Below are 56,692 nucleotides of genomic sequence, written 5' to 3'. Positions count from 1 at the left end.
CTCACCCGTGAGGAAGCGCGGGAAGCCATGGGCATGCTGCTCGACGAAAAGGTCGAGGACACCCAGCTCGGCGCCTTCCTGATGCTGTTGCGCCACAAGGAAGAAAGCCCGGAAGAACTCGCCGGCTTCACCGAAGCCGTCCGTGAGCGCCTGCACGCGCCAGCATTGAACGTGGATATCGACTGGCCGACCTACGCCGGTAAAAAGCGCCACCTGCCGTGGTTCCTGCTGGCAGCCAAATGCCTGGCACAGAACGGCGTGCGCATCCTGATGCACGGCGGCGGCGCCCACACCGCGGGGCGCTTGTACACCGAGCAATTGCTGGACAGCTTGCAGATCCCGCTGTGCCGCGATTGGCAACAGGTCGAAAGCGCCTTTGCCCACGGCAACCTGGCGTTTATCCCGCTGGGTGATTGGGCGCCACAGTTACAACGCATGATCGACCTGCGCAACACCCTCGGCCTGCGCTCGCCTATCCATTCCCTGGCGCGCCTGCTCAACCCGCTGAATGCGCGCTGTGGCCTGCAAAGCATTTTCCACCCCGGTTACCAGGGCGTGCATCGTGATGCCAGCGGCCTGCTGGGTGACAACGTGATTGTGGTCAAAGGCGACGGCGGTGAGATCGAGGTCAACCCCGACACCCTCAGTCACTTGTATGGCAGCACCGACGGCCAGAGCTGGGACGAAGAGTGGCCCGCCCTCTCCGACCAGCGCCACGTCAAGCCAGCCACGCTTGAGCCCGAGCACCTCAAAGCGCTGTGGCGCGGCGACGTTGAAGACAGCTACCCGCAACTGGCGTTGATCGCCACCATGGCGTTGGCCCTGCGCGGCCTTGGCCACCCGCGGCAACAGGCGTTCGAATTGGCCCAGCAGTACTGGGACGCACGGGATAAATCGATTTAATCGATCATTCACGCCGGTTCTTTGCGCTTTTAGTTCGAACTCATCCCTTTAGACTGGGCTCCAACGCTTATCAGCCAAGGAGCCAGTCATGGGTTTATTGATCGAAGGACAGTGGAAAGACCAGTGGTACGAAAGTAGCGCTGATGGCGCTTTCCAACGGGAACAGGCACAACGCCGCAACTGGGTGACCGCCGATGGCGCGCCAGGCCCGAGTGGCGAAGGCGGCTTCAAGGCCGAGGCCGGTCGCTATCACCTCTATGTGTCCCTTGCCTGCCCGTGGGCGCACCGCACTTTGATCCTGCGCAAGCTCAAGGGCTTGGAAAGCCTGATCGACGTCTCGGTGGTCAGCTGGCTGATGCTGGAAAACGGCTGGACCTTCGACAAGGCCCACGGCTCCAGCGGCGATAGCCTCGACGGTTTCAACTTCATGCACCAGCGCTACACCGCCGATACCGCCGACTACACCGGGCGCGTCACCGTGCCGGTGCTGTGGGACAAAAAGCTCAAGCGCATCGTCAGCAATGAATCGGCGGAGATCATCCGCATGTTCAACAGCGCGTTCAATGAGCTGACCGGCAATACCCTGGATTTTTACCCCCAAGCCCTGCGCCCGACCATCGACGCCCTCAACGAACGCATCTACCCCGCCGTGAACAACGGCGTGTACCGCGCAGGCTTCGCCACCTCACAACAGGCGTATGAAAGCGCGTTTGATGATGTGTTTGCCGAGCTGGATCATCTGGAACAGCACCTGGGCAGCCATCGCTATCTGGCCGGCGAGTACCTGACCGAAGCCGATGTGCGGCTGTTCACCACGCTGATTCGTTTTGATGCGGTGTATTACAGCCACTTCAAATGCAACCTGCGGCGGATTGCCGACTATGGGAATTTGTCGAACTGGCTAAGGGAGATGTATCAGTGGCCAGGCGTGGCCGAGACGGTGGATTTCGAGCATATCAAGGGGCATTACTATGCCAGCCATCGCACGATCAACCCGACGGGGATTGTGCCGAAGGGGCCGTTGCAGGGGTTTGATACCGAGCATGATCGCCATGCATTGCAAGGCAAAGGTGTGTGGAGCTGACGTAAACCGCCTGTAGGAGCGAGCTTGCTCGCGAAGAACGCCAACGATAACGCAGCGCTACCAGGTAGCCCTCGGCGTCCTTGAGTTTTTCGCGAGCAAGCTCGCTCCTACAGTGGGTCAGTCGTTCAGACTTGGGACTGGGCACCCTCGAACCACTTGAGCTTCTCACGCAGTACCACCACCTCACCCACGATCACCAATGTCGGCGCATGCACTTCATGCTCCGCCACCATGCGTGGCAGGTCGGCCAGGGTGCCGGTGAACACGCGCTGGTTGGATGTGGTCCCCTGCTGGATCAGCGCTGCTGGGGTATCCGACGCGCGCCCGTGTTTGATCAACTGCTCGCAAATAAGCGGCAAGCCAATCAGGCCCATGTAGAACACCAGGGTCTGCGACGGCCCGACCAGGTCCTGCCAGGGCAGATCAGAGGTATTGTTCTTCAGGTGGCCGGTGATGAAGCGCACCGATTGGGCATAGTCGCGATGCGTCAGCGGAATCCCGGCATAAGCCGCGCAACCACTGGCTGCGGTGATGCCCGGTACCACCTGGAACGGGATGCCGTGGGCCGCCAATTCCTCGATCTCTTCGCCACCACGGCCAAAGATGAACGGGTCGCCACCTTTAAGGCGCAGCACGCGCTTGCCTTGCTTGGCCAGGTCGACCAGTTGCTGGTTGATCTGGTCCTGGGGCACCGCGTGATCGGCGCGACGCTTGCCGACGTACACGCGCTCGGCATCCCGACGGCACAGTTCCAAAATCGCCGGCGCCACCAAACGGTCGTACAGCACCACGTCGGCTTGCTGCATCAGGCGCAATGCACGAAAGGTCAGCAAATCCGGGTCGCCTGGGCCCGCGCCCACCAAGTACACCTCGCCGGGCGCATAAGGCGGCGCGCCATTGACCTTTTCGATCAACAGGCGCTCAGCCTCATCGCCCTGCCCGGCCAACTGGCGGTCGGCAATCGGGCCCTGGAACACTTCTTCCCAGAACGCCCGGCGTTGCTGCACATCCGGGTACAAACCTTTGACCTGAGCGCGAAAACGCGCGGCCAGCCCAGCCAGTTGACCGTAGGTGGAGGGAATCCAGGTTTCCAGCTTGGCGCGGATCAGGCGTGCCAGTACCGGCGCGTCACCGCCGCTGGAGACGGCAATCACCAAGGGTGAACGGTCGACAATCGCCGGGAAGATCACGCTGCACAGCGCTGGCGCGTCCACCACATTGACCGGCACGCAGCGACGCTTGGCATCACTGGATACTTGCGCATTCAGTGGCTCATCGTCGGTGGCCGCGATAATCAGGGTGCAACCGTCCAGGTCGGCCTCCTGATAACCGCGCAACATCAGTTCCCCGCCACTGCCCAGCACCAGCTCACGCAGCTGGCTTTCGATCTGGGGAGCAACCACCCGCAACACCGCGCCGGCGTCGGCCAGCAGCCGGGATTTGCGCAAGGCAATCTCCCCGCCACCGACGACCAACACACGACTGCCGCGCAGGTTATGAAACAGCGGCAGAAATTCCATTTAGCGGATGACCTCAACGCCCGCCATGTACGGCTTGAGCACCTCAGGTACACGGATCGAACCGTCGGCCTGCTGGTAGTTTTCCAGCACGGCCACCAGGGTACGGCCTACGGCCAGGCCCGAACCGTTGAGGGTATGCACCAGCTCCGGCTTGCCGGTTTCCGGGTTGCGGAAACGCGCCTGCATGCGACGGGCCTGGAAGTCACCGCAGTTGGAGCACGACGAAATCTCGCGGTATTTGTCCTGGCTCGGCACCCACACTTCCAGGTCGTAGGTCTTCACGGCGCTGAAGCCCATGTCGCCGGTGCACAGGGCCAGTACGCGGTAAGGCAGTTCCAGCAACTGCAACACGCGCTCGGCGTTGGCAGTCAGGCCTTCCAGGGCCTCCATGGAGGTCGACGGCTCGACCACCTGCACCATCTCAACCTTGTCGAACTGATGCTGGCGGATCATGCCACGGGTGTCTCGACCCGACGCGCCGGCTTCGCTACGGAAGCACGGGCTGTGGGCCACCAGCTTCAACGGCAGTTGCTTGGCGTCGAGGATTTCGCCGGCGACGATATTGGTCAGCGACACTTCGGCCGTCGGGATCAGATACAGGTCGGCTTCGCCGTCGCGGCTGATCTTGAACAGGTCTTCTTCGAATTTGGGCAGTTGGCTGGTGCCCATCAACGCCGGCGCCTGAACCAGGTACGGGGTGTAGGCTTCTTCGTAACCGTGTTCGCCGGTGTGCAGGTTGATCATGAACTGCGCCAGGGCACGGTGCATGCGCGCAATCGGGCCGCGCAGCAAGGCAAAGCGTGCACCGGACATTTTTGCTGCGGTTTCAAAATCCAGGCCACCGGTCAATTCGCCCAGGGCGACGTGGTCCTTGATCTCGAAATCGAAAGCTTTGGGCGTGCCCCAGCGGCGCACTTCGACGTTGCCGTCTTCGTCTTCGCCGACCGGCACGGATTCGTGGGGCAGGTTCGGAATGCCCAGCAGGATCGAATCCAACTGGGTCTGAATGCCTTCCAGCTCGATTTTGCCGTCGGACAGCTCAGTGCCCATGCGCTCGACATCCGCCATCAACGGCGCGATGTCTTCGCCGCGCTGCTTGGCCTGGCCGATGGACTTGGAGCGCGCATTACGTTCAGCCTGCAGTGCTTCGGTGCGGGTCTGGACGGTCTTGCGCTGTTCTTCCAGCGCTTCGATGCGCGCAACATCCAAGGCAAAGCCACGGGATGCCAGGCGGTCCGCTACGTCCTGAAGGTTGCTACGTAACAGTTTGGAATCGAGCATGTCGGTCTCTCGTTATCAAAGTTTGGTCAAGGACAGGCCAGCCCAGGTGGCGAGCAGCCCGCCGAATACGCTGATGGCCGCATAGCCAATCGCCAGCGGCACTTGCCCGCTTTCCAGCAGGCGCACGGTATCCAGTGAAAAGGATGAAAAAGTCGTCAGGCCGCCAAGAAAGCCAACCATCAGGCCGGCACGTACCTCGACAGGCACTTCCGGGCGTAACAAAAACAGGCCGTATAACACGCCGATCAACAGGCAGCCCACGATATTAACGGCGAGCGTCGCCGTATAGAAGTGTTTCGGCCAATTGGCGTTGATCCAATTGCCGGTAGCAAAGCGCAGCAGTGTACCGGCGATACCTCCCGCCGAAACCGCGACCACTAAAGGAATCATGATTTTCTCCGCTGCCGAGGGCTCAGACGGTCGAGAGTGGCCAGATGATTGAGCTTCTCACCGATCTTCAGCTCCAGGCCACGGGGCACTGGCTGGTAGAACGGCTGCGGCTCCAGCTCATCCGGGAAGTAGTCTTCGCCGGCCGCGTAGGCGTCCGGCTCATCGTGGGCATAACGGTATTCGTCGCCATACCCCAGCTGTTTCATCAGCTTGGTCGGCGCGTTGCGCAGGTGCAGCGGCACTTCGAGGGAACCATGCTCGGCGGCCGCACGCAGGGCTGACTTGAAGCCCATGTACACCGCGTTGCTTTTGGGCGCGCAGGCCAGGTAAGTGATGGCCTGGGCCACCGCCAACTCGCCTTCCGGGCTGCCGAGGCGCTCCTGCACTTCCCAGGCGGCCAGGCACAGGCTCAGGGCACGTGGGTCGGCATTGCCGATGTCTTCGCTGGCCATGCGCACCACGCGGCGTGCCAGGTACAGCGGGTCGCAACCGCCGTCGATCATGCGCGCAAACCAATACAGCGCGCCGTCAGGGTTGGAACCGCGTACGGATTTGTGCAGCGCCGAAATCTGGTCGTAGAAGGCTTCGCCGCCCTTGTCGAAACGCCGGCGCGTGTCACCCAGCAGGCTTTGCAACAGGTCGACGCCAATCTCGCCGCTGTCTTCGGCCAGGTCGGAGGCGTTCTCCAGCAGGTTGAGAAAGCGGCGCCCGTCGCCATCGGCGGCGGTCAGTAAAATCTTGAAGCCTTCGTCGCTGAGGCTCAACTGACGCTTGCCCAGGCCCTTGTCTTCGCTCAAGGCACGGTGCAGCAGCTTACGCATCGCCGCTTCATCCAGGCTCTTGAGCACATAGACCCGCGCCCGTGACAACAAGGCGTTGTTCAATTCAAAGGAAGGGTTTTCGGTGGTGGCGCCGATAAAGATCAGCGTACCGTCCTCGACATAAGGCAGGAACGCATCCTGCTGCGACTTGTTGAAGCGATGCACTTCGTCGACGAACAGGATAGTGCGCTTGCCGTATTGCCCGGCCTGCTGCTTGGCGACTTCCACCGCCTGGCGAATCTCCTTGACCCCGGCAAGCACCGCCGAGACCGTTTCAAAGTGCGCATCCGAGACTTTCGCCAGCAACCGCGCCAGGGTGGTCTTGCCCACGCCCGGCGGGCCCCAAAAAATCATCGAATGCAGCGCACCCTGCTCCAGGGCTTCGCGCAAGGGCTTGCCGCGAGCGAGCAGGTGTTCCTGACCGACGTACTCATCCAGGTTGGTCGAACGCAAGCGCGCGGCCAATGGCTGGGCAATCGGGTCACTTCGAAACAGATCCATGGGCAGCGTTTGAAACCTCTGGGCAGTTTATTCCTGGATCACGTCGGCACCCTTGGGGATGTCGAACTTGAACTTGGACGCGGGCACCGGCTGGTTGGCCTTGACCCCGGAGAACAGGATATCGGTGCGCTGGCCGACGCTGTCGACCAGGCGCATGTTGTTGATCACGCCGTTGCCGAACGACAGGGACAGCGTGTCAAACAACGTGTCCTTGGATTTTGGCTTGAGGGTGAACTCGATGACGTTGCTGGTCTGCTTGGAGGTGATGTCGAAGCTGTCATTGATTTTCGACACATCGCCCGACAGCAGCAACGCTGGGGTCTGATTCAGGCGCGGATCGAGCTTCTTGATGGTGGCCTGCTCCAGGTCCGGGTCCCACAGCGTGACTTTCTTACCGTCGGAAACGATGGTCTGCTCCGCCTTGCCTTCGGTATGCCAGTAGAACAGCCCTGGGCGCTGCACGGCCATTTCACCAGCGGTTTCCTGCAACTGGGTGCCGCCAGCATCCAGGGTCAGCTGGGAGAAGCGCGCGGTGAGGGTCTGGGATTTGTCCAACAGGTTCTTCAGGCTGGCGACAGAAGCCGGGTCAGCGTGAGCCGAAACAGCGGTCAGGGCCAGGGCCGGCAACAACAGCATGCGGATAAAGCGCATGGGAGTCCTCATTGAGTAGTCAGGGCACGCCGCGTGTTGCCACGCGACGCGGAATCAGTCGCGCATCTGCCCGGGGGCGATGACTTCACGCGAGCCATTGGTGTTCATTGCGGTCACGACGCCGGCCATTTCCATGGCTTCGATCATGCGGGCGGCACGGTTGTAGCCGATTTTCAGCTTGCGCTGCACCGCCGAAATCGAGGCCCGGCGGCTTTCCAGTACGAAGGCCACGGCTTCGTCATACAAGGCATCGGTCTCGGCATCGTCATCACCGCCACCGCCGCCATTTTCAAAGCCGCTGCCGGCTTCTTCGACGCCGTTGAGGATGTCATCGTTGTACTCGGGCGCGCCGCGCAGTTTCCAGGCTTCGACCACACGGTGCACTTCGTCATCGGAAACAAAGGCACCGTGAACGCGAATCGGCAGGCTGGTGCCCGGCGGCATGTAGAGCATGTCACCGTGGCCCAGCAGTTGCTCGGCGCCACCCTGGTCGATGATGGTGCGCGAATCGATCTTGCTGGAGACCTGGAACGCCATGCGCGTCGGGATGTTGGCCTTGATCAGACCGGTGATCACGTCCACCGACGGCCGCTGGGTCGCGAGGATCAAGTGGATACCCGCCGCCCGCGCCTTCTGGGCGATACGGGCGATCAGCTCTTCAACCTTCTTGCCGACGATCATCATCATGTCGGCAAACTCATCGACCACCACCACGATGGTCGGCAGCTTGGTCAGCAGCGGTGCTTCATCGTGAATGCTTTCGCGCTTGTACAGCGGGTCGGTCAGCGGTGTGCCGGCGTCCTGGGCTTCCTTGACCTTGGCATTGAAGCCCGACAGGTTACGCACGCCCATCTTCGCCATCAGCTTGTAGCGGCGCTCCATCTCGGCAACGCTCCAGCGCAGGGCGTTGGCGGCGTCCTTCATGTCGGTGACCACCGGGCACAGCAGGTGCGGGATGCCTTCGTAGATCGACAGTTCCAACATCTTCGGGTCGATCATGATCAGCTTGGCGTCATCCGGCCCGGACTTGAACAGGATCGACAGGATCATGGCGTTCACACCCACCGACTTACCGGAACCGGTGGTACCGGCCACCAGCAGGTGCGGCATTTTCGCCAGGTCGGTGATCACCGGCTTGCCGCCGATGTCATGGCCGAGCGCCAGGGTGACCGGCGATTTGAAGTTGTCGTATTCCGGGGTCGACAGCACTTCGGAGAAGCGCACGATCTGCCGGTCTTCGTTGGGGATCTCGATGCCCACGGTGGTCTTGCCCGGGATCACTTCCACCACGCGCACGCTGGTCACGGCCAGGGAACGCGCCAAGTCTTTGGCCAGGTTGGAAATGCGGCTGACTTTTACTCCGGCGGCCGGTTGGATTTCGTAACGGGTAATCACCGGGCCCGGATGGATCGAGTCCACCGACACTTCGACGCCGAATTCCTTGAGCTTGATTTCCAGCAGGTGGCCGACGGCCGCCAGGGATTCCGGGGAATAGTTGAGTTGTTTCTTTTCGGCCGGGTCCAGAATCGAGATCGGCGGCAAGGTGCCTTCGACGGCGCTGTCGATAAACAGCGGTGCCTGTTTCTCTTTTTGCACGCGATGGCTGGGCTCCGGCGCCTTGGGCGGTGCCGGGGCGATCACCGGCGGCACCTGCTTTTCACGGTCCGACATGTGCTTGCTCAGGGCCTGCTCGCGCTCGATCAAGCGCTCCTTGACCTTGGCTTGCTCGCGTCGATCCGGCGTGCTTGGGGCCACCACCTCGTTGACGCGGGTGTCCACTTCACGCAGCTGCGCCACCATTTGCTTGCGCTCGACACGGGCGGCCCACCAGCGGTTGGCGGCGCCCTGGAACAATTCGAACAGGTCGAGGGTGATCTTGCCGGTCACGTCCATCACCTTGAACCACGACAGGTCGGTGAATACCGTGAGTCCGAACAGGAACAGCGCGATGAACATCAGGGTGCTGCCCTGGATATTCAGGGTCCTGCGCGCCAGGTCGCCAAGGCTTTCGCCCAGGGCCCCGCCCGCACCCGCCGGCAGGCCGGTCGGTGCATGGAAGTGGATATGCGCCAGCGCAGCGCCCGACAGCACCAGGAACACCAGGCCGATCAGGCGCCAGGAAAACAGCCAGCCGCTCCACTGCCACGGCTCGTGACGCTGGCGGAAGATCTGCCAGGTCTTGATCGCCAGCAATAGAGGGAAAATGTAGGCGAAGTAACCAAGGATCATGAAGAGGATATCGGCGCTGTAGGAACCTACCGGGCCGCCGAAATTCTGCACGTCATCGATCTTGCTGTTATGGCTCCAGCCCGGATCGTCCTTGCCATAGGTGAGCAAGGCCATCATCAGGAACAGGCACAGCGCACCGATGGCAATCAGTGCGCCTTCCTTGAGTCGGTAATGCAGGTGCTGGCGCCAGGCCGGTACGACTGCTGCTTTAGGTGCTGCGGCGGATTTCTTCAAAACGGGTCTATTCCTGCGCCTTTAGCGCGTCCATCTGTTGAATGACTACACACGACTGCTCTATCCGGAGCAGCTGAAAAATGAACGAATGTTGCTGAATCTACTTTTAACACCCGGTGACGGATAGGTGAAATGGCGATAACGCCACAATGGCCGCATTGTACGGGTTTGCGTGCGCGATGCCACACACTTGCCGCTCACCTGACTGCACGCACAATTTGAGCATGCATTGCCTTTGCTGACAAAGGCTTATGAGCTGTATTTAGCAATCCAGGCAAGCTTGGCAAAGGGCCGGCATGCGCCAGACCCGATTACGACCACACCCGGTGTGCAGAGTTGCAGAAACACCCGCTCATGCTAATCCACGTCAATAGCCTATTCGGGCTGGCCCCGTGGCGCCGGGTCGTCAATAATCAACGCTTGCGGCGCAGGTGAATGACCTGCCACTCCCCTCCCCTACCGTAAGCCTGGATGCCATGCTGACCTGGTTGCAACGCGACACCCTGACATTCCCACCCTTGGCCAAGGCCATGCGCGAACCCAACGGCCTGCTCGCCGCCGGTGGCGACCTGTCGGCTGAACGACTGATCCAGGCCTACCGCCATGGCTGCTTCCCCTGGTTCTCCGAAGGCCAGCCTATCCTCTGGTGGTCACCCGACCCGCGCACAGTGATATTCCCCGACGAGCTGCATGTTTCCCGCAGCCTGGGCAAATTATTGCGCCAGCAGCGCTATACCGTGACCTTCGACCAGGACTTCGCCGCCGTCATCCAAGCCTGCGCCGCGCCCCGCGCCTACGCCGATGGCACCTGGATCACCGAAGGCATCCAGCAGGCCTACCTGGAGCTGCACCAACGCGGCTATGCGCATTCCGTCGAGGTCTGGGACCAGGGCGAACTGGTGGGCGGCCTGTACGGCCTGGCGATGGGCCAGTTGTTTTTTGGCGAGTCCATGTTCAGCCGCGCCGACAACGCCTCCAAATTCGGTTTCGCCACGTTGACCCGGCAACTGCAAGCCTGGGGGTTTGTGCTGATCGACTGCCAGATGCCCAACGATCACCTGCACAGCCTGGGTGCCCGTGGCATACCGCGCAGCGTCTTCGCTGACTTCCTGCACAAACATCTGGACCAACCCAACGCTGGGCCGTGGGTTTCCTAGGCGACTTTCGCGCACGTGGCTTACACTTATTTCAAAGCTTATCCCGAGGGTTGATCATGACCGAGCTGGCGCGCTTGAAGTTCTATGCCACTCAAGCCCACTCATGCAGCTATTTGCCCGACGAGCAGGCCACCACACTGTTCCTCGATCCCAGCCAGCCCATGGACGTGCATGTGTATGCCGACCTGTCCGAGATGGGCTTCCGGCGCAGCGGCGATCACCTGTACCGCCCCCATTGCCAGAACTGTAATGCCTGCGTGCCTGCGCGTATCCCGGTGGCGCAGTTTTCGCCCGACCGTAACCAGAAACGCATTCTCAAGCGCAACGCCGACCTGACCGTACACGCCACTAACCCCCAATATAGCGAAGAGTATTTCGATCTCTACCAACGCTATATCGAGCAGCGTCATGCCGACGGCGATATGTTTCCGCCCAGCCGCGACCAGTTTTCCACGTTCCTGGTGCGTGACCTGCCCTTTTCGCGCTTCTACGAGTTCCGCCTCGACGGCCGCCTGCTGGCCGTGGCGGTCACCGACCTGCTGCCCAATGGCCTCTCGGCGGTGTACACCTTCTATGAACCGACCGAAGAGCGCCGCAGCCTCGGGCGCTTCGCCATCCTCTGGCAAATAGGCGAAGCGCTGCGCCTGGAACTGGAAGCGGTGTACCTCGGATACTGGATCAAGAACTGCAAAAAGATGAACTACAAGACCCAATATCGGCCCATTGAGCTGCTGATTAATCAAAGATGGGTCACGCTTAACTAGAACCCCTTGGCGTGAACACCCTTTTTCGGGCACAATGCACGCCGCTTTTGCCTGGCGCAGTTGCACCGGGCCATTCACTGGATACCGAGGGCTTTACTGCATGTCGAAAGAAGACAGCTTCGAAATGGAAGGCACTGTCGTCGACACCCTGCCCAACACCATGTTTCGTGTGGAGTTGGAAAATGGGCACGTCGTAACCGCGCATATCTCCGGCAAGATGCGCAAGAACTACATTCGTATTCTTACCGGTGACAAAGTGCGCGTCGAGCTGACGCCCTATGACTTGAGCAAAGGGCGCATCACTTACCGCGCTCGCTAAGCAAGTCAATACAAAACGCCCGGTTATGCCGGGCGTTTTTGTGTGCGCAGGATTTAACAGTCACCACTTGCCCCTGTGGGAGCTGGCTTGCCTGCGATGGCGGCCTGCCAGCCGACATCTCTCTACCTGACACCCCACAATCCAACTGTGGGAGCGGGCTTGCTCGCGAAGGCGGCCTGGCAGTCAACACAGTTGGATTGTGTACATATCCATTGCTGCGGTAACGGCCGCTTAGGGTTCCGCCCGACGGCGGCTCACTTTTGAAAAGCGCAAAAGTAAGCAAAACGCTCTTGCCCCACCACTCGGCACCTCGCCTAGGCTCGGTGTGCCCGTAATCCGCCAGTGATTTGGGGGGCCGCCGCCACGCGCCATCCATGGCGCGGGGCGGCTAAACCGGCATCCCTGCCGGTTTACCCCCCAAATCCCTGTCGAATTCCGGCCAGCGTGGTTTGACGGGGCGCTTAAGATCAAAAGCAGATCAAGAGCAAGAGCGGCTCGCTTCGCATCGTGGTTACCGTTGACGGCCACAACCTACAAAGTTGTGTAGATACCGATACTGCGATAGCGGGGGGCCAGCTAACCATGTGCTACTGAAGGACCGCCATCGCAGGCAAGCCAGCTCATAAATCGTATTTCAGGCAGCAAAAAGGCGCCTTTCGGCGCCTTTTGCAATGTTGCAGCTAACGATCAGGCCATTTCCGCCGTGGTTTCAAACTCGAAGGTCAGCTCGCCGTCCTTCAGGTCGATATGCACCACGCCGCCATGGTCGGAGAGTTCGCCGAACAGAATCTCTTCGGCCAATGGCCGTTTGATCTTGTCCTGGATCAGACGCGCCATTGGGCGTGCGCCCATTGCCGCATCGTAGCCGCCCTCTGCGATCCAACTGCGGGCCGCTTCCGTCACATCCAGCTGCACGCGCTTGTCTTCCAACTGCGCTTGAAGCTCGGTTAGGAACTTGTCCACCACGCTTTTGATGACCTCATGACTGAGGCGACCAAACTGGATAATGGTGTCCAGGCGGTTGCGGAACTCCGGCGTGAAGCTCTTCTTGATCACTTCCATGGCATCAGACGAGTGATCCTGATGCGTAAAGCCAATCGAAGCACGCGCCGCGGTTTCAGCACCGGCGTTGGTGGTCATGATCACGATGACGTTGCGGAAATCCGCCTTGCGCCCGTTGTTGTCGGTCAGGGTGCCGTGGTCCATGACCTGCAACAGCAGGTTGAAGACTTCCGGGTGAGCCTTTTCGATTTCATCGAGCAACAATACGCAGTGTGGCTGCTTGGTGATCGCCTCGGTCAACAGGCCGCCCTGGTCGAAACCGACATAGCCCGGAGGCGCACCGATCAAGCGCGACACCGTGTGGCGCTCCATGTACTCGGACATGTCAAACCGCACCAGCTCGATACCCATTGCCTTGGCCAACTGGCGAGCCGCCTCGGTCTTGCCGACGCCGGTCGGCCCTGCGAACAGGAACGAACCGACTGGCTTGTCCGGCGACTTGAGGCCCGCACGGGACAACTTGATCGCCGTGGACAACGAGTCGATGGCCGCATCCTGGCCAAACACGGTGAGCTTGAGGTCGCGCTCCAGGTTACGCAGCAGCTCTTTGTCGGAACTGGTGACGTGTTTTGGCGGAATCCGCGCGATCTTGGCCACGATATCCTCGACCTGAGGCACGTCGATGCGCTTCACGCGCTTCTCGACTGGCTGCAGGCGCTGGTAGGCACCCGCCTCGTCGATCACATCGATGGCTTTGTCTGGCATGTGCCGGTCGTTGATGTAGCGCGACGCCAGCTCAGCCGCCGCACGCAAGGCCTCATCGGTGTACTCGATGCCATGGTGCGCTTCAAAACGCCCCTTGAGCCCGCGCAGGATGCCGATGGTGTCTTCAACCGACGGCTCGGACACGTCGACTTTCTGGAAGCGACGCGCCAGGGCACGGTCTTTTTCGAAGATGCCGCGAAATTCCTGGAACGTGGTCGAACCAATGCAGCGGATATCACCCGAGGACAGCAGCGGCTTGAGCAGGTTGGAAGCGTCCATCACCCCACCGGAAGCCGCACCGGCGCCAATGATGGTATGGATCTCGTCGATGAACAGGATGGCCTGCGGGCGTTTTTTCAGCTCGCCGAGCAACGCCTTGAAGCGCTTCTCGAAATCGCCACGGTACTTGGTCCCGGCGAGCAACGCGCCCAGGTCAAGGGAGTAGACGACACTACTGGCCAGCAGGTCTGGCACCTGGTTGTCGACAATGCGCTTGGCCAGGCCTTCGGCAATCGCTGTTTTACCCACGCCCGCCTCGCCCACCAGCAATGGGTTGTTCTTGCGACGACGCGCCAGGATCTGCGCTACACGCTCAACCTCATGCTCACGCCCCACCAGCGGATCGATCCGCCCCTGGCGCGCCATTTCATTGAGGTTGCTGGCATAGGCATCCAGCGGGTTGCTTGAAGAAGAAGACTCACCGCCCTCCTCGTCCTGCATGTCCTGCTCACCCTCGGAATGATCGCCGTGCCCAGGCACCTTGGAGATACCGTGGGCGATGTAGTTGACCACATCAATACGGGCAACGCTCTGCTGCTTGAGCAGGAACACGGCCTGGCTTTCCTGTTCGCTGAAAATCGCCACCAGCACGTTCGCGCCTGTGACCTCACGCTTACCGGAGCTCTGTACGTGGAACACAGCACGCTGCAATACCCGCTGGAAGCCCAGGGTTGGCTGGGTTTCGCGGTCCTCGTCATGCACGGGGATCAGTGGCGTAGTGGAGTCGATAAACTCCTGCAGGTCATGCTTGAGCTTGTCAAGGTTGGCGCCGCACGCACGTAGAACGGTGGCGGCAGCTTCGTTATCCAAAAGTGCCAGCAAAAGGTGTTCGACGGTCATGAATTCATGACGCTTCGAACGAGCCTCCTTGAAGGCAAGATTGAGGGTGACTTCGAGCTCGCGGTTTAACATAGCTTCACCTCATACCCAAGTGGTCGGCGTTAACCGTCCTTCTCGATTTCACAGAGTAGCGGATGCTGGCTTTCCCTGGCGTACTGGTTGACCTGCATGGCCTTTGTCTCGGCGATGTCGCGGGTAAACACTCCACATACTGCCCGTCCTTCTGTGTGAACGGCCAGCATTACCTTGGTCGCCAACTCGCGGTTCAGGTTGAAAAACACCTCGAGCACTTCGACGACGAAATCCATCGGTGTGTAGTCATCATTAAACAAAACCACCTTGTACATCGGCGGCGCCTGTAAAGCAGGCTTCGCCTCCTGAACAGCAATGCCTGCAGAACCGTCGTCGTCATGTTCCTGATCCGGGCGATCCTGATTGAATGTTAGTCGAATCTGGCTGTTTGCATGCATGGGAAAGAAAGGTTCGTCAGTGGTTCAATTACAGTGGTGGGGGCGACCTGTCAGAATTTCAACTCTGACCCTTTGGTCACCTTGACTATCGGCGAAACGGTGTTACAACGAATAGAGCCCACAGTGGGTAAAAAAGGTCCGCGCAGTCAACCTTATTTATTCGGGTTAGGACGGATAGACAGGATGATACTCCAGTGATGGAGTCTGGTGCAGAGGGATATGGCGATGCTAAGTGGTAAGGTCAAGTGGTTCAACAATGCCAAGGGTTACGGCTTCGTCAATGAAGACGGCAAGGATGAAGACCTTTTTGCGCATTTCTCAGCGATCAAGATGGATGGCTACAAAACACTGAAAGCGGGACAGCGTGTCAACTTTGAAATCATTCAAGGGCCAAAAGGCACGCATGCCGTAAATATTGTAGATGCGCCTGCCACTACAGGCGTGAAAGAAACAAAGGTAGAAAAATCAGAGAAGCAACAGGCCTGACCAGCCACTGAAATTAAGCACTCAAAGCAAACCGGCCACCCCGATTCATCAGGGCGGCCGGTTTTCTCTGCCTGTTTACATATGCTTGATCAACGCATCACCAAAGCCCGACGACGACACCAGCGTAGCGCCATCCATCAGACGCTCGAAATCATAGGTCACGGTCTTGGCCGAAATCGCGCCGTTGGTGCCCTTGATGATCAGATCCGCCGCCTCGACCCAGCCCATATGCCGCAGCATCATTTCCGCCGACAGGATCAATGACCCAGGGTTGACCTGATCCTTGCCCGCGTATTTAGGCGCAGTACCGTGGGTAGCTTCGAACATTGCCACGGTGTCCGACAGGTTGGCCCCCGGCGCAATACCAATACCGCCCACCTCCGCCGCTAGGGCGTCGGACAGGTAATCACCATTGAGGTTGAGCGTGGCGATCACGTCATATTCAGCCGGGCGCAGCAGGATCTGCTGGAGCATGGCGTCGGCAATGGCATCCTTGACCACCACATTCTTGCCGGTCTTGGGGTTCTTGAACTGCATCCACGGCCCGCCGTCGAGCAGGGTCGCGCCGAACTCTTCAGCCGCCACCTCGTAGGCCCACTCCTTGAAGGCCCCTTCGGTGAACTTCATGATGTTGCCTTTGTGCACGATGGTCAGCGAATCGCGGTCGTTATCCACCACATACTGCAAGGCCTTGCGCGCTAGGCGCTTGGTGCCCTCTTTGGAGACCGGCTTGACGCCAATCCCGCAATCCTGGTCGAAACGGATCTTGGTAACGCCCATTTCTTCCTTGAGAAACTTGATCACCTTGATCGCTTCCGGCGAACCGGCCTTCCACTCGATGCCCGCGTAAATATCCTCGGAGTTCTCACGGAAGATGGTCATGTCCACGTCGCCAGGCTTTTTCACCGGGCTGGGCACGCCTTCGAACCAGCGCACCGGGCGCAGACACACGTACAGGTCGAGTTGCTGGCGCAGCGCCACGTTCAGCGAGCGGATGCCGCCACCGACCGGCGTGGTGAGGGGGCCCTTGATGGACACCACGTAATCCTTGACCGCATCCAGGGTTTCCTGGGGCAGCCAGGTATCCTGGTCGTAAACTTGCGTGGCCTTTTCGCCAGCGTACACCTCCATCCAGGAGATTTTGCGCTTGCCGCCGTAAGCCTTTTCAACAGCGGCGTCGACCACCTTGATCATCACCGGGCTGATGTCGACGCCAATACCGTCACCTTCGATGTAGGGGATGATCGGTTGGTCAGGAACATTGAGAGAATGGTCTGCATTGACGGTGATTTTGTCGCCGACTGCCGGAACCTGAATCTTCTTGTATCCCATGCTGAACTCCATCTATGGATTGAACATCTGGCTGCGTTCGAGCCTACTCCAGATAAATGGCGACTGAAACCTCACGCCATGCTCATTTGCATCGAAAACAGCATATTGGGTGGCCTACAAGCCTGAAAGCAAAGGGAAAAGCGCCAATCTTGAGCACATCCCACCACCCTGTGCGCCTGCGACCTTTAGACCAATGGACGAGCCTCCTTTTTCATGAAGGCTCAGCGTAAGCATAGCGACCTATGTATAATGCCGCCGCTGACCAAAGAGTCACGACGGCGGACCGCTCTAGAACGTAGCCTTTCGCCAGAAAGCCGGACTATTACCATAGCCCACCCGCTTGACGCTCGACTGATGCAAACCAACATCACCGCGAAGAAACCTCGACATTTCGCTCATGGATGACTTTGAACGAACGCGCTCTACCCGGCGCATCTCGAGTTTCTGCGCACGCTTTCAGCAAAGAAGAGAGTTAATCCGAATATGCCCACCCGCTCGAAGATCATCTACACCTTCACCGACGAAGCCCCAGCCCTCGCCACCTATTCACTGCTGCCTATCGTAGAGGCCTTCACCGCTTCCGCTGATATTGCCGTGGAAACCCGCGACATTTCCCTCGCCGGGCGCATCCTCGCAAGCTTCCCCGAGCAACTGGGCACCAAGGCCATCCCGGACCACCTCGCCGAACTGGGCGACCTGGCCGTTACGCCTGAAGCCAACATCATCAAGCTTCCCAACATCAGCGCCTCGACCCCGCAGCTGCAAGCCGCGATCAAGGAACTGCAGGCCCAGGGCTATGCCCTGCCGGACTACCCTGAAACCGTAACCACCGACGCGGAAAAAGAAACCCGTGCACGTTACGACAAGGTCAAGGGCAGCGCCGTGAACCCGGTCCTGCGCGAAGGCAACTCCGACCGTCGCGCACCGCTGTCGGTCAAGAACTACGCACGCAAGCACCCGCACAAGATGGGCGCCTGGGCCGCCGACTCCAAGTCGCACATTGCCCACATGAACAACGGCGACTTCTACGGCAGCGAAAAAGCCGTGCAGATCGAAGCCGCTGACGCTGTCAAAATTGCGCTGGTTGCAAAGGACGGCACCACCACCGTCCTGAAGGAAAAGACCAACGTACAGGCCGGCGAAATCATCGACACCGCCGTGCTGAGCAAGAAAGCCCTGCGCAGCTTCATCGCCGCTGAAATCGAAGACGCCAAGAAGCAAGGCGTGCTGCTGTCGGTTCACTTGAAAGCCACCATGATGAAGGTCTCCGACCCGATCATGTTCGGCCAGATCGTTGCCGAGTTCTATAAAGACGCCCTGGCCAAGCACGCCCCCGTGCTGGAACAGATCGGCTTCAACCTGAATAACGGCATCGGCGACCTGTACGCCCGCATCAAGGCCCTGCCGGCCGACCAGCAAGCGCAGATCGAAGCCGACATCCAGGCGGTCTACGCCGCTCGCCCTGCCCTGGCGATGGTCAACTCCGACAAAGGCATCACCAACCTGCACGTGCCGAGCGACGTGATCGTCGACGCCTCGATGCCAGCGATGATCCGTGACTCCGGCAAAATGTGGGGCACCGACGGCCAACTGCACGACACCAAGGCTGTGATCCCGGATCGCTGCTACGCCACCATCTACCAGGCGGTCATCGAAGACTGCAAGGCCAATGGCGCCTTCGACCCAACCACCATGGGCAGCGTGCCAAACGTTGGCCTGATGGCCAAGAAAGCCGAAGAGTACGGCTCCCACGACAAGACCTTCCAGATCAAGGCTGACGGCGTTGTCCGCGTCACCGACAGCCAGGGCAACCTGCTGATGGAACAGACCGTCGAAGCTGGCGACATCTTCCGCATGTGCCAGACCAAAGACGCGCCGATCCAGGACTGGGTCAAGCTCGCCGTCAACCGTGCTCGCGCCAGCAACACCCCGGCCATCTTCTGGCTGGACCCCAAGCGCGCCCACGATGGTGTAGTGGTCGAGAAAGTTCAGGCTTACCTGAAAGACCACAACACCGAAGGCCTGGACATCCGCATCATGGCCCCGGTCGATGCGATGAAGTTCACCCTGGAGCGCACCCGCAAGGGCCTGGACACCATCTCGGTGACCGGCAACGTACTGCGCGACTACCTGACCGACCTGTTCCCGATCATGGAACTGGGCACCAGCGCCAAGATGCTGTCGATCGTGCCGCTGATGAACGGTGGCGGCCTGTTCGAAACCGGCGCTGGCGGCTCGGCGCCAAAGCACGTGCAGCAACTGCTGGAAGAAAACTTCCTGCGTTGGGATTCTTTGGGCGAGTTCCTGGCCCTGGCGGCGTCTCTTGAGCATTTGGGTGTGACATACAACAACCCCAAAGCCCTGGTGCTGTCCAAGACCCTGGACCAGGCCACCGGCCAGTTCCTGGACAACAACAAGTCGCCATCGCGCAAAGTCGGCAACATCGACAACCGCGGCAGCCACTTCTACCTGGCGCTGTACTGGGCACAAGCCCTGGCCGCCCAGACCGAAGACACTGCACTGCAAGCGCAATTTGGCGAACTGGCCAAAACCCTGGCCGAGAACGAAGCAACCATCGTTGCCGAACTCAACGCCGTACAGGGCAAGCCAGTGGACATTGGCGGCTACTACGCGCCGAACCCGGAGCTGACCAGCAAAGCCATGCGCCCAAGCAACACCCTCAATGCGGCGATTGCCAAGTTGAAGTAAGGTTGTAAGGATGCAAAGAAGCCCCGGCCAAGTGCCGGGGTTTCTGTTTATCGGGACTTCATTGAACAAACTCCATCAAATGTGGGAGCTGGCTTGCCTGCGATTGCAGTCTGTAGGAGCGAGCTTGCTCGCGAAAAACTCAAAGGCGCCGCGTTCATTCAGCAAGCACGCGTTATCGTTGACGTTTTTCGCGAGCAAGCTCGCTCCTACAAAAAAGCCTTAATTGACTGGCATTAAGGCAAGCCAGCTCCCACATTGAACATGCCACCTTCCAGATACCGAGGCTAGCAATGACCTGGCTCCCCCACATCACCGTCGCCACCATCGTCGAAGACAACGGCAAGTTCCTGATGGTCGAAGAACTCAAGGGCGGCCGCGCCGTGCTCAACCAGCCCGCCGGCCATCTGGACCCGAACGAAACCCTGACCGAAGCCGCCGTGCGCGAAACCCTGGAAGAAACCGGCTGGGACGTGGAAGCCACCGGCATCGTCGGCATCTACCTGTACACCGCACCCAGCAATGGCGTGACCTATCAACGGGTCTGCTTTATCGCCAAGGCCCTGAGACACCACCCGGAGTATCAGCTCGACGAAGGCATCCTGCGCGCCCGCTGGTTGACCCGTGACGAGCTGATGGCGGTGCGCGACGACTGGCGCAGCGAGCTGATTATCCGCTGCATCGATGATTACCTGGCCGGCCAGCGCCACAGTCTCGAATTGATCCGCCCTTCTCTTTAGCCTTGCGGGCCCAGGCCTGCTAGAATCGCGTCCTTTTTCAAGACACCCGTTGAAACCCTATGCGTGATACAGCCCCTTCTGACACACAAAAGAAGCGCGTCATCGTCGGCATGTCCGGCGGCGTGGACTCTTCCGTTTCCGCCGTTCTGCTCATGGAGCAGGGTTATGAGGTGGAAGGCCTGTTCATGAAGAACTGGGAAGAAGACGATGGAACGGAATACTGCACCGCCATGGACGACCTCGCGGACGCCCAGGCCGTGTGCGACAAGATCGGTATCAAGCTGCACACCGCCAACTTCGCCGCCGAATACTGGGACAACGTGTTCGAGCACTTCCTGGCCGAGTACAAGGCAGGCCGCACGCCGAACCCGGACATCCTGTGCAACCGCGAAATCAAGTTCAAGGCGTTCCTCGACTACGCCATGATGCTCGGCGCCGACCTGATAGCCACCGGCCACTACGTGCGCCGTCGCGATATCGATGGCCGCACCGAATTGCTCAAGGGCCTGGACCCGAACAAGGACCAGAGCTACTTCCTGCACGCCGTGGGCGGTGAACAGATCGCCAAGACCCTGTTCCCGGTCGGCGAGCTGGAAAAGCCCGAAGTGCGCAAGATCGCCGAGAAACATGGCCTGGCCACCGCCAAGAAGAAAGATTCCACCGGCATCTGCTTTATCGGCGAGCGTCGCTTCAGCGACTTCCTCAAGCAATACCTGCCCGCGCAACCGGGCGAGATCAAGACCACCGACGGTGAAGTGATCGGCCGCCACCATGGCCTGATGTACCACACCATCGGCCAGCGCCAGGGCCTGGGCATTGGCGGCCTGAAGGACGCAGGTGAAGAGCCGTGGTACGTGCTGGTCAAAGACCTGGAAAACAACGTGTTGGTGGTCGGCCAAGGCAATGAGCACCCGCTGCTGTTCTCCGGCGCCCTGCTCGCTTCCGAGATCTACTGGGTCAACCCTGTCGACTTGAGCACCCCGCGCCGCCTGACCGCCAAAGTGCGTTATCGCCAGAGCGACCAGCCCTGCACCCTGGAAAAGACCGCCACCGGTTACCGCGCCACCTTCGATGACCCGCAACGCGCGGTCACCCCTGGCCAGTCCGTGGTGTTCTATGACGGTGAAATCTGCCTGGGCGGCGGCGTGATTGAAGTCGCGCAAGCCTGGAGCAACCCGGCATGAGCCCGACCCAGGAGCAATTGACGGCCCTTGGCGGTGTGTTTCTCGCTGCGGTATTGGTGGACAAGATCGCCAAGACCGGCCAGGTCACGGAAGCCGGCCTGACCTGCATGCTCGGCAGCCTGCTGATCCGCGACCCCAAGGACACCCTTGAGGTTTACGGCGGCGACGACCTGGCCCTGCGTGAAGGCTATCGCGCCCTGATCGGCGCCCTGGAGCGCGACCCCAGCACCTTGCAGCGCGAACCGTTGCGCTACGCCCTGTCGATGCTTGGCCTTGAGCGCCAGTTGGCCAAGCGCGACGACCTGCTGGACACCATCGGCAAGCGCTTGCCGCAGATCCAGTCCCAGGTAGAACACTTCGGCCCGGCCCACGAAAACGTGATCGCCGCCTGTGGTGCGCTGTACCAGGACACCTTGAGCACCCTGCGCCAGCGTATCCAGGTGCACGGCGACATGCGCAACCTGCAGCAACCCAACAACGCGTCGAAAATCCGCGCCCTGCTCCTGGCCGGTATTCGTTCGGCACGCCTATGGCGCCAGTTGGGCGGTCATCGCTGGCAGTTGGTGATCAGCCGGCGCAAATTGCTCAAAGAGCTTTACCCGTTGATGCGCAACGAATAAGTCGCACCAACAGGCTGTTTTCAAGCCATTACGCGTAATACGCCGGTCAGTTGGCGACGGACCGGCGGATTTTTTCATGTATGATACGCGCCCCATTTCGTTGCCTGACTGTCCGAGAACACCCCATGCAGCTCTCTTCGCTCACTGCGGTTTCCCCTGTTGACGGCCGCTACGCCGGCAAAACCCAGGCCCTGCGCCCTATTTTCAGCGAGTACGGCCTGATCCGTGCCCGTGTCCTGGTTGAAGTGCGCTGGCTCCAGCGCCTGGCCGCTCACTCCGCCATCAGCGAAGTGCCGGCGTTTTCCGCCGAGGCCAACGCTGTATTGAACACCCTGGCGGAAAACTTCTCCCTGGAGCACGCCGAGCGTGTGAAAGAGATCGAGCGCACCACCAACCACGACGTCAAAGCCATCGAATACCTGCTCAAAGAGCAAGCGGCCCAACTGCCGGAACTGGCCCAGGTCAGCGAATTCATCCACTTTGCCTGCACCAGCGAGGACATCAACAACCTGTCCCACGCCCTGATGCTGCGTGAAGGCCGTGATGACGTGATGCTGCCGCTGATGCGCCAGACCGCCGAAGCCATCCGCGAGCTGGCGATCCGTTTCGCTGCCGTGCCGATGCTGTCGCGCACCCACGGCCAGCCGGCCTCGCCGACAACTCTGGGCAAAGAACTGGCCAACGTGGTGTACCGCCTGGAGCGCCAGATCGCCCAAGTCGCCGCCGTGCCATTGCTGGGCAAGATCAACGGCGCCGTAGGCAACTACAACGCCCACCTGTCTGCCTACCCTGAGATCGACTGGGAAGCCAACGCCCGCGCCTTCATCGAAGACGAGCTGGGCCTGGGCTTCAACCCCTACACCACGCAGATCGAACCGCACGACTACATCGCCGAACTGTTCGACGCGATTGCACGCTTCAACACCATCCTGATCGATTTCGATCGCGATATCTGGGGCTACATCTCCCTGGGCTACTTCAAGCAGCGCACCATTGCCGGCGAAATCGGTTCTTCGACCATGCCGCACAAGGTCAACCCGATCGACTTCGAAAACTCCGAAGGCAACCTGGGCATCGCCAACGCCCTGTTCCAGCACCTGGCCAGCAAGTTGCCGATCTCCCGCTGGCAGCGCGACCTGACCGACTCCACCGTACTGCGCAACCTCGGCGTGGGCTTTGCCCACAGCGTGATCGCGTACGAAGCCAGCCTCAAAGGCATCAGCAAGCTGGAGCTCAACGAGCAGAAGATTGCCGCTGACCTGGACGCGTGCTGGGAAGTACTGGCCGAGCCGATCCAGACTGTGATGCGCCGCTACAACATCGAAAACCCCTACGAGAAGCTGAAAGAATTGACGCGCGGCAAGGGCATCAGCCCCGAAGCGCTGCAAACTTTCATCGACGGCCTGGACATGCCAGCCGCGGCCAAGGCCGAGCTGAAACTGCTCACCCCGGCCAACTACATCGGCAACGCTGTAGAGCAAGCCAAGCGCATCTGATCCAAGCAAGCTCCTTTGAGACGCCCGGCCGCGCCGGGCGTTTTTATTCCTGTCTTAAAAGTGCTTTTTTTCAATAGGTTACACATGAATCCTGATATCCCTCTTCAACTTCTGGGCGGCATCACGGCACGGGAATTCCTGCGCGACTACTGGCAGAAAAAACCCCTGCTGATCCGCCAGGCCATCCCTGACTTCGAAAGCCCGATCGACGCCGACGAACTGGCAGGCCTGGCCCTGGAAGAAGAAGTCGAGTCGCGCCTGGTGATCGAACACGGCGAGCGCCCGTGGGAACTGCGTCGCGGCCCGTTCGCCGAAGACGCTTTCAGCACCCTGCCCGAGCGTGAGTGGACCCTGCTGGTGCAAGCGGTCGACCAGTTCGTGCCGGAAGTGGCCGAGCTGCTGGAGCACTTCCGCTTCCTGCCGAGCTGGCGTATCGATGATGTGATGATCAGCTTCGCCGCGCCGGGTGGCAGCGTCGGTCCGCATTTCGATAACTACGATGTGTTCCTGCTGCAAGCCCAAGGCAAGCGCAACTGGAAGATCGGCCAGATGTGCAATTCCGAAAGCCCGTTGCTGCAACACGCCGACCTGCGCATCCTCGCCGAATTCGAAGAAAGCGCCGAATGGGTGCTGGAGCCGGGCGACATGCTCTACCTGCCGCCGCGCCTGGCCCATTTCGGTATTGCTGAAGACGACTGCATGACCTATTCCGTAGGTTTCCGTGCACCGAGCGCCGCTGAAGTGCTGACCCACTTCACCGACTTCCTCAGCCAGTACCTGACCGACGAAGAACGCTACACCGACGCAGACGCCCAGCCGGTCAGCGACCCGCACCAGATTCAGGGCGACGCACTGGACCGCCTCAAGGGCCTGCTCGCCGAGCACATGAGCGATGAGCGCATGCTGCTGACCTGGTTCGGCCAGTTCATGACCGAACCACGCTACCCGGAACTGGTAGCCGGCGAAGAGTTGGGCGAAGAAGACTTCATCAACAGCCTGCAAGACGGCGCGATTCTGGTGCGCAACCCAAGCGCGCGCCTGGCCTGGTCCGAAGTGGACGACGACGTGCTGCTGTTCGCCAGCGGCCAGAGCCGTTACCTGCCGGGCAAACTGCGTGAACTGTTGAAGCTGGTGTGCTCGGCCGATGCACTGCACAGCGAAAACCTGGGCGAGTGGCTGGCCGACGAAGACGGTCGCGACCTGCTGTGCGAACTGGTCAAGCAAGGCAGCCTGGGGTTTGCGGATGAATAAAATTCACGTAAGTGTCGCGGACTGGCGAAAGGATATCGACGAGATTCGGCGCATTCGTGAAGCGGTATTTATCGCCGAACAATCGGTTCCGCCTGAACTGGAGTGGGACGCCGACGATGCCGATGCGGTGCATTTTCTGGCATTCGAAGGCGATTTCCCGATTGGCACCGCTCGACTGCTGCCCAGCGGCGAGATTGGCCGTGTATCGGTGCTCAAGGACTGGCGCGGGCTGAAAGTCGGCGACAAGCTGATGGAAGCCGTGATTGGCGTGGCCGAGCAACGTGGCCAGACCCGGCAGTTCCTGAGTGCGCAGGTGTATGCGGCGCCGTTCTATGAGCGGCTGGGTTTCAAGATTGTCAGCGATGAGTTTCTTGAAGTCGGGATTCCGCATGTGGATATGGTGCGCGAGGGCTGATTTGAGACCGCGTCGCCTTTATCGCAGGCAAGCCAGCTCCCACATGTGAATGCATTCCAAGTGTGGGAGCTGGCTTGCCTGCGATAGCTATTTCAGCAACACCCCAAATGCCCTGCCTGCCAGGGCATTTTGCCGTCTACGATTCAACTTGCGCCCTGCCAGGCCGACAAACTGGCACTATCAAGCAAATGACTCGCAGAGATAACGGACATGTCCCTACGCACCCTGCTCACCGCCCTCCTGATGACCGTCAGCGCTTGCGCCATGGCCGCCACTGAAGTCGTCAACCTGAACAACCGCACCAGCGCCGACCTGTTGCCGGTCGCGCAAAACTTCATCGGCAAGGACGGCACCGTCAGCGCCTACGGCAACCAGCTTATCGTTAACGCCGAGCCCGCCAAGATCGAGGGCTTGCGCGCACTGCTCGGCCAATTGGACACCCCAGCCAAACGCTTGCTGATCACCGTCGATACCAACGAGAACAACCAGCAGAACAGCGGTGACAGCCAGACCCGCATCATCAGCTATGGTACCGCCAGCCGCGATGGCGGCATCCAGCAGATCCAGGCCAGCGAAGGCGTGCCCGCGCTGATCCAGGTTGGCCAGAGCGTGCCGCTGACCTCCACGCAGCAGGACAGCTATGGCCGTCTGCAAAACCAGACCCAGTATCGCAACGTCACCCAGGGGTTTTACGTGACCGCCAGCGTCACTGGCGAAACCGTGCACCTGGCCATCAGTACCAACCGTGACCGGATGAGCCAGGAACGTCCCGATGTAGTGAACGTGCAAAGCACCGACACAACAGTCAGCGGCCGCTTGGGCGAGTGGATTCCCCTGGCCGGCATCAATCGTGAAACCCAGGCGGACAAATCCTCTACAACCCGCAGCTACTCTACTCAGGGCCGCGATGACCTGACTTTAAGGGTCAAGGTCGACACCCTGAACTGAGGCACCGAAAACTGACTGGCAAGTCGCATTAGACTAAAGATGTAGTGCTTGAAAAAAAGCACTACAAAACATTTGACGAGCCAAAAAAGCATGGGCATGATGGCCTCGCTCCCGCTAATCAGGGGCCCTGGCAAGGGCCTTCGGATCGCTGCTCTAAGCTACCCACCTGAGCCGATTCGTGTCTGTACCGCCCACAAGGTGTGTTTGACGTTGGTTGCGACTGGAACGAAGTTGTCCCGAGGGACGGAAGCTAACCAGGTAACCCGGCTACACACTGATGGATCGTACAAAGGCCCACGACGCCCGAAGACCGTTCGCAGTTTGCCCTTACCTGCTCAACTCCCCCTTTGAGCCCCATCGTTCATCCCGTCGCCTCCCTCCGTCAGATTTGACTTGAACACCAAAGCTTCTGGTCAGCGAGCAACCCTACCCAGGCAACGAATGCCGGGCTGGCAAACGGATACTTCAAACAAGACGCGACGAGGTTTTTCCCCATGGCACTGACACGCGAACAGCAAATTGCAGCCCTTGAAAAAGACTGGGCTGAAAACCCACGCTGGAAAGGCGTAACCCGCGCTTATTCCGCTGCTGACGTCGTCCGCCTGCGCGGCTCGGTTCAACCTGAGCACACCTTTGCAAAACTCGGCGCCGAGAAGCTGTGGAACCTGGTCACCCAAGGTGCCAAGCCTTCTTTCCGTCCCGACAAAGATTTCGTCAACTGCATGGGCGCCCTCACTGGCGGCCAGGCAGTCCAGCAGGTAAAAGCCGGTATCCAGGCGATCTACCTGTCCGGCTGGCAAGTGGCAGCGGACAACAACTCCGCTGAATCCATGTACCCCGACCAATCGCTGTACCCGGTGGACTCGGTGCCAACCGTGGTCAAGCGCATCAACAACTCGTTCCGTCGTGCCGACCAGATCCAGTGGAAAGCCGGCAAGAACCCGGGCGATGAAGGCTACATCGACTACTTCGCGCCAATCGTGGCCGACGCCGAAGCCGGTTTCGGTGGCGTACTCAACGCCTACGAACTGATGAAGAGCATGATCGAGGCAGGCGCTGCCGGCGTGCACTTCGAAGACCAACTGGCTTCGGTGAAGAAATGCGGCCACATGGGCGGCAAGGTACTGGTACCGACCCAGGAAGCCGTACAGAAGCTGACCGCTGCTCGCCTGGCTGCTGACGTGGCCGGTACACCAACCATCATCCTGGCCCGTACTGACGCCAACGCAGCGGACCTGCTGACCTCGGACTGCGACCCGTACGACCAGCCGTTCGTCACCGGCGAACGCACCCAGGAAGGCTTCTATAAAGTGCGCGCCGGTCTCGACCAGGCCATCGCCCGTGGCCTGGCGTACGCTCCTTACGCCGACCTGATCTGGTGCGAAACCGCCAAGCCGGACCTGGACGAAGCACGCCGCTTTGCCGAAGCGATCAAGAAGGAATACCCGGACCAACTGCTGTCCTACAACTGCTCGCCTTCCTTCAACTGGAAGAAGAACCTGGACGACGCGACCATCGCCAAGTTCCAGCGCGAACTGTCGGCCATGGGCTACAAGCACCAGTTCATCACCCTGGCGGGCATCCACAACATGTGGCACAGCATGTTCAACCTGGCGCACGACTACGCTCGCAACGACATGACGGCCTACGTGAAGCTGCAGGAGCAGGAATTCGCTGACGCCGCCAAAGGCTACACCTTCGTGGCGCACCAGCAGGAAGTGGGCACCGGCTACTTCGACGACATGACCACCGTGATCCAGGGCGGCACCTCGTCCGTGACCGCGCTGACCGGTTCGACCGAAGAAGAACAGTTCCACTAAGTACCGCGTACACGGCCACTGCGGCCCCACGGAAGACCTAACCGCAGTGCCGCGCAACAATCACGCCCCGACTGGTTCGGGGCGTTTTTTTTTGCCCGGAAGAAAATCTTACTGGCACACAGCAGATCAAAATGTGGGAGCGGGCTTGCTCGCGAATGCGGTGGTCAGTTGGCAACTTTTTATCTGACAGACCGCTTTCGCGAGCAAGCCCGCTCCCACAGTGGAACGCATTGCAGCCTGAAAATTTTGCGCAAAACATTGATCCAGAGCGGTATCCGCACAAGCCCAATCGGGTAAAAGAGCCGTTGCGACAACTAAGCGACACTCAAGCAAGTAACGCTAACTTCCCGCGCCACATGAGAAACACTCGCTTAAACCCTGCGCAAACAATAGTCATTATCATTTGGCGCTTGAAAACTTCGTTACAGCTTAAACAAAACATATTTGATGAAAAGCCCGCTAATGCCCACACCACAAGGGCTACAGCCCCAAGAAGGTGCACTATGTGCTTATTCCACCGAATAATTTCGCCCTGGGAATTTTACTTGCCCGGTGTTTAGCCATAAAATCACCGCGATTGATTGCAGTGCGACATATCGTCACTGCATCGTTACTTTTTCGAGCTCAGAGACCTTTGCTCTCTGTTAAGGATTTCCAGCATGACCGACGCGACAGGACTCATGGCCCACAACTGGGGCTTTGCCATTTTCCTTCTCGGTGTTGTAGGCCTCTGCGCCTTCATGCTCGGCGTGTCCAGCCTCCTCGGGTCAAAAGCCTGGGGCCGCAGCAAAAACGAACCGTTCGAATCCGGCATGCTGCCTACAGGTGGCGCCCGCTTGCGGCTCTCAGCCAAATTCTATCTGGTCGCGATGTTGTTCGTGATCTTCGATATCGAAGCCCTCTTTCTCTTTGCATGGTCTGTGTCCGTCCGCGAAAGCGGCTGGACCGGATTCGTCGAAGCTCTCGTTTTCATAGCAATTCTGTTGGCAGGTCTTGTCTACCTGTTCCGAGTGGGCGCCCTTGACTGGGCTCCGGAAGCTCGTCGCAAGCGGCAGGCGAAGCTGAAACAATGAGGCTTTGGCAATGCAATACAATCTCACCAGGATCGACCCGGATGCTCCTAACGAGCAGTACCCCATCGGCGAGCGGGAAACCGTTTCCGACCCGTTAGAAGACCAAGTCCACAAAAACATCTACATGGGCAAGCTGGAAGACGTGCTGAGTGGCGCGGTCAACTGGGGGCGTAAAAACTCCCTGTGGCCGTACAACTTCGGCCTTTCGTGCTGCTACGTGGAAATGACCACCGCCTTCACGGCGCCCCACGACATCGCGCGCTTTGGCGCCGAAGTGATCCGGGCCTCGCCGCGCCAGGCGGATTTCATGGTTATCGCCGGTACCTGCTTCATCAAGATGGCGCCGATCATCCAGCGTCTCTATGAGCAAATGCTCGAACCAAAATGGGTTATCTCCATGGGTTCGTGCGCCAACTCCGGTGGCATGTACGACATCTACTCGGTCGTTCAAGGGGTGGACAAGTTCCTGCCCGTGGACGTCTACGTGCCTGGCTGCCCGCCCCGTCCCGAAGCGTTCCTGCAAGGCTTGATGCTGTTGCAGGAATCGATTGGCAAGGAGCGTCGCCCACTGTCCTGGGTGGTCGGTGATCAAGGCGTTTATCGCGCCGAGATGCCGTCTCAAAAGGAACAGCGCCGCGAACAGCGAATCGCAGTCACCAACCTGCGCAGCCCCGACGAAGTCTGATCCAGCACCGCTTCTTTTATAGAACGAAAACCTGGCTTCATTCTTTACGTTGACCGAAAGCGATAAAAAACCATGACTACAGGCAGTGCTCTGTACATCCCGCCTTATAAGGCAGACGACCAGGATGTGGTTGTCGAACTCAATAACCGTTTTGGCCCTGACGCCTTCACCGCCCAGGCCACACGCACCGGTATGCCGGTGCTGTGGGTGGCGCGTGCCAGGCTCGTCGAAGTCCTGACCTTCCTGCGCAACCTGCCCAAGCCGTACGTTATGCTCTATGACCTGCATGGCGTGGACGAGCGTCTGCGGACCAAGCGCCAGGGGCTGCCGAGCGGCGCCGATTTCACCGTGTTCTACCACCTGATGTCGCTGGAACGTAACAGCGACGTGATGATCAAGGTTGCGCTGAGCGAGAGCGACCTGAGCATCCCGACCGTGACCGGTATCTGGCCGAACGCCAGCTGGTACGAGCGTGAAGTCTGGGACATGTTCGGTATCGACTTCCCGGGCCACCCGCACCTGACGCGCATCATGATGCCGCCGACTTGGGAAGGTCACCCGCTGCGCAAGGACTTCCCTGCACGCGCCACCGAATTCGACCCGTTCAGCCTCAACCTGGCCAAGCAGCAGCTGGAAGAAGAAGCCGCGCGCTTCCGTCCCGAAGACTGGGGCATGAAACGTTCGGGCACCAACGAGGACTACATGTTCCTCAACCTGGGCCCGAACCACCCTTCGGCTCACGGTGCCTTCCGGATCATCCTGCAACTGGACGGCGAAGAGATCGTCGACTGCGTCCCGGACATCGGCTACCACCACCGTGGCGCCGAGAAGATGGCCGAGCGTCAGTCCTGGCACAGCTTCATCCCGTACACCGACCGTATCGACTACCTCGGCGGCGTGATGAACAACCTGCCGTACGTGCTCTCGGTCGAGAAGCTGGCCGGTATCAAGGTGCCAGACCGCGTCGACACCATCCGCATCATGATGGCCGAGTTCTTCCGCATCACCAGCCACCTGCTGTTCCTGGGCACCTATATCCAGGACGTCGGCGCCATGACCCCGGTGTTCTTCACCTTCACCGACCGTCAGCGCGCCTACAAGGTTATCGAAGCCATCACCGGTTTCCGCCTGCACCCGGCCTGGTACCGCATCGGCGGCGTAGCCCACGACCTGCCGAACGGCTGGGAGCGCCTGGTCAAGGAATTCATCGACTGGATGCCCAAGCGTCTGGACGAATACCAGAAAGCCGCCCTGGACAACAGCATCCTCAAAGGCCGCACCATCGGCGTTGCGCAGTACAACACCAAAGAGGCCCTGGAATGGGGCGTCACCGGTGCCGGCCTGCGCTCCACCGGTTGCGACTTCGACCTGCGTAAAGCGCGCCCGTACTCCGGCTACGAGAACTTCGAGTTCGAAGTACCGCTGGCGGCCAATGGCGATGCCTACGACCGTTGCATCGTGCGCGTCGAAGAAATGCGCCAGAGCCTGAAGATCATCGAGCAGTGCATGCGCAACATGCCGGCCGGCCCGTACAAGGCGGATCACCCGCTGACCACGCCGCCGCCAAAAGAACGCACGCTGCAGCACATCGAAACCCTGATCACGCACTTCCTGCAGGTTTCGTGGGGCCCGGTCATGCCGGCCAACGAATCCTTCCAGATGATCGAAGCGACCAAGGGTATCAACAGTTATTACCTGACGAGCGATGGCGGCACCATGAGCTACCGCACCCGGATTCGTACCCCAAGCTTTGCCCACTTGCAGCAGATCCCTTCGGTGATCAAAGGCGAGATGGTCGCGGACTTGATTGCGTACCTGGGTAGTATCGATTTCGTTATGGCCGACGTGGACCGCTAAGCATGAACAGCACGCTTATCCAGACAGACCGTTTCACCCTGAGTGAAACCGAGCGCTCGGCCATCGAGCACGAGCTGCATCACTACGAAGACCCGCGCGCGGCGTCGATCGAAGCCCTGAAGATCGTCCAGAAGGAACGTGGCTGGGTGCCGGACGGCGCGCTCTACGCCATCGGCGAGATCCTCGGCATCCCTGCCAGCGACGTTGAAGGCGTGGCCACGTTCTACAGCCAGATCTTCCGTCAGCCGGTCGGTCGCCACATCATTCGCGTGTGCGACAGCATGGTCTGCTACATCGGCGGCCATGAGTCCGTGGTCAGCGAGATCCAGAACAAGCTGGGCATCGGCCTCGGCCAGACCACCCCGGACGGCCGCTTCACGCTGCTGCCGGTGTGCTGCCTGGGCAACTGCGACAAGGCGCCGGCGTTGATGATCGACGACGACACATTCGGTGACGTACAGCCCGCTGGCGTCACCCAATTGCTCGAGGGCTACCCATGACCCTGACTTCCTTCGGCCCGGCCAACCTGATCAAGCGTTCGGCCGAGACTCACCCCCTCACCTGGCGCCTGCGTGACGATGGCGAGCCGGTATGGCTCGACGAGTACCAGGCCAAGAACGGTTACGCGGCAGCGCGCAAAGCCTTCGCCGACATGGCCCAGGACGATATCGTCCAGACCGTGAAGGACGCCGGCCTCAAGGGTCGCGGCGGCGCGGGTTTCCCCACCGGCGTGAAGTGGGGCCTGATGCCCAAAGACGAATCCATCAACATCCGTTACCTGCTGTGCAACGCGGATGAAATGGAGCCCAACACCTGGAAAGACCGCATGCTGATGGAGCAACTGCCCCATCTGCTGATCGAAGGCATGCTGATCAGTGCCCGTGCGCTGAAAACCTACCGCGGCTACATCTTCCTGCGTGGCGAGTACACCACCGCCGCCAAGCACCTGAACCGTGCCGTGGAAGAAGCCAAAGCCGCCGGCTTGCTGGGCAAGAACATCCTCGGTTCCGGTTTCGACTTCGAACTGTTCGTGCACACCGGCGCCGGGCGTTATATCTGCGGTGAAGAAACCGCACTGATCAACTCCCTCGAAGGCCGCCGCGCCAACCCGCGCTCCAAGCCGCCCTTCCCTGCCGCCGTGGGCGTGTGGGGCAAGCCGACCTGCGTGAACAACGTCGAGACCCTGTGCAACGTGCCGGCGATCATCGCCGACGGCGTGGACTGGTACAAATCCCTGGCGCGCGAAGGCAGCGAAGACATGGGCACCAAGCTCATGGGCTTCTCCGGCAAGGTCAAGAACCCTGGCCTGTGGGAGCTGCCGTTCGGCGTGACCGCGCGCGAGCTGTTCGAGGACTACGCCGGCGGCATGCGCGACGGCTACACCTTGAAAGCCTGGCAGCCAGGCGGCGCCGGCACCGGTTTCCTGCTCCCTGAGCACCTCGATGCACAGATGTATGCCGGCGGCATTGGCAAGGTGGGTACCCGGATGGGTACTGGCCTGGCGATGGCAGTGGACAACACGGTGAACATGGTCTCGTTGCTGCGCAACATGGAGCAGTTCTTTGCCCGTGAATCCTGCGGCTTCTGCACCCCATGCCGCGACGGCCTGCCGTGGAGCGTCAAGCTGCTGATGGCCCTGGAAAACGGCGAAGGCCGCGAGGGTGATATCGAAACCCTGCTGGGCCTGGTCGGTTTCCTCGGCCCAGGCAAGACCTTCTGTGCTCACGCACCGGGCGCCGTGGAGCCATTGGGCAGCGCAATCAAATACTTCCGCTCGGAGTTCGAAGCCGGCATCGCGCCCACCAGCGCCGCCGTCCCGCCTCTGGCAAAGCCGATCGTAGTCGGCGCGTAACGCTTAAACAGGCGAAGGGTCCGTGCCCTTCGCCTGCTCATGTGCTGACGCCTTCAAGGCTGTGTAGATGCACATGAATAACAAGATTCCATTAGCCACGCCCGCTGACAACGGGCCAACGAAGAACTTTGAACCATGGCCACTATCCACGTAGACGGCAAAGCGCTCGAAGTCGATGGGGCAGACAACCTGTTACAGGCGTGTCTGTCACTCGGCCTCGACATCCCGTATTTCTGCTGGCACCCCGCGCTTGGTAGCGTCGGTGCCTGCCGCCAGTGTGCGGTCAAGCAATACACCGACGAGAACGACACCCGTGGTCGTATCGTCATGTCCTGCATGACCCCAGCCACCGACAACACCTGGATCTCCATCGACGATGAAGAATCCAAGGCGTTCCGCGCCAGCGTTGTCGAGTGGCTGATGACCAACCACCCCCACGACTGCCCGGTCTGTGAGGAAGGCGGTCACTGCCACCTGCAAGACATGACGGTGATGACCGGCCACAACGAGCGCCGTTATCGCTTCACCAAGCGCACCCACCAGAACCAGGACCTCGGCCCGTTCATTTCCCACGAAATGAACCGCTGCATCGCCTGCTACCGCTGCGTGCGCTTCTATAAAGACTACGCCGGCGGCACCGACCTGGGCGTGTTTGGCGCCCACGACAACGTGTACTTCGGTCGCGTTGAAGACGGCGTGCTCGAAAGCGAGTTCTCCGGCAACCTCACCGAGGTCTGCCCCACCGGGGTGTTCACCGACAAGACCCACTCCGAGCGCTACAACCGTAAGTGGGACATGCAATTTGCGCCAAGCATCTGCCATGGCTGCTCCAGCGGTTGCAACATCTCTCCGGGCGAGCGCTACGGTGAGCTGCGTCGTATCGAAAACCGCTTCAACGGTTCGGTCAACCAGTACTTCCTGTGCGACCGTGGCCGTTTCGGCTATGGCTACGTCAACCGCGAAGACCGCCCACGCCAGCCCCTGCTGGCCGATGGCGCCAAGCTGAGCCTGGACGCCGCGCTGGATAAAGCCGCCGACCTGTTGCGCGGCCGCACTATCGTGGGTATCGGTTCGCCACGCGCCAGCCTCGAAAGCAACTTCGCCTTGCGCGAGCTGGTAGGTGCCGAGCACTTCTACTGCGGTATCGAAGCCGGCGAGCTGGAGCGTATTCGCCTGGTCCTGCAAGTGCTGAACGACAGCCCGCTGCCCGTGCCGAACATGCGCGACATCGAAGACCACGATGCGATCTTCGTGCTCGGTGAAGACCTGACCCAGACCGCCGCGCGTATCGCCCTGTCTCTGCGTCAATCGGTCAAAGGCAAAGCCGAAGAAATGGCCGACGCCATGCGCGTGCAGCCTTGGCTCGACGCCGCCGTGAAGAACATCGGCCAGCACGCGCTGAACCCGCTGTTTATCGCGTCCCTGGCTGAAACCAAGCTCGACGACATCGCTGAAGAATGCGTGCACGCTGCGCCGGACGACCTGGCCCGCCTCGGTTTCGCCGTGGCCCACGCCCTCGACGCCAGCGCGCCTGCCGTTGAAGGCCTGGACGCTGAAGCCGTCGAGTTGGCCCAGCGCATTGCCGACGCCCTGCTGGCGGCCAAGCGCCCGTTGATCATTGCCGGTACCTCGTTGGGTTCCAAAGCGCTGATCGAAGCCGCTGCCAACATCGCCAAGGCCCTGAAGCTGCGCGACAAAAACGGTTCCATCAGCCTGGTAGTACCGGAAGCCAACAGCCTGGGCCTGGCCATGCTCGGTGGCGAGTCCGTGGACGCAGCGCTGCAAGCGGTGATCGACGGCAACGCCGACGCCATCGTGGTACTGGAAAACGACCTGTACACCCGCACCGCTGCCGCCAAGGTTGACGCTGCGCTCAACGCCGCCAAGGTGCTGATCGTCGCCGACCACCAGAGGACCGCCACCAGCGACCGCGCCGACCTGGTGCTGCCAGCCGCCACCTTCGCTGAAGGCGACGGTACCCTGGTCAGCCAGGAAGGCCGCGCCCAGCGCTTCTTCCAGGTGTTCGATCCGAAGTACATGGACGCCAGCATCCTGGTGCACGAAGGCTGGCGCTGGCTGCATGCCCTGCGCGCCACCCTGCTGAACCAGCCGATCGACTGGACCCAGCTCGACCACGTCACCGCTGCCACCGCCGCCAGCGCGCCGCAGCTTGCTCGTATCGTCGATGCCGCGCCATCTGCCGCGTTCCGCATCAAGGGCCTGAAACTGGCGCGTGAGCCGCTGCGCTACTCCGGTCGTACCGCCATGCGCGCCGACATCAGCGTGCACGAGCCGCGTACCCCGCAAGACAACGACACCGCGTTCGCCTTCTCCATGGAAGGTTACTCGGGTTCGGCCGAACCGCGTCAGCAGGTGCCGTTTGCCTGGTCGCCGGGCTGGAACTCGCCGCAGGCCTGGAACAAGTTCCAGGACGAAGTCGGTGGTCACATCCGCGCTGGCGACCCGGGCACCCGCCTGATCGAAGCCAGCGGTGACTCGCTGAACTGGTTCGCTGCGGTACCGCGTCCGTTCAACCCGGCGCCGGGCACCTGGCAGGTCGTGCCGTTCTTCCACCTGTTCGGCAGCGAAGAAACCTCTTCCAAGGCCGCGCCGGTGCAAGAGCGCATTCCTGCCGCTTACGTGTCCGTGGCCAAGTCCGAAGCCGACCGCCTGGGCGTCAACGACGGTGCCCTGCTCAGCCTCAACGTGGCCGGCCAGACCCTGCGTCTGCCGCTGCGTATCAATGACGAGCTGGGTGCCGGCCTGGTTGCACTGCCTAAAGGCATCGCCGGTATTCCGCCTGCCATTTTCGGCACAACCGTTGACGGTCTGCAGGAGGCAGCGCAATGACTTGGTTCACGCCGGAAGTAATTGACGTGATCATCTCGGTGGTCAAGGCCATCGTGATCCTGTTGGCCGTGGTCGTCGCGGGCGCCCTGCTCAGCTTCGTCGAACGTCGCCTGCTGGGCTGGTGGCAGGACCGTTACGGTCCGAACCGCGTTGGCCCGTTCGGCATGTTCCAGATCGCTGCCGACATGCTGAAAATGTTCTTCAAGGAAGACTGGACCCCGCCGTTTGCCGACAAGGTGATCTTCACCCTGGCACCGGTGGTGGCCATGAGCGCCTTGCTGATTGCCTTTGCGATCATCCCGATCACCCCGACCTGGGGCGTGGCGGACCTGAACATCGGCTTGCTGTTCTTCTTCGCCATGGCCGGTTTGTCGGTGTACGCGGTGCTGTTCGCCGGTTGGTCGAGCAACAACAAGTTCGCCCTGCTGGGCAGCTTGCGTGCCTCGGCGCAAACCGTATCCTATGAAGTGTTCATGGGGTTGGCACTGATGGGCATCGTGGTGCAGGTTGGCTCGTTCAACATGCGCGACATCGTCGAGTACCAGGCACAGAACCTGTGGTTCATCATTCCGCAGTTCTTCGGCTTCTGCACCTTCTTCATCGCTGGCGTGGCCGTGACTCACCGTCACCCCTTCGACCAGCCGGAAGCGGAACAGGAACTGGCCGACGGTTACCACATTGAATATGCCGGCATGAAGTGGGGCATGTTCTTCGTCGGTGAGTACATCGGCATCATCTTGATCTCGGCCCTGCTGGTCACGCTGTTCTTCGGCGGCTGGCACGGTCCGTTCGGCATCCTGCCGCAGTTGGCCTTCTTCTGGTTCTTCCTGAAGACCGCGTTCTTCATCATGCTGTTCATCCTGCTGCGCGCCTCGATTCCGCGCCCACGCTATGACCAGGTGATGGATTTCAGCTGGAGATTCTGCCTGCCGCTGACCCTGATCAATTTGCTGGTGACGGCTGCCGTCGTGTTGTTGAACACGCCCGCGGCCGCGGTTCAGTGAGGATTTGACCCATGTTCAAATATATTGGCGACATCGTTAAGGGTACCGGTACCCAGTTGCGAAGCCTGGTGATGGTGTTCGGTCACGGCTTTCGCAAACGCGACACCCTGCAATACCCCGAAGAAGCGGTGTACCTGCCGCCGCGCTATCGCGGCCGCATCGTACTGACCCGCGACCCCGACGGCGAAGAGCGTTGCGTAGCCTGCAACCTGTGCGCCGTGGCGTGCCCGGTGGGTTGCATTTCCCTGCAGAAAGCTGAAACCGAAGACGGTCGCTGGTACCCGGACTTCTTCCGCATCAACTTCTCGCGCTGCATTTTCTGCGGCCTCTGCGAGGAAGCTTGCCCGACCACCGCGATCCAGCTCACCCCGGATTTCGAGATGGCCGAGTTCAAACGTCAGGACCTGGTGTACGAGAAAGAAGATCTGCTGATCTCTGGTCCCGGTAAAAACCCTGATTACAACTTCTATCGTGTTGCAGGTATGGCCGTTGCCGGTAAGCCAAAAGGCGCCGCACAAAACGAAGCCGAGCCGATCAACGTGAAGAGCTTGCTGCCTTAAGGAAGAAAGATGGAATTCGCTTTCTATTTCGCATCGGGTATTGCAGTGGTGTCCACGCTTCGCGTGATCACCAACACTAACCCCGTGCACGCCCTGCTCTACCTGATCATTTCGCTGATCGCCGTGGCCATGACCTTTTTCAGCCTCGGCGCACCGTTCGCCGGTGTGCTGGAAGTGATCGCCTACGCCGGCGCCATCATGGTGCTGTTCGTGTTTGTGGTGATGATGCTCAACCTGGGGCCGGCTTCGGTCGCCCAGGAACGCGTCTGGCTCAAGCCCGGCATCTGGCTCGGCCCGGTTGTGCTCGCAGCCTTGCTGCTGGGTGAACTGCTGTATGTGCTGTTCGCTCACCAGAGCGGCCAGGCCATCGGCCACACCACCGTAGACGCGAAAGCCGTGGGCATCAGCCTGTTCGGCCCGTACCTGCTGGTGGTCGAACTGGCTTCGATGCTGCTGCTCGCCGCAGCCATCACGGCCTTCCACTTGGGCCGCAACGAAGCCAAGGAGCAATGACGATGCCTGCTATCCCTTTGGAGCATGGTCTGGCGGTCGCCGGCATCCTGTTCTGCCTTGGCCTGGTCGGCCTGATGGTTCGCCGTAACATTCTGTTCGTGTTGATGAGCCTGGAAATCATGATGAACGCCGCAGCATTGGCGTTCATCGTGGCAGGCGCACGTTGGGGCCAGCCGGATGGGCAAGTGATGTTCATCCTGGTGATCAGCCTGGCAGCCGCCGAAGCCAGTATTGGCCTGGCGATCCTGCTGCAGCTGTACCGTCGCTTCCACACGCTTGATATCGACGCTGCCAGTGAGATGCGCGGATGAACATGATCTTTCTGACTTTCGTATTCCCCCTGATCGGTTTCCTGCTGCTGTCGTTCTCTCGCGGGCGCTGGTCAGAAAACCTCTCGGCCTTGATCGGCGTGGGCTCCATCGGCCTGTCGGCCATCGTGGCCGCCTACGTCATCTGGCAATTCAACGTGGCACCGCCTGAAGGCGGTCACTACACCCTGGTGCTGTGGCAGTGGATGGCGGTTGAGGGCTTCAAGCCCAACTTCGCCCTCTACATCGATGGCCTGTCGATCACCATGCTTGGCGTGGTGGTGGGTGTGGGCTTCCTGATCCACCTGTTCGCGTCCTGGTACATGCGCGGTGAAGCGGGCTACTCGCGCTTCTTCTCGTACACCAACCTGTTTATCGCCAGCATGCTGTTCCTGGTGCTGGGCGATAACCTGTTGTTCCTGTACTTCGGCTGGGAAGGCGTGGGCCTGTGCTCGTACCTGTTGATCGGTTTCTACTACAGCAACCGCAACAACGGTAACGCGGCACTCAAGGCGTTTATCGTCACCCGCATCGGCGACGTGTTCATGGCCATCGGCCTGTTCATCCTGTTCCAACAGGTGGGCACGCTGAACATCCAGGAACTGCTGGTGCTGGCTCCGCAGAAATTCCAGGTCGGCGACTTCTGGATCACCCTGGCGACCCTGATGCTGCTGGGCGGCGCCGTGGGTAAATCTGCGCAACTGCCGCTGCAAACCTGGCTCGCGGATGCGATGGCCGGCCCTACCCCGGTATCGGCACTGATCCACGCCGCCACCATGGTAACCGCCGGTGTCTACCTGATCGCCCGTACCCACGGCCTGTTCACCCTGGCGCCGGACATCCTGCACCTGGTGGGCATCGTCGGCGGCGTGACCCTGGTACTGGCCGGCTTCGCCGCGCTGGTGCAGACCGACATCAAGCGTATCCTCGCCTACTCGACCATGAGCCAGATCGGCTACATGTTCCTGGCCCTGGGCGTCGGCGCCTGGGACGCGGCGATCTTCCACCTGATGACCCACGCGTTCTTCAAGGCCCTGCTGTTCCTCGCCTCCGGTGCGGTGATCGTGGCCTGCCACCACGAGCAGAACATCTTCAAGATGGGCGGCCTGTGGAAGAAACTGCCACTGGCCTACGCCAGCTTCATCGTCGGTGGTGCCGCCCTGGCCGCCCTGCCGTTGGTGACCGCCGGTTTCTACTCCAAGGACGAGATCCTCTGGGAAGCTTTCGCCAGCGGTAACCAGAACCTGCTGTACGCAGGCCTGGTGGGTGCGTTCATGACCTCGCTGTACACCTTCCGCCTGATCTTCATCACCTTCCACGGTGAAGCCAAGACCGAAGCGCACGCAGGCCACGGCATCTCCCACTGGTTGCCACTGTCGGTGCTGATCGTACTGTCGACCTTCGTCGGCGCGATGATCACCCCGCCGCTGCACGGTGTGTTGCCACAAAGCGTCGGCCATGCCGGCGGCGAAGCCCAGCACAGCCTGGAAATCGCCTCGGGCGCCATCGCCATCGCCGGTATCCTGCTGGCGGCCCTGCTGTTCCTCGGCAAGCGTCGCTTCGTGACCGCCGTGGCCAACAGTGGCATTGGTCGCTTCCTGTCGGCCTGGTGGTTCGCTGCCTGGGGCTTCGATTGGATCTACGACAAACTGTTCGTCAAACCTTACCTTGCGATCAGCCACGTGCTGCGCAAAGACCCGCTCGACCAGACCATCGGTTTGATCCCGCGTGCCGCCAAGGCCGGTCACACCGCCCTGAGCCGCAGCGAGACCGGCCAATTGCGTTGGTATGCAGCGTCCATGGCGGCGGGTGCCGTTCTGGTGATCGGCGCCATCGTCGTGGTAGCGGTCTGACTATGTTTAAGTGCACTGCGTACTTTGCGAACTTGCGAAAGGAAACGAGCCCGTCATGATTCTGCCCTGGCTAATCCTGATCCCCTTTATCGGCGGCCTGCTCTGCTGGATGGGTGAACGCTTCGGCGCCACCCTCCCCCGCTGGATTGCGTTGCTGACCATGTCCCTGGAACTCGCGCTCGGCCTCTGGCTGTGGGCCCATGGTGACTATTCATTCGCTCCGGCACCGGGTGTCGACCCCACCTTCGCGCTTGAATTCAAGCACGTGTGGATCCAGCGCTTCGGCATCAACGTGCACCTGGCCCTCGACGGCCTGTCACTGTTGATGATCCTGCTGACCGGCCTGCTGGGTATCCTCTCGGTACTTTGCTCCTGGAAAGAGATCCAGCGTCACGTGGGCTTCTTCCACCTGAACCTGATGTGGATCCTGGGCGGTGTTGTCGGCGTGTTCCTCGCCCTTGACCTGTTCATGTTCTTCTTCTTCTGGGAAATGATGCTGGTGCCGATGTACTTCCTCATCGCGCTCTGGGGTCACAGTTCTTCGGACGGCAAGAAAACCCGGATCTACGCGGCGACCAAGTTCTTCATCTTCACCCAGGCTTCCGGCCTGATCATGTTGGTGGCGATCCTGGGCCTTGTACTGGTCAACTTCAACAACACCGGCGTGATTACCTTCAACTACGCCGACCTGTTGAAAACCAAGATGTCGCTGACCACCGAGTACGTGCTGATGCTGGGCTTCTTCATCGCCTTCGCGGTGAAGCTGCCGGTGGTGCCGTTCCACTCCTGGTTGCCTGACGCCCACGCCCAGGCGCCGACTGCCGGCTCCGTGGACCTGGCCGGTATCCTGTTGAAGACCGCTGCCTACGGCCTGCTGCGTTTCGCCCTGCCGCTGTTCCCGAATGCTTCGGCCGAGTTCGCGCCGATCGCCATGACCCTGGGTCTGATCGGGATCTTCTACGGTGCGTTCCTGGCCTTCGCGCAAACCGACATCAAGCGTCTGATTGCCTTCTCGTCCGTTTCCCACATGGGTTTCGTACTGATCGGCATCTACTCCGGCAGCCAACTGGCGCTGCAGGGCGCAGTGATCCAGATGTTGGCCCACGGTGTTTCGGCCGCTGCCCTCTTTATCCTGAGTGGTCAGCTGTACGAGCGTCTGCATACCCGTGACATGCGTGAAATGGGTGGCGTGTGGTCGCGCATCGCTTACCTGCCGGCGATCAGCCTGTTCTTTGCCGCCGCGTCGCTGGGCTTGCCGGGTACCGGTAACTTCATCGGCGAGTTCCTGATCCTGATGGGTGCCTTTGTGCAGACGCCGTGGATCAGCGCCATCGCCACGTCCGGCCTGGTGTTCGGTTCGGTCTACTCGCTGATCATGATCCACCGTGCCTATTTCGGCCCGGCCAAGTCCGACACCGTCCTGCAAGGGATGGATGCGCGCGAACTGATCATGGTGCTCGGCCTTGCGGTATTGCTGATCTTCATCGGCGTGTACCCGCAACCGTTCCTGGACACTTCTGCCGCAACGATGCATGGCGTGCAGCAGTGGTTCGGCACCGCCTTCTCCCAACTCGCTTCGGCCCGGTAAGAGCGCTATGGAATTCACGATCCAACACTTTATCGCGCTTGCGCCGCTGCTGATTACCAGCCTCACCATCGTGGTGGTGATGCTGGCAATCGCCTGGCGCCGCAATCACTCGCAAACGTTCCTGCTGTCCTGCGCCGGGTTGAACCTGGCCCTGCTGTCGATCATCCCGGCCCTCAAGGTCGCGCCACTGGCGGTCACGCCATTGATGATGGTCGATGACTTCGCGTTGCTGTACATCGCCCTGATCCTGGTGGCGACCCTGGCCTGCGTCACCCTCGCCCACGCCTACCTCGGCGAAGGCGGCACCGGCTACCCGGGCAACAAGGAAGAGCTGTACCTGCTGATCCTGCTGGCTGCGGCCGGCGGTATCGTGCTGGTCAGCGCGCAGCACCTGGCGGGCCTGTTCATCGGCCTGGAACTGCTGTCGATCCCGACCTACGGCCTGGTGGCCTACGCCTTCTTCAACAAGCGCTCCCTGGAAGCCGGCATCAAGTACATGGTGCTGTCGGCCGCCGGTTCCGCGTTCCTGTTGTTTGGTATGGCCCTGCTCTACGCCGAAGCCGGCAGCCTGAGCTTCACCGGTATCGGCCACGCCCTGGCCGCCACCAACAGCCCAGCGCCGATTGCCCAACTGGGCCTGGCGATGATGCTGATCGGCCTGGCGTTCAAGCTGTCGCTGGTGCCGTTCCACCTGTGGACTCCGGACGTGTACGAAGGCGCTCCAGCGCCGGTGGCCGCGTTCCTGGCCACGGCGTCCAAGGTGGCCGTGTTTGCGGTGATGGTGCGTCTGTTCCAAATCTCCCCCGCCGCCAACACCGGCGTGCTGAGCAACGTACTGACCGTGATCGCCATCGCGTCGATCCTGTTCGGTAACCTGCTGGCCCTGACCCAGAACAACCTCAAGCGTCTGCTGGGTTATTCGTCCATCGCCCACTTCGGCTACCTGCTGATCGCCCTGGTGGCGAGCAAAGGCCTGGCCGTGGAAGCCATCGGCGTGTACCTGGTCACCTACGTGATCACCAGCCTGGGTGCGTTCGGCGTCATCACCTTGATGTCGTCGCCGTACAAAGGCCGGGACGCCGACGCCCTGTACGAATACCGCGGCCTGTTCTGGCGCCGTCCGTACCTGACCGCCGTACTCACCGTGATGATGCTGTCCCTGGCCGGTATTCCGCTGACCGCGGGCTTTATCGGCAAGTTCTACATCGTCGCGACCGGTGTCGAAGCCCACGAATGGTGGCTGGTAGCCTCGTTGGTACTGGGCAGCGCCATCGGCGTGTTCTACTACCTGCGCGTGATGGTGACCCTGTACCTGATCGAGCCAAACCTGCGCCGTGTGGATGCCGAGCTGCACTGGGAACAGAAAGCCGGTGGCGTGATGCTGCTGGCGATCGCCCTGCTCGCCTTCTTCCTGGGCGTGTACCCACAACCGTTGCTCACCCTGGTGCAGCACGCGGTGCTGGGCGTTTGATCGCTTAGGTTGATGCAGTAAACAGAACGGCGCCTTTGGGCGCCGTTTTGCGTTTCAATAGCCTGGCTTTTTCCCTTCCCTACTCGCTGAAATTTCCTCTTCAATCTGCCTCCTCATCCGGCATCTTCCCCGCTGGATGCGGCCTTAAGGTGTTTGCGTTTTAAGAAAGTTCCCACAGCTTGGGCGCTTGACCCATAGCGAGTGGGCCACCAAACTATACGCAGGCTACGTACAGAACATGGATGCTCTATTTATCGAACTGCCGGCATTCGAACGGCATCGCAGGGACTATCTGAGCGATGAGCTTTTTCACGGTTTTCAGCAGGAGTTGATGAAAAACCCAGAAGCGGGAGACGTGATCGAAGGAACGGGCGGGTTGAGAAAGTTCGCTTCGTCGATGAGCGACGAAACAAAGGCAAGCGCGGTGGCCTGCGGGTCATTTACTACTGGTGGTCAGGCGGTACGCAATTCTGGTTATTCACTTTGTACGGCAAACACGAACAGAACGACCTGACACCCCAACACAAGAAAGCCCTTAAACACATGCTAGACAGGGAAATCAAAGCGAGAACACACCATGAAACGTGAAATCTTTTCCGAACTGGTCGAAGGCTTCGACGCCCTGGCCGATGAACGCCAGGGCAAAATCACCCTGCGCACCCACAAAGCGCACCTCAACAAGCTGGCGCCACTGCGCGCTGAGGAGGTAATCGCCGTACGCCAGCAACTCAACCTGTCCCGCTCGGTATTCGCTATGTACCTGCGCACCAACACCCGCACCTTGGAGAACTGGGAGCAAGGCCGGGCCAAGCCGAATGCGCAGGCTGTGACGTTGATACGACTGGTGGCGCGCTTTCCGGAAACCGTGGCGCAACTTGCCGCATTGGGCTGACCGGCAATAGCCGCAAAAAAAACGCCCCGAGCATTCGGGGCGTTTTTACAGCGTAAACAGCGTTAGAACGCGATACCCACCTTGAAACCATACTCATCACGCTTGAGCTTGGTGTTGTCGGCCACATAGGAATCGTTATCGAGCTTGTACTCGGTGCGGGTGTAGTACAGGCCCGCCATCACTGGCAGGTCGCCCTTCTGGTTCATCAGCAGGCTGACTTCGGCGTAAGGGTTGGTGCGGTCCTTGAGGTCGACGGTGTCGCTGCCAACACCGTCTACCTTGAGCTTGGCGCGGCCGTCGATGGTGTGACGGGCGCCGGCTTCAACGCGCAGGGTCATGTCATCGAACTGGTGGTTGTAGCCCAAAGCGGCCTTGGCAAACGGCGACTTGTTGGTGAGCTTCATGTCGTAGCCATTGGTGTCCGGCTCGTAGCGGGTCCAGCTGTAGCCGCCACCCACGATCACGTCGACAAAATTGCGCGCATCCAGCGCGGCACGCCAGCCGAGGTCGAGGTCGGCCTGGCCTTCCTTGAGTTTGTTATCGCTTTTTTCGCCGTACTTGGCTTCGATACCGGCCTGGTAGATAAAGCCCGACTCGGCAGTGAGCTTGTTGCCGAAGTTGTAGAACAGGCCGGCTTCGGGCATGTGGTCTTTGTCGCTTTCGCTACCGCCTTCAAGTTTGAAGTCGTTGTAGCTGCCCATGATCCCGAACGTGGAAATCGGGTCAGTGGAAGGTGCTGCGAACACCACGCCAGGCGCAGCCACCAGGGCCAGCAACGAGGTGTTCTTGAGGAATTTTCCGAATAGTTTGGACATCGTTTTACATCTCCATTTTAAGGTGGGCAAAGTATTCAGGAATCGGTTCGAACCTTGGCGTTTGCAAAAAGTTCGAACGGATTTGTACCAAAATGGAGGAAAAACGATTCAGCGAAGGCTCTATCTCAAGACTCTTCAGGATCCATGCGAATCAGGTGTTCAACGGCTTCGTGAAGTTGAGGCTGCTCCGGCAGCCGAATGCCGAAGGTGTCGCGCAACAGTTCCAGTAACTCATCGACACTCTCCAGCGTGCGCTTTTCGCTGGGTCGATCCAGATAATGAAGGGCATAGCGGGCGTTGGCCAAGGTATGACGTTTACCGGGCGCAAGCAGCGCGGCTTTCAACTGCCCTACGAACGGTGAGCCAGGGTGCGTGGAGACGTACCAGTTGCCGATTTCATAGTCGATGTCGGCCTGGGTTTGCAGGTCGAACACGTACAGGCCGCGCCACTCCTCGCCCACCTGGGCCCATAGCGTGTAGCTGCCTTGATTGAGCGTCAGTCGATAAGGCTCATGAGCGGTGGCCTGGGGCGCTTCGGTGTCCAGTTGCAACGGACTGCTGGGCACCATGCCGCCAAAACCGACATCGGTGATATAGCGCACGCCACCGAGGGTCACCAGGCTCAAGCGATGGGTTCGCCCGGTGTGGGCGTCCGGTGGGCCGCCGATCACAACGCGCCCGGTGATGCCACGGGCATCAAAGCCCAGTTCCAACAACAGGGCCAGGAACAGCTGGTTCAACTCGTAGCAATAGCCGCCACGCCCCTCATGCAGCACCTTACGCTCGACGCTGGGCAGGTCGATCGGCACCGGTGCATGCATCAGGGTCGACAGGCTTTCAAAGGCGAAGGTGCACACATGGCGCAGTTGCAGGTCCCGCAGGGTTTGCAGGGTGGGCGGCGGTGGCGAGGCATAGCCCAGGCGTTGCAGGTACAGGCGGCTATTGGCGAGTGTGTACATGGCGCGATCCTTGGGCGCAGGGCGAGAGCGTCACTATGCCGCGCCTCTGTGTGCGTTGTCATTTTGAATGAACCTTTTGGAGCGCCAGCCTATCCATCTATAACAAGATTGGGAGGCAACATGAGTACCGCAAAAATCTACACCGTCCACTATCAGCTACACGGTAAACCCAAGTCTTTCGTGGTGCGCGCCGAAGTGATGAACAACGCCGAGGCCTGGCATTGGGCGGCCGTCGATGCCGACATTGCCCATGTCAGCCGCATCGGCCGCGTGGGTCACGAGCAGGTGAAAAAGACCACCCGGCCCTGGGCGGAAAAATACGGCATCAGCGACGTCAGCTGGTCCCCGCCCAGATAAACAAAGCCCCGCACATAGGCGGGGCTCGGTTCACTGCTTCAAGTCGCCCAACGGATCGTAGGGCGGCTTTTTTTTCGCGGTCTCGTCGTCCTTTTTGTCCAGCGGCGCAATGGCCGGGCCGATCGGATCGACCTGCGGGTCGGCGACGTCCGGCGAGTCCGGGTCGAAGCCCAGTTCATCCTTGCCACTGGCATGTTCGTTGGAATGGGGGCCATCGGTACGCTTGTTCATCAGGTTCTCCTGTTAAAGCGGGCGGGCTTTGTCGTGGAGGTTTTCCAGGTCTTCTTCGACGCGCTGCACATCGTCGTCCGGGCCTCGTTCTTTCGGATCATTGGGGCGCAACGCATCGTTGTCGCGCTCCTCTTCCCCGGGGGTACGGTGCGGGTCGGGTGTGCCAGGCGGTGGCTGTTTATAGTCGGGCATGATGGCTGACCTCATGAAGGGTTCACCGTTTTAGAGAAATCGCCCGCGGCCATCGTTCAACTTCATTGCTGCAAGCATGAGAAGATGAGCGCCCTTTCTGGAGACCTGCCCCAGATGTTCGAGCTCAAACCCTGCGACCCCGCCACCTATCGCCAACAGACCCGTCGCAGCACACTGGTCATTGCCGTGCTGTTCCTGGCCTTGGCCATGCTGTTATCGAGCCTGGCAGTGATGCTGTTCGGTGAGCCTGGCGGTGATAATTTTCGCTTCAACGTCGGCGGCGTCTTTGCCGGCGTGTTGATCACCGTCGCGCTGGTACGTGGCCCGTTCTGGACCCAACCCTGGCTGGCGTCGGCGGTGTATGGCTGGCAGCTCAAGCGCAGCCTGATGAGCGTGACCAATGTGATGCACAAGGTTAGCGAGCGGGTACGGGCCAACGACCCGTCAGCCATCAAGCTGTTGCGTTTCTATCATCTGGGACTGACACAGATGCACGAACTGGACGCCAACTCCAGCGCCCAGGCGCAACTGGTGGGCGAGATCGAGGCCCACAAGGCAAAGATGCAGGCGCTGGGCATCGATATTGCGCAAACCCGGCTGGACCCGGCCTGGCTGGACAGCCTGAAGAGCGCTTAACGCCTCAGGGACACGTCAGTGGGCAATTTGGCCCGCCAGCAAAACACTGCGCTCACGGCAATCGCCGCACCCGCCAGGCCAAACACCCAGGGCGCCGAGGCCACAGGCAGCAACAGGCCCGCCAGCAGCGGCCCGAGGCCGGCGCCGATATCGCGCCATACGGCGTTGGACGCCAAGGCAGACACGCGCAAGGTGCCGGGGTTGCGCTCGGCCACCAGGGTGGTCACCAAGGGCAATTGCAGGGCACGCAGCACCAACACCGCTGCCGCGCCGACGATCACCCAATGGCTGCCGAACGCAGCCAGGGCCACGGCGCTCAGGAACGAAAACCACAACAGCATCGACGTGGCGCCAAAACGCTGGGCCGCACGCCCGCCCAAGGGGCTCAGGAGCAATTCCGACAGGTAGCGCAGGCCCATCAAGCCCCCGGCGATCAGCACCGCATCCCCGCCCATGATCTTCTGCGCCTGGATCGACAGGCCAAAGATGAACAAGCCATCCAGGGCGACACCTTCGATAAACGACCACAGTGCCACACTGTCCGGCCACTTGAAGCGGCGCCCCGGCGTGCTGTGCAAGTCATGACCGGCGGTGGGTAAGCCCCGGGCGATCCATACCCCCACCAGACAGCAGGCGGCGAGAATCAGGAAGATCGGGCGCGGCCCGGCCCATAACGTCAGCAACCCGCCCAGAGGCAGGGCCAGCATCGGCCCGAAGGCGATCAATGCCCGTGAGCGCCCCGCCCTTCGCGCCGCCCCTTCAGGTTCAGACGTCGCCAGTACTTGGGTCGACAGGTTCAACGCGGCAAAGCACAGGCCCCACACCAGCCGCAAACCCAACAGCGCAGCGAAGCCCGACAGCACCGAGTTACCCAGTGCGCACAGCGCCGCCGCGCCGGCGGCGAGCGTGCAGGTCAGGCGGTCGCCGTTGCGTGCATAAAAATTCAGTACATGCCGGTAACCGAAGATGCGTACCAGACGGTTAGCCGCCAACAATACGCCGGCCTGGGCCAGCGTGATGCCGAACGCCTCGGACTCCATTGGCAGCAGCAGGTACAGCAACACATCACTGGGCAGGCAAAACCCGAGGGTCAGTGCCGCGCGGCGCGAGGTGGTATTGGCGGTGCGTTGGGCAAGGCTGGACATAAAACTGAAACATTCAGAAATATTCAGGCCGCCACACTAGCCTTCCCCAGGCCTGTTTTACAAGGACTGAGTCTTGTGTTGATCGGGCTCTGCGTCCACCGGGCAAGCCAAAAAAACGGATATTCCTTACATCTCTTTCGGTACGTGGTTCGCACCCTAGTGCTCTCAAACCCGCCTGAGAACCTTGCCCATGTGCGACCGCCCAACTCACCTTAAAGACCGTCGAAACTTCCTGCGCCTGGCTGCCGTCAGTACAGGCGCAACGCTACTGGCCGGGGCGCTGCCCTCACTCGCGTACGCAACACCAGCGCCGACAGAGCGCCCCAAGCCCGCCAACGACCTCAGCCCACAGCTTGCCTTGCAGCGGTTGATGGAGGGCAACCAACGCTATACCAACGGCGTAACCAGCCGTCACGACTTCATGCGCGAACGCAAAGTGTTGGTGAACGGGCAAAATCCGTTCGTCGCGGTATTGAGCTGCGCCGATTCGCGGATCGCCCCTGAGTACACGTTCGACACTGCCCTTGGCGACCTCTTCGCGGTACGGGTCGCGGGCAATTTCGTCACCGATAACGGGCTTGCCAGCCTCGAATACGCGGTAGCGGTATTGGGCACGCCGCTGATCATGGTATTGGGGCACGACATGTGTGGCGCCGTCGCGGCGGGGGTCAAGGCCGTCAAGGATAACGCCCGCTTCCCGGGCAAGATCCAGGGCTTGGCCGATACTTTCAAACCCTCGGTGAACAAGGTATTGAAAGCGCCAGGCGACCTGCTTGAAAACGCCATTGCACAAAATGTCACCGACACCATGGCGCGGCTCATGGCTGAATCAAGCTTGTTGGCCGATGCGGTCGCGGCGGGAAAACTGCTGATAGTGGGCGGCGTGTACAAGCTGCACAGCGGCAAGGTGAAAATGCTCGGTTAAGCTTTCTGTAGGAGCGAGCTTGCTCGCGAAAAACGCGAAGGCGCCGCGTTGATTCTGGCGGCGCACGTTATCGTTGACGCTTTTCGCGAGCAAGCTCGCTCCTACAGGGGGCAATGATCGCTCAAGGCAAGCGGCGCGTCTCAAAAACCACGTCCAGGTCCAGGCGCCCGTCCTTCAGCGGCGGGCACCAGTAATAGCCCCCCGTCAACGGCTTGCTGATGCGATACAAGCCATCGACAATCCCATCTTCCAACCCACTCATGCGTCGCAACTGCGCTTCGAACGCATCGAATGAATGACCAAACGCGAGGAACATCAACCCCGCCTGGCCATTTTCGGCCCAGGGCATGGAGCGGCGCACTACGAAGGCTTCCGGCGTGAAGCTTTCCTGGGCGGTGCGCTTGGTATGGGCCGACTCGGGGGCATCGTCGAGCTCTTCGTTATCGCCATGGCGGCGGCCAATGATGTGATCACGCTCCTGGGCAGGCAACGCGGCGAACCCGTCAAGGTCGTGCTGCCATTGCTGGATCGCCGCGAAGCTGGCGCCGCTGTCGGTCAGCGCGGCTTCCACGGCGGCATCGTCGTGGGGGTTTTCGGTGCCGTCTTCGTAGTCGGTCAGGTCAAAACCGGTCTTGTAGCGGAAGCCTTCAGTCGACTGCACCAGGCGAAACGCCGGGGCCAGGGCTTTTTCCACGGCCCGGCTGCGCAGCAGCAACTCACCGCGATCCACCCCATGCAGCCATACCCACAGCGCCTGTTGAGTCGACGGGTTGTGAGCGCCACGGCCGCTGACGGCCGGGAATGAGCGCAGCCCTGGGATCTCGGCGCCCAGTGCCTTGACCAGCGGCTCACCGAACCCCACCACAGCCGCCGCATCCGTCAACTGCACCAGTGCGTCCAGCGCAGCGGGCAGGGCTTGCAGCGAGTCGAGGGCAAAAAACAGATGGCGGGCCTGCAAAGGCACCGGTGCGGCAAGAATGCCCGGCTGGTACTGACTCATGTGAACTCCTTCTGAAAAGCCGCGCAGTTTACCCGGCGCACACCGCGCTGCGAACAAGAATGCGCGCAAGCCTTGCGTTAGAGCCGCTTGTTGGGTGACTCTCTAGTCATGTTTTGCAACTATTCCAGGGGTAGCGACATGACCACCAGCAACCTGCTCGCCCAGCTGTTTCCCACCTCCACCGCGCAGATTCCCGAGCAATTTCGCCTGGCGGCGCCCATTGAGCAACGTGAATACCTGGTCGATGGCCAGTTACAGGTGTGGAACGGCCCGCTTGCCCGCGTGCAAAGCCCGGTGCAACTAGGTGAGGAGCGCGTGCACATCGGCAGCACGCCGCTGCTGGATGCCGACACCGCCCTCACCGCTTTGGATGCTGCCGTGCGCGCCTACGACCGTGGCCAAGGTGCATGGCCGACGATGCGCGTGGTAGAGCGTATCCAGCACGTCGAGGCGTTCCTGCGGCGCATGCGCGAACAGCGCGATGCGGTGGTCAAGCTGCTGATGTGGGAGATCGGCAAAAACCTCAAAGACTCGCAGAAAGAATTCGACCGCACCTGCGACTACATCACCGACACCATCAATGCCCTCAAGGAACTCGACCGCCGCAGCAGCCGCTTTGAACTGGAGCAGGACACCCTCGGCCAGATCCGCCGCGTGCCCCTGGGCGTGGCGTTGTGCATGGGGCCTTACAACTACCCGTTGAACGAGACCTTCACCACGCTGATCCCGGCGCTGATCATGGGCAATACCGTGGTGTTCAAGCCGGCCAAGCTGGGTGTGCTGTTGATCCGCCCCTTGCTGGAAGCCTTCCGCGACAGCTTCCCGGCCGGGGTGATCAACGTGATCTACGGCAGCGGCCGCGAGACCGTGAGCGCACTGATGGCGAGCGGCAAGATCGACATCTTTGCGTTCATCGGCACCAACAAGGCCGCCAGTGATTTGAAAAAGCTGCACCCCAAGCCGCACCGTTTGCGCGCTGCGCTGGGGCTGGATGCCAAAAACCCTGGCATCGTGCTGCCCGAAGTGGACCTGGACAACGCGGTGAACGAAGCCGTCACCGGTTCGCTGTCGTTCAATGGCCAGCGTTGCACCGCGTTGAAAATCCTGTTCGTGCATGAAGACGTGGTGGAACGCTTTATCGAGAAATTCAACACCAAGCTGGCGACGCTCAAGCCCGGCATGCCCTGGGAAGACGGCGTAGCGCTGACCCCACTGCCGGAAGTGGGCAAGGTCGATTACCTCAACGAGCTGGTGGCCGACGCGGCGCGCCATGGTGCCAAGGTGATGAATGCCGAGGGTGGCAGCAGCCGTGGTTCGTTCTTCTACCCGGCGGTGCTGTACCCGGTGAACCCGCAGATGCGCGTCTACCACGAGGAGCAATTCGGCCCGGTGGTGCCGATCGTGCCCTACCGTGACCTGGACACCGTGATCGACTACGTGCTGGACTCGGATTTCGGCCAGCAGTTGAGCCTCTTTGGCACCGATCCCGTGGAAGTCGGGCGCCTGGTAGACACCTTCGCCAACCAGGTGGGCCGCATCAACATCAATGCCCAATGCCAGCGTGGGCCGGATACCTTCCCGTTCAATGGGCGCAAGAACTCGGCCGAGGGCACGTTGTCGGTACATGACGCCTTGCGCGTGTTCTCGATCCGCACCTTGGTGGCGACCAAGTTCCAGGACAGTAACAAGGCGTTGGTCAGCGACATTTTGCGCAATCGCGATTCGAGTTTCCTGACTACCGACTACATCTTCTAAAATCAATCCCGTTCCAATGTGCAGACAGGTCAGTGTGGGAGCTGGCTTGCCTGCGATGCCGGCACCTCGGTCTTTCAGTCAGGTCGCGTTGATGCAATCGCAGGCAAGCCAGCTCCCACATTTGACCGCGCGCACTCAGATAATCGAGGCCACTTTACTGCTGATGAACCTGCCCTTCTTTGCCCGGCGCCTGCTGCGCCCCTTGCTCGACCCCTACCGCCGCTTTCGCCATGCCAAGCTGATCCACGCCGCGCGCGTATCAGTGGGTTTGCTGGCCACCATCCTGCTGACCACCGGCCTCAACCTGCCCCACGGTGAATGGGCCTCGGTGACCATGCTGATCGTCATCGGCGGGCTGCAGCACCACGGCAATATCGGCAAGAAAGCCGTCGAGCGCGCCTACGGCACCTTGATCGGCGCCAGCGTCGGCTTGCTGCTGGTGGTGCAACAGGCGTACTTCGGCCTGCCGTTGCTCACCTACCTGTTGATGTCAGTGGTATGTGGGTTCTTTTCCTATCACGCCATCGGCAAGGGCGGTTACATCGCGCTGCTGTCGGCGATCACCGTATTTATCGTCGCCGGCCACGGCGACAACCCGATCTCCGATGGCTTGTGGCGCACCGTCGACATCCTGATCGGCATCGTGCTGGCCCTGGCGTTTTCCTTTGCCTTGCCGTTGTACGCCGTGTATTCGTGGCGCTACAACCTGGCCAGCGCCCTGCGTGACTGCGCGCAGATTTATAGCCGGATCATCAATGGCCAATCGGTAACCGACGATGAACACCTCAAGCTGCTCAACCGCTTGAACGGGGCAATGGTGCAGCTGCGTTCGCTGATGCCTTCGGTGTCCAAGGAAGTGCGGATTTCCATGACTGAACTGGACGCGATCCAGCGGCACCTGCGCCTGTGCATCAGCACGTTGGAGATTCTGGGCAATACCCGACCGGACCCACGCGATGAGCAGGCTACGGCGCGGATGCAAGTCATGTTGAAGGCCGAGCATCGGCAGATTCGGGTGCAGTTGGTGGGGATGGCTCGGGCGTTGAAGTCGGGGGTGACGGAGCGGTTGGAGCGTAGCGGACACACCACTGCCCGTGAGTCCACGCTGGGTGAACCGGTTTACAGCGCTCTGGATGGGTATCGATTATTGACAGTGCAGTTGGCGCAGAATGTGGAGGGAATGCGCGAGCGGCTTGCGACGACCTCAGCAGGCTGGCGCATCTGAAGCTAACGCAACTCAGTGAATAAGTACGGGAGAGCTTCATCGTGAGCCCTCCCGTTACTATTTCATGACAACAAGTCCTGTTCAGAGCAGCCCGATAGCATTGCTGTAACCACCAAGAAAGTGATCCTTGGCTGTCCCTGTATCACCGTTTTTGACGTTGATTACATAGTAGTAATTACTAAACCATTCAGAATGGGAGAACGTCGACGTGCAATCAAAGTAGCCGCCCCCTATCGGCCAACGAGCGCCATACGCCGCATGAATTTCTCGAGCCTCTGTCAGGCTGGGCAGGCGCCTGCCAGCGTTGGCAGCGACCGACCGATTTGTGGGAACAGTACCATTACCCAAATCAAGGCAGCGAACCACATTACTGACAACAACGGCGTAACTTCGCGTCTGTGCGGGGAATGACGAGTCACGCACGCTGATATATGCAGTGCCATTACCTCGCACGGTGACTAATCCTGAATTGCTAGTGACATTGGCGACATTGGCATTGGAGGTAGAATAGATATACGGAGGAGTTCCGCCGGATGCCATATATTGGACCTGATTACCCGCACCAAAAGCTGGCAAAACATTTGGATATCCGTCTATTAGGTACGTTTTCCTGTTCAAATACACCGTCACCTGATTGAACACCAATGCTGTAGTATGCATGATTCGGTACTGCGTCTGCGGGAAGGCCACCGCTTTTGGCTTATCATTCTGCTTATTGAAGTTCACATGCGGCGTTATAGTAACGGTTCCATTATTTGGCACAGACATCAGCCAACTGCGCAACACCGTGAGGTTTATAAAGCCATTGGCAGCCTCACTAGCGGTAACGCTGTGCGCTACCAGCAATTCCTGCGTGCTCGCTCCTGGGGCAGACACTATTAACCAGGCAATATGGCCTTCCTGACTATACGGCCACTTGCCCATCCTCAACACAGCATTACCAGTCAGACTGGCAGGATTTATGCTGCCTCCATTGCCAATATTATTGATAAAGGCTCTTGGCAGACTGCCCAGAGGGATCGCCTGGACATGCACTATCTGAACTTCCGAAGAGCCTTGACCACCACGCCCCAATATCACCTCATACTGAAACTGGATTGTAGTATTAATTGCCGCCCCAACCAGCTCATTGCTGATATTGAACGTCACCGTGCCGCCGTCAAGCCCAGGCAGCGTACCCACTTCAATCGATGTTCCCTGTGAGTCGATCAAATACAGCGTAATCAGATCCTCTCCCCCTTGGTTCATGTTCGGGTAGGTCACCAACACCTGACATTTATTTTCAACGGTGATGGGACTGATAATAACTTCAGGCCCGTCCGGAGGAGAAGAATACCTGATTTGCGGATGAGGGAAGACATTGGACTCGGTCTGAACCATATAATGGCGAGTCTCGAACCATACAATGTCACCAGCGTTGCTACTGTGATTAAACGTCACACCAAATTCAATGGCTAAGGGCGTCCACTCTTGCAGATTGCGCAATCTGCCAACAGGCGTGTAAGACGCGGGTCCATCGTTCACATCGTTGAATGAGACATCACGACCTGCAAATGTCTCCTCGTAATAGGCGTCACCATTGTTAAAGGTTCCGATGTAGCGTTTATACATCTTCTGTTTAAGTGCAATGTATGGCCAGGGAAGCACACGGGTCTGGTCAAGGTCTTGTAACTTGGGTATTTCGAGAACGGCGCTTTCGCCGATGCTATCAATCGTTGCGCCAGGCACATGGCTCAAGGTCAGCAAGTTCAAGGTGAGGGTTGGTGAGTCTGTGGGAAAACCATTACGCACCACCTTAAACGATACGTCGATATCACGCCCAGACGGATGAATACTGAAGCCAATCGCTTCCGGCGGAACGATCACATCGACATAAGCATCTCCGCTTTGCGCATCCTTGACTTCAAAGTGTACGCCGCCGCCGACCAGCCCTAGCCAACAGACTTCGACGGTATCGCCGTCCTTGGGTTCATCATAGCGGCAACGTACTGTGGCTCCGGTATTTACTACCAGCCACGGGTCGAGTTCATCCGGCCCTGTTGTCGCCTCAAGGACCTCGGGCAGGGACAGCAAGCCCAATGCCCTGCCAATGGTATAGGTCGCCTCTTCGGACAACTCATCCACGGCAAACCGCCTGCGCACATAACTGATAGTGAGCGTGCCATTTTTATTGCCGTCTATCAGCTGTTTAGGAATATCAGCAAGAAAAGGGTTGGAATTCACAGCCAGTACATAAGAGGATGAGATTGTTCCCGTTACCGATCCCACGAATTTGATAATAACTTCATCGCCGGCCCTGAACTCTGCACGGGCCTCAAACGTCGCGACGCTGCCGATGCTGTCCGGATTAACATTGTTGGTGGCGTCTGCCTCCTGAATAAGTGGCGCGATTAAACTGCGCGCCGGACGCCCGATCTGGATATATCGACGTTCGGACTCGCGTATGTTTACTGGCCCCGTGACACCATAATAGACGCGGGTACGAAGCAATCCTTCGAATCGTGCATAGACGGCGTTCAGGAAGTCCCGGAAACGGGGATGAGTTCCGGCGGCGCGATCGCTGAATTCGTGCTCGACACTGCCATCCTTGTTATCCCCCATAATATTGACTCGCAGGCTATCCCCTGCATTACCGGGTGGGGTGTAGTCAGGCATTGCCGCAGTGATGTATGGCAAGTCCGGCTCCACAAATGGACCATGCGCCTGGACGACCTCTGGCTGAGGCAAGGTATAAAGGA

50 protein-coding genes and 1 pseudogene (2 of these 51 running past the window's edge) are annotated in these 56,692 nt (G+C 60.1%); 35 read left to right on the top strand and 16 right to left on the bottom strand.

The features are described from left to right. Both PSH76_RS11090 and PSH76_RS11085 read left to right on the top strand, forming a co-directional pair. Positions 1-903, top strand: the 3' portion of a protein-coding gene (locus PSH76_RS11090) for a glycosyl transferase family protein (protein ID WP_138761651.1). It extends 99 nt beyond the left edge of the window; 903 of the gene's 1,002 nt are visible here — the last part of the coding sequence; its start codon lies beyond the left edge, outside the window; it ends in the stop codon at positions 901-903. A gap of 88 nt (positions 904-991) precedes the next feature. Further along, positions 992-1,987: a glutathione S-transferase family protein gene (locus tag PSH76_RS11085; protein ID WP_098951007.1), complete on the top strand. Its 996-nt coding sequence runs from the start codon at positions 992-994 to the stop codon at positions 1,985-1,987. Positions 1,988-2,112: 125 nt separating this feature from the next. On the opposite strand, the gene cysG is transcribed toward PSH76_RS11085, so the two are convergent. The 6 genes from cysG to ftsK are packed head-to-tail and all read right to left on the bottom strand — an operon-like array spanning position 2,113 to position 9,614. Continuing rightward, on the bottom strand, positions 2,113-3,507 hold the full coding sequence (cysG, locus tag PSH76_RS11080) for a siroheme synthase CysG (RefSeq protein ID WP_305494078.1): 1,395 nt from the start codon (positions 3,505-3,507) through the stop codon (positions 2,113-2,115). After that, a complete protein-coding gene (gene serS / locus PSH76_RS11075; RefSeq protein ID WP_032896683.1) occupies positions 3,508-4,788 on the bottom strand; it encodes a serine--tRNA ligase in 1,281 nt (426 codons plus the stop codon). 15 nt (positions 4,789-4,803) lie between these two features. Beyond that, complete coding sequence (crcB, locus tag PSH76_RS11070) at positions 4,804-5,178, bottom strand: fluoride efflux transporter CrcB (RefSeq protein ID WP_003192080.1); 375 nt, start codon at positions 5,176-5,178, stop codon at positions 4,804-4,806. Next, complete coding sequence (locus tag PSH76_RS11065; protein ID WP_032896681.1) at positions 5,175-6,500, bottom strand: replication-associated recombination protein A; 1,326 nt, start codon at positions 6,498-6,500, stop codon at positions 5,175-5,177. Before PSH76_RS11065 ends, crcB begins: the two co-directional genes overlap by 4 nt. A 27-nt stretch (positions 6,501-6,527) precedes the next feature. Further along, complete coding sequence (gene lolA / locus PSH76_RS11060) at positions 6,528-7,151, bottom strand: outer membrane lipoprotein chaperone LolA (protein WP_032896679.1); 624 nt, start codon at positions 7,149-7,151, stop codon at positions 6,528-6,530. A 54-nt stretch (positions 7,152-7,205) separates the two neighbouring features. Beyond that, positions 7,206-9,614, bottom strand: coding sequence for a DNA translocase FtsK (ftsK, locus tag PSH76_RS11055; RefSeq protein WP_032896677.1), 2,409 nt, complete (start codon positions 9,612-9,614; stop codon positions 7,206-7,208). Between the two features lie 476 nt (positions 9,615-10,090). On the opposite strand from ftsK, the gene aat reads away from it, so the two are divergent. The 3 genes from aat (at position 10,091) to infA (ending at position 11,854) form a co-directional block, all read left to right on the top strand. After that, positions 10,091-10,771: a leucyl/phenylalanyl-tRNA--protein transferase gene (aat, locus tag PSH76_RS11050; RefSeq protein WP_003192086.1), complete on the top strand. Its 681-nt coding sequence runs from the start codon at positions 10,091-10,093 to the stop codon at positions 10,769-10,771. 56 nt (positions 10,772-10,827) lie between these two features. Continuing rightward, positions 10,828-11,535 carry an arginyltransferase gene (locus PSH76_RS11045; protein ID WP_032896674.1) on the top strand — a complete coding sequence of 236 codons (708 nt, stop codon included), beginning with the start codon at positions 10,828-10,830 and terminating at the stop codon, positions 11,533-11,535. Positions 11,536-11,635: 100 nt separating this feature from the next. Further along, the gene (gene infA, locus PSH76_RS11040; RefSeq protein ID WP_002553999.1) at positions 11,636-11,854 is read left to right on the top strand and encodes a translation initiation factor IF-1; all 219 of its coding nucleotides are present in this window, start codon (positions 11,636-11,638) and stop codon (positions 11,852-11,854) included. Positions 11,855-12,541: 687 nt separating this feature from the next. On the opposite strand, the gene clpA is transcribed toward infA, so the two are convergent. Both clpA and clpS read right to left on the bottom strand, forming a co-directional pair. Further along, the gene (clpA, locus tag PSH76_RS11035) at positions 12,542-14,812 is read right to left on the bottom strand and encodes an ATP-dependent Clp protease ATP-binding subunit ClpA (protein WP_003192090.1); all 2,271 of its coding nucleotides are present in this window, start codon (positions 14,810-14,812) and stop codon (positions 12,542-12,544) included. A gap of 29 nt (positions 14,813-14,841) precedes the next feature. Beyond that, complete coding sequence (gene clpS / locus PSH76_RS11030) at positions 14,842-15,210, bottom strand: ATP-dependent Clp protease adapter ClpS (RefSeq protein WP_005789091.1); 369 nt, start codon at positions 15,208-15,210, stop codon at positions 14,842-14,844. Between the two features lie 225 nt (positions 15,211-15,435). Here clpS and cspD point away from each other — a divergent pair, with 225 nt between their 5' ends. Then, positions 15,436-15,696: a cold shock domain-containing protein CspD gene (cspD, locus tag PSH76_RS11025; protein WP_032897881.1), complete on the top strand. Its 261-nt coding sequence runs from the start codon at positions 15,436-15,438 to the stop codon at positions 15,694-15,696. A 75-nt stretch (positions 15,697-15,771) separates the two neighbouring features. Here the strand turns inward: cspD and icd are convergent, their stop codons facing one another. Then, a complete protein-coding gene (gene icd, locus PSH76_RS11020) occupies positions 15,772-17,028 on the bottom strand; it encodes an NADP-dependent isocitrate dehydrogenase (RefSeq protein ID WP_005789095.1) in 1,257 nt (418 codons plus the stop codon). Positions 17,029-17,511: 483 nt separating this feature from the next. Here icd and PSH76_RS11015 point away from each other — a divergent pair, with 483 nt between their 5' ends. The 24 genes and pseudogenes from PSH76_RS11015 (at position 17,512) to PSH76_RS10900 (ending at position 44,714) form a co-directional block, all read left to right on the top strand. Further along, positions 17,512-19,737, top strand: coding sequence for an NADP-dependent isocitrate dehydrogenase (locus PSH76_RS11015; RefSeq protein ID WP_305494077.1), 2,226 nt, complete (start codon positions 17,512-17,514; stop codon positions 19,735-19,737). Between the two features lie 290 nt (positions 19,738-20,027). After that, positions 20,028-20,474, top strand: coding sequence for an NUDIX hydrolase (locus tag PSH76_RS11010; RefSeq protein ID WP_032896672.1), 447 nt, complete (start codon positions 20,028-20,030; stop codon positions 20,472-20,474). Between the two features lie 59 nt (positions 20,475-20,533). Continuing rightward, on the top strand, positions 20,534-21,658 hold the full coding sequence (gene mnmA / locus PSH76_RS11005) for a tRNA 2-thiouridine(34) synthase MnmA (protein WP_032896671.1): 1,125 nt from the start codon (positions 20,534-20,536) through the stop codon (positions 21,656-21,658). After that, positions 21,655-22,278, top strand: a complete 624-nt coding sequence (gene hflD / locus PSH76_RS11000; RefSeq protein WP_003192101.1) for a high frequency lysogenization protein HflD — start codon at positions 21,655-21,657, stop codon at positions 22,276-22,278. Before mnmA ends, hflD begins: the two co-directional genes overlap by 4 nt. 125 nt (positions 22,279-22,403) lie before the next feature. Then, the gene (gene purB, locus PSH76_RS10995) at positions 22,404-23,774 is read left to right on the top strand and encodes an adenylosuccinate lyase (RefSeq protein WP_044274597.1); all 1,371 of its coding nucleotides are present in this window, start codon (positions 22,404-22,406) and stop codon (positions 23,772-23,774) included. 84 nt (positions 23,775-23,858) lie between these two features. Beyond that, positions 23,859-25,025, top strand: coding sequence for a cupin domain-containing protein (locus PSH76_RS10990; protein ID WP_014718907.1), 1,167 nt, complete (start codon positions 23,859-23,861; stop codon positions 25,023-25,025). Further along, the gene (locus PSH76_RS10985; protein ID WP_098950997.1) at positions 25,018-25,440 is read left to right on the top strand and encodes a GNAT family N-acetyltransferase; all 423 of its coding nucleotides are present in this window, start codon (positions 25,018-25,020) and stop codon (positions 25,438-25,440) included. Before PSH76_RS10990 ends, PSH76_RS10985 begins: the two co-directional genes overlap by 8 nt. A 210-nt stretch (positions 25,441-25,650) precedes the next feature. Continuing rightward, positions 25,651-26,388, top strand: a complete 738-nt coding sequence (locus PSH76_RS10980; protein WP_305494076.1) for a secretin N-terminal domain-containing protein — start codon at positions 25,651-25,653, stop codon at positions 26,386-26,388. Positions 26,389-26,882: 494 nt separating this feature from the next. Continuing rightward, entirely contained in the window at positions 26,883-28,208 is a 1,326-nt protein-coding gene (aceA, locus tag PSH76_RS10975) for an isocitrate lyase (RefSeq protein ID WP_003174717.1), read from the top strand. A gap of 659 nt (positions 28,209-28,867) precedes the next feature. Beyond that, positions 28,868-29,281, top strand: coding sequence for an NADH-quinone oxidoreductase subunit A (locus PSH76_RS10970; RefSeq protein WP_003192109.1), 414 nt, complete (start codon positions 28,868-28,870; stop codon positions 29,279-29,281). 10 nt (positions 29,282-29,291) lie between these two features. Then, positions 29,292-29,966 carry an NADH-quinone oxidoreductase subunit B family protein gene (locus PSH76_RS10965; RefSeq protein WP_003174719.1) on the top strand — a complete coding sequence of 225 codons (675 nt, stop codon included), beginning with the start codon at positions 29,292-29,294 and terminating at the stop codon, positions 29,964-29,966. 72 nt (positions 29,967-30,038) lie between these two features. Then, complete coding sequence (gene nuoC / locus PSH76_RS10960; protein ID WP_003192111.1) at positions 30,039-31,823, top strand: NADH-quinone oxidoreductase subunit C/D; 1,785 nt, start codon at positions 30,039-30,041, stop codon at positions 31,821-31,823. 2 nt (positions 31,824-31,825) lie between these two features. Beyond that, on the top strand, positions 31,826-32,323 hold the full coding sequence (gene nuoE / locus PSH76_RS10955; protein ID WP_003174721.1) for an NADH-quinone oxidoreductase subunit NuoE: 498 nt from the start codon (positions 31,826-31,828) through the stop codon (positions 32,321-32,323). Continuing rightward, positions 32,320-33,675, top strand: coding sequence for an NADH-quinone oxidoreductase subunit NuoF (gene nuoF / locus PSH76_RS10950; RefSeq protein WP_032896666.1), 1,356 nt, complete (start codon positions 32,320-32,322; stop codon positions 33,673-33,675). The genes nuoE and nuoF overlap by 4 nt, the downstream gene beginning before the upstream one ends. Before the next feature lie 135 nt (positions 33,676-33,810). Next, on the top strand, positions 33,811-36,525 hold the full coding sequence (gene nuoG / locus PSH76_RS10945; protein WP_305494075.1) for an NADH-quinone oxidoreductase subunit NuoG: 2,715 nt from the start codon (positions 33,811-33,813) through the stop codon (positions 36,523-36,525). Further along, positions 36,522-37,529 carry an NADH-quinone oxidoreductase subunit NuoH gene (gene nuoH, locus PSH76_RS10940; protein ID WP_003174724.1) on the top strand — a complete coding sequence of 336 codons (1,008 nt, stop codon included), beginning with the start codon at positions 36,522-36,524 and terminating at the stop codon, positions 37,527-37,529. Before nuoG ends, nuoH begins: the two co-directional genes overlap by 4 nt. Before the next feature lie 11 nt (positions 37,530-37,540). Next, the gene (gene nuoI, locus PSH76_RS10935; RefSeq protein WP_003174725.1) at positions 37,541-38,089 is read left to right on the top strand and encodes an NADH-quinone oxidoreductase subunit NuoI; all 549 of its coding nucleotides are present in this window, start codon (positions 37,541-37,543) and stop codon (positions 38,087-38,089) included. A gap of 9 nt (positions 38,090-38,098) precedes the next feature. After that, entirely contained in the window at positions 38,099-38,602 is a 504-nt protein-coding gene (gene nuoJ / locus PSH76_RS10930; RefSeq protein ID WP_003174726.1) for an NADH-quinone oxidoreductase subunit J, read from the top strand. A 2-nt stretch (positions 38,603-38,604) separates the two neighbouring features. After that, positions 38,605-38,913: an NADH-quinone oxidoreductase subunit NuoK gene (nuoK, locus tag PSH76_RS10925; protein WP_003174727.1), complete on the top strand. Its 309-nt coding sequence runs from the start codon at positions 38,605-38,607 to the stop codon at positions 38,911-38,913. Then, positions 38,910-40,763, top strand: coding sequence for an NADH-quinone oxidoreductase subunit L (gene nuoL / locus PSH76_RS10920; protein ID WP_044274602.1), 1,854 nt, complete (start codon positions 38,910-38,912; stop codon positions 40,761-40,763). The genes nuoK and nuoL overlap by 4 nt, the downstream gene beginning before the upstream one ends. A 55-nt stretch (positions 40,764-40,818) precedes the next feature. After that, complete coding sequence (nuoM, locus tag PSH76_RS10915; RefSeq protein WP_014718913.1) at positions 40,819-42,351, top strand: NADH-quinone oxidoreductase subunit M; 1,533 nt, start codon at positions 40,819-40,821, stop codon at positions 42,349-42,351. A gap of 7 nt (positions 42,352-42,358) precedes the next feature. Then, a complete protein-coding gene (nuoN, locus tag PSH76_RS10910) occupies positions 42,359-43,822 on the top strand; it encodes an NADH-quinone oxidoreductase subunit NuoN (RefSeq protein WP_003192122.1) in 1,464 nt (487 codons plus the stop codon). Positions 43,823-44,060: 238 nt separating this feature from the next. After that, positions 44,061-44,410, top strand: a pseudogene (locus tag PSH76_RS10905) (toxin). Continuing rightward, positions 44,400-44,714, top strand: coding sequence for a DNA-binding transcriptional regulator (locus PSH76_RS10900; RefSeq protein ID WP_032896658.1), 315 nt, complete (start codon positions 44,400-44,402; stop codon positions 44,712-44,714). The pseudogene PSH76_RS10905 and the gene PSH76_RS10900 overlap by 11 nt, the downstream one beginning before the upstream one ends. Before the next feature lie 62 nt (positions 44,715-44,776). On the opposite strand, the gene PSH76_RS10895 is transcribed toward PSH76_RS10900, so the two are convergent. Further along, positions 44,777-45,529: an outer membrane beta-barrel protein gene (locus PSH76_RS10895; protein ID WP_003192126.1), complete on the bottom strand. Its 753-nt coding sequence runs from the start codon at positions 45,527-45,529 to the stop codon at positions 44,777-44,779. 125 nt (positions 45,530-45,654) lie between these two features. Beyond that, a complete protein-coding gene (locus PSH76_RS10890) occupies positions 45,655-46,488 on the bottom strand; it encodes an arylamine N-acetyltransferase (protein WP_305494074.1) in 834 nt (277 codons plus the stop codon). A gap of 120 nt (positions 46,489-46,608) precedes the next feature. Between PSH76_RS10890 and PSH76_RS10885 the strand changes: the two genes are divergently transcribed. Then, positions 46,609-46,845 (top strand): DUF6555 family protein, encoded by a 237-nt coding sequence (locus PSH76_RS10885; protein WP_003192128.1) that lies wholly within the window; start codon positions 46,609-46,611, stop codon positions 46,843-46,845. A 30-nt stretch (positions 46,846-46,875) separates the two neighbouring features. On the opposite strand, the gene PSH76_RS10880 is transcribed toward PSH76_RS10885, so the two are convergent. Next, positions 46,876-47,076 (bottom strand): DUF6021 family protein, encoded by a 201-nt coding sequence (locus PSH76_RS10880; protein ID WP_078467858.1) that lies wholly within the window; start codon positions 47,074-47,076, stop codon positions 46,876-46,878. A 12-nt stretch (positions 47,077-47,088) separates the two neighbouring features. Continuing rightward, positions 47,089-47,268, bottom strand: coding sequence for a hypothetical protein (locus PSH76_RS10875; protein WP_161904052.1), 180 nt, complete (start codon positions 47,266-47,268; stop codon positions 47,089-47,091). A gap of 114 nt (positions 47,269-47,382) precedes the next feature. Between PSH76_RS10875 and PSH76_RS10870 the strand changes: the two genes are divergently transcribed. Beyond that, positions 47,383-47,904, top strand: a complete 522-nt coding sequence (locus PSH76_RS10870; protein WP_305494453.1) for a DUF3087 family protein — start codon at positions 47,383-47,385, stop codon at positions 47,902-47,904. Here PSH76_RS10870 and PSH76_RS10865 read toward each other — a convergent pair. Continuing rightward, positions 47,901-49,049 carry an MFS transporter gene (locus PSH76_RS10865; protein ID WP_305494073.1) on the bottom strand — a complete coding sequence of 383 codons (1,149 nt, stop codon included), beginning with the start codon at positions 49,047-49,049 and terminating at the stop codon, positions 47,901-47,903. The genes PSH76_RS10870 and PSH76_RS10865 overlap by 4 nt on opposite strands. 190 nt (positions 49,050-49,239) lie before the next feature. Here PSH76_RS10865 and PSH76_RS10860 point away from each other — a divergent pair, with 190 nt between their 5' ends. Next, on the top strand, positions 49,240-49,974 hold the full coding sequence (locus PSH76_RS10860; protein WP_305494072.1) for a carbonic anhydrase: 735 nt from the start codon (positions 49,240-49,242) through the stop codon (positions 49,972-49,974). Between the two features lie 121 nt (positions 49,975-50,095). Here PSH76_RS10860 and PSH76_RS10855 read toward each other — a convergent pair whose 3' ends face one another. Then, positions 50,096-50,974: a Dyp-type peroxidase gene (locus PSH76_RS10855; RefSeq protein WP_032896644.1), complete on the bottom strand. Its 879-nt coding sequence runs from the start codon at positions 50,972-50,974 to the stop codon at positions 50,096-50,098. Between the two features lie 138 nt (positions 50,975-51,112). Here PSH76_RS10855 and PSH76_RS10850 point away from each other — a divergent pair, with 138 nt between their 5' ends. Together PSH76_RS10850 and PSH76_RS10845 are read left to right on the top strand one after the other, a co-directional pair. Continuing rightward, entirely contained in the window at positions 51,113-52,729 is a 1,617-nt protein-coding gene (locus tag PSH76_RS10850) for an NADP-dependent glyceraldehyde-3-phosphate dehydrogenase (protein ID WP_305494071.1), read from the top strand. A gap of 163 nt (positions 52,730-52,892) precedes the next feature. Beyond that, the gene (locus tag PSH76_RS10845) at positions 52,893-53,954 is read left to right on the top strand and encodes an FUSC family protein (RefSeq protein ID WP_032896641.1); all 1,062 of its coding nucleotides are present in this window, start codon (positions 52,893-52,895) and stop codon (positions 53,952-53,954) included. 81 nt (positions 53,955-54,035) lie between these two features. On the opposite strand, the gene PSH76_RS10840 is transcribed toward PSH76_RS10845, so the two are convergent. Continuing rightward, positions 54,036-56,692: the 3' portion of a hypothetical protein gene (locus PSH76_RS10840; RefSeq protein ID WP_305494070.1), read on the bottom strand. The gene runs 1,246 nt beyond the window's last position; 2,657 of the gene's 3,903 nt are visible here — the last part of the coding sequence; its start codon lies off the right edge, out of view; its stop codon occupies positions 54,036-54,038.

It is taken from the genome of Pseudomonas sp. FP215 (assembly GCF_030687795.1).
Lineage (GTDB): Bacteria > Pseudomonadota > Gammaproteobacteria > Pseudomonadales > Pseudomonadaceae > Aquipseudomonas > Aquipseudomonas salmasensis.
This window is presented reverse-complemented; position numbering and strand designations above follow the sequence as displayed.

What these genes read in the sequence shown, in the direction of transcription:
- PSH76_RS11085 (WP_098951007.1), top strand. Translation starts at nt 992, where the DNA reads ATGGGTTTATTGATCGAAGGACAGTGGAAAGACCAGTGGTACGAAAGT.
- cysG (WP_305494078.1), bottom strand. Translation starts at nt 3,507, where the DNA reads ATGGAATTTCTGCCGCTGTTTCATAACCTGCGCGGCAGTCGTGTGTTG.
- serS (WP_032896683.1), bottom strand. Translation starts at nt 4,788, where the DNA reads ATGCTCGATTCCAAACTGTTACGTAGCAACCTTCAGGACGTAGCGGAC.
- crcB (WP_003192080.1), bottom strand. Translation starts at nt 5,178, where the DNA reads ATGATTCCTTTAGTGGTCGCGGTTTCGGCGGGAGGTATCGCCGGTACA.
- PSH76_RS11065 (WP_032896681.1), bottom strand. Translation starts at nt 6,500, where the DNA reads ATGGATCTGTTTCGAAGTGACCCGATTGCCCAGCCATTGGCCGCGCGC.
- lolA (WP_032896679.1), bottom strand. Translation starts at nt 7,151, where the DNA reads ATGCGCTTTATCCGCATGCTGTTGTTGCCGGCCCTGGCCCTGACCGCT.
- aat (WP_003192086.1), top strand. Translation starts at nt 10,091, where the DNA reads ATGCTGACCTGGTTGCAACGCGACACCCTGACATTCCCACCCTTGGCC.
- PSH76_RS11045 (WP_032896674.1), top strand. Translation starts at nt 10,828, where the DNA reads ATGACCGAGCTGGCGCGCTTGAAGTTCTATGCCACTCAAGCCCACTCA.
- infA (WP_002553999.1), top strand. Translation starts at nt 11,636, where the DNA reads ATGTCGAAAGAAGACAGCTTCGAAATGGAAGGCACTGTCGTCGACACC.
- clpA (WP_003192090.1), bottom strand. Translation starts at nt 14,812, where the DNA reads ATGTTAAACCGCGAGCTCGAAGTCACCCTCAATCTTGCCTTCAAGGAG.
- clpS (WP_005789091.1), bottom strand. Translation starts at nt 15,210, where the DNA reads ATGCATGCAAACAGCCAGATTCGACTAACATTCAATCAGGATCGCCCG.
- cspD (WP_032897881.1), top strand. Translation starts at nt 15,436, where the DNA reads ATGCTAAGTGGTAAGGTCAAGTGGTTCAACAATGCCAAGGGTTACGGC.
- icd (WP_005789095.1), bottom strand. Translation starts at nt 17,028, where the DNA reads ATGGGATACAAGAAGATTCAGGTTCCGGCAGTCGGCGACAAAATCACC.
- PSH76_RS11015 (WP_305494077.1), top strand. Translation starts at nt 17,512, where the DNA reads ATGCCCACCCGCTCGAAGATCATCTACACCTTCACCGACGAAGCCCCA.
- PSH76_RS11010 (WP_032896672.1), top strand. Translation starts at nt 20,028, where the DNA reads ATGACCTGGCTCCCCCACATCACCGTCGCCACCATCGTCGAAGACAAC.
- mnmA (WP_032896671.1), top strand. Translation starts at nt 20,534, where the DNA reads ATGCGTGATACAGCCCCTTCTGACACACAAAAGAAGCGCGTCATCGTC.
- hflD (WP_003192101.1), top strand. Translation starts at nt 21,655, where the DNA reads ATGAGCCCGACCCAGGAGCAATTGACGGCCCTTGGCGGTGTGTTTCTC.
- purB (WP_044274597.1), top strand. Translation starts at nt 22,404, where the DNA reads ATGCAGCTCTCTTCGCTCACTGCGGTTTCCCCTGTTGACGGCCGCTAC.
- PSH76_RS10990 (WP_014718907.1), top strand. Translation starts at nt 23,859, where the DNA reads ATGAATCCTGATATCCCTCTTCAACTTCTGGGCGGCATCACGGCACGG.
- PSH76_RS10985 (WP_098950997.1), top strand. Translation starts at nt 25,018, where the DNA reads ATGAATAAAATTCACGTAAGTGTCGCGGACTGGCGAAAGGATATCGAC.
- PSH76_RS10980 (WP_305494076.1), top strand. Translation starts at nt 25,651, where the DNA reads ATGTCCCTACGCACCCTGCTCACCGCCCTCCTGATGACCGTCAGCGCT.
- aceA (WP_003174717.1), top strand. Translation starts at nt 26,883, where the DNA reads ATGGCACTGACACGCGAACAGCAAATTGCAGCCCTTGAAAAAGACTGG.
- PSH76_RS10970 (WP_003192109.1), top strand. Translation starts at nt 28,868, where the DNA reads ATGACCGACGCGACAGGACTCATGGCCCACAACTGGGGCTTTGCCATT.
- PSH76_RS10965 (WP_003174719.1), top strand. Translation starts at nt 29,292, where the DNA reads ATGCAATACAATCTCACCAGGATCGACCCGGATGCTCCTAACGAGCAG.
- nuoC (WP_003192111.1), top strand. Translation starts at nt 30,039, where the DNA reads ATGACTACAGGCAGTGCTCTGTACATCCCGCCTTATAAGGCAGACGAC.
- nuoE (WP_003174721.1), top strand. Translation starts at nt 31,826, where the DNA reads ATGAACAGCACGCTTATCCAGACAGACCGTTTCACCCTGAGTGAAACC.
- nuoF (WP_032896666.1), top strand. Translation starts at nt 32,320, where the DNA reads ATGACCCTGACTTCCTTCGGCCCGGCCAACCTGATCAAGCGTTCGGCC.
- nuoG (WP_305494075.1), top strand. Translation starts at nt 33,811, where the DNA reads ATGGCCACTATCCACGTAGACGGCAAAGCGCTCGAAGTCGATGGGGCA.
- nuoH (WP_003174724.1), top strand. Translation starts at nt 36,522, where the DNA reads ATGACTTGGTTCACGCCGGAAGTAATTGACGTGATCATCTCGGTGGTC.
- nuoI (WP_003174725.1), top strand. Translation starts at nt 37,541, where the DNA reads ATGTTCAAATATATTGGCGACATCGTTAAGGGTACCGGTACCCAGTTG.
- nuoJ (WP_003174726.1), top strand. Translation starts at nt 38,099, where the DNA reads ATGGAATTCGCTTTCTATTTCGCATCGGGTATTGCAGTGGTGTCCACG.
- nuoK (WP_003174727.1), top strand. Translation starts at nt 38,605, where the DNA reads ATGCCTGCTATCCCTTTGGAGCATGGTCTGGCGGTCGCCGGCATCCTG.
- nuoL (WP_044274602.1), top strand. Translation starts at nt 38,910, where the DNA reads ATGAACATGATCTTTCTGACTTTCGTATTCCCCCTGATCGGTTTCCTG.
- nuoM (WP_014718913.1), top strand. Translation starts at nt 40,819, where the DNA reads ATGATTCTGCCCTGGCTAATCCTGATCCCCTTTATCGGCGGCCTGCTC.
- nuoN (WP_003192122.1), top strand. Translation starts at nt 42,359, where the DNA reads ATGGAATTCACGATCCAACACTTTATCGCGCTTGCGCCGCTGCTGATT.
- PSH76_RS10900 (WP_032896658.1), top strand. Translation starts at nt 44,400, where the DNA reads ATGAAACGTGAAATCTTTTCCGAACTGGTCGAAGGCTTCGACGCCCTG.
- PSH76_RS10895 (WP_003192126.1), bottom strand. Translation starts at nt 45,529, where the DNA reads ATGTCCAAACTATTCGGAAAATTCCTCAAGAACACCTCGTTGCTGGCC.
- PSH76_RS10890 (WP_305494074.1), bottom strand. Translation starts at nt 46,488, where the DNA reads ATGTACACACTCGCCAATAGCCGCCTGTACCTGCAACGCCTGGGCTAT.
- PSH76_RS10885 (WP_003192128.1), top strand. Translation starts at nt 46,609, where the DNA reads ATGAGTACCGCAAAAATCTACACCGTCCACTATCAGCTACACGGTAAA.
- PSH76_RS10880 (WP_078467858.1), bottom strand. Translation starts at nt 47,076, where the DNA reads ATGAACAAGCGTACCGATGGCCCCCATTCCAACGAACATGCCAGTGGC.
- PSH76_RS10875 (WP_161904052.1), bottom strand. Translation starts at nt 47,268, where the DNA reads ATGCCCGACTATAAACAGCCACCGCCTGGCACACCCGACCCGCACCGT.
- PSH76_RS10870 (WP_305494453.1), top strand. Translation starts at nt 47,383, where the DNA reads ATGTTCGAGCTCAAACCCTGCGACCCCGCCACCTATCGCCAACAGACC.
- PSH76_RS10865 (WP_305494073.1), bottom strand. Translation starts at nt 49,049, where the DNA reads ATGTCCAGCCTTGCCCAACGCACCGCCAATACCACCTCGCGCCGCGCG.
- PSH76_RS10860 (WP_305494072.1), top strand. Translation starts at nt 49,240, where the DNA reads ATGTGCGACCGCCCAACTCACCTTAAAGACCGTCGAAACTTCCTGCGC.
- PSH76_RS10855 (WP_032896644.1), bottom strand. Translation starts at nt 50,974, where the DNA reads ATGAGTCAGTACCAGCCGGGCATTCTTGCCGCACCGGTGCCTTTGCAG.
- PSH76_RS10850 (WP_305494071.1), top strand. Translation starts at nt 51,113, where the DNA reads ATGACCACCAGCAACCTGCTCGCCCAGCTGTTTCCCACCTCCACCGCG.
- PSH76_RS10845 (WP_032896641.1), top strand. Translation starts at nt 52,893, where the DNA reads ATGAACCTGCCCTTCTTTGCCCGGCGCCTGCTGCGCCCCTTGCTCGAC.